Source organism: Cyanobium sp. NIVA-CYA 375 (genome assembly GCF_056108345.1).
The window spans coordinates 1-54,001 of record NZ_JBSYHW010000001.1 but is presented as its reverse complement, the minus strand read 5'-3'; the positions used below and the strand labels follow the sequence as shown (position 1 = coordinate 54,001).

63 protein-coding genes and 1 tRNA gene (1 of these 64 cut by a window edge) are annotated in these 54,001 nt (G+C 62.9%); 32 read left to right on the top strand and 32 right to left on the bottom strand.

Going from position 1 to position 54,001, the window contains the following annotated elements; translation table 11 throughout:
- The 4 genes from AC01FP_RS00320 to serA form a co-directional block, all read right to left on the bottom strand.
- Window positions 1-340, bottom strand: partial view of a hypothetical protein gene (locus AC01FP_RS00320; protein ID WP_474476904.1) — the 5' portion only. It extends 62 nt beyond the left edge of the window; 340 of the gene's 402 nt are visible here — the first part of the coding sequence; it begins with the start codon at window positions 338-340; the stop codon falls past the left edge of the window.
- Window positions 341-452: 112 nt separating this feature from the next.
- Window positions 453-752: a ferredoxin gene (locus AC01FP_RS00315; RefSeq protein WP_106502300.1), complete on the bottom strand. Its 300-nt coding sequence runs from the start codon at window positions 750-752 to the stop codon at window positions 453-455.
- Between the two features lie 141 nt (window positions 753-893).
- The gene (gene prmA / locus AC01FP_RS00310) at window positions 894-1,814 is read right to left on the bottom strand and encodes a 50S ribosomal protein L11 methyltransferase (protein WP_474476641.1); all 921 of its coding nucleotides are present in this window, start codon (window positions 1,812-1,814) and stop codon (window positions 894-896) included.
- A complete protein-coding gene (serA, locus tag AC01FP_RS00305) occupies window positions 1,814-3,400 on the bottom strand; it encodes a phosphoglycerate dehydrogenase (protein WP_474476638.1) in 1,587 nt (528 codons plus the stop codon). The genes prmA and serA overlap by 1 nt, the downstream gene beginning before the upstream one ends.
- Window positions 3,401-3,483: 83 nt before the next feature.
- On the opposite strand from serA, the gene AC01FP_RS00300 reads away from it, so the two are divergent.
- The 6 genes from AC01FP_RS00300 (at window position 3,484) to AC01FP_RS00275 (ending at window position 7,575) form a co-directional block, all read left to right on the top strand.
- Window positions 3,484-3,987, top strand: coding sequence for a hypothetical protein (locus tag AC01FP_RS00300; protein WP_106502303.1), 504 nt, complete (start codon window positions 3,484-3,486; stop codon window positions 3,985-3,987).
- Window positions 3,980-4,729, top strand: coding sequence for a photosystem II S4 domain protein (locus AC01FP_RS00295; protein WP_474476636.1), 750 nt, complete (start codon window positions 3,980-3,982; stop codon window positions 4,727-4,729). The genes AC01FP_RS00300 and AC01FP_RS00295 overlap by 8 nt, the downstream gene beginning before the upstream one ends.
- A 45-nt stretch (window positions 4,730-4,774) precedes the next feature.
- Window positions 4,775-4,846, top strand: a tRNA-Val gene (locus tag AC01FP_RS00290).
- Between the two features lie 50 nt (window positions 4,847-4,896).
- Window positions 4,897-6,297, top strand: coding sequence for a UDP-N-acetylmuramoyl-L-alanine--D-glutamate ligase (gene murD / locus AC01FP_RS00285; protein ID WP_474476633.1), 1,401 nt, complete (start codon window positions 4,897-4,899; stop codon window positions 6,295-6,297).
- A gap of 55 nt (window positions 6,298-6,352) precedes the next feature.
- Window positions 6,353-6,811 (top strand): EVE domain-containing protein, encoded by a 459-nt coding sequence (locus AC01FP_RS00280; protein WP_474476631.1) that lies wholly within the window; start codon window positions 6,353-6,355, stop codon window positions 6,809-6,811.
- Window positions 6,808-7,575 (top strand): hypothetical protein, encoded by a 768-nt coding sequence (locus AC01FP_RS00275; protein ID WP_474476628.1) that lies wholly within the window; start codon window positions 6,808-6,810, stop codon window positions 7,573-7,575. The genes AC01FP_RS00280 and AC01FP_RS00275 overlap by 4 nt, the downstream gene beginning before the upstream one ends.
- On the opposite strand, the gene AC01FP_RS00270 is transcribed toward AC01FP_RS00275, so the two are convergent.
- The 3 genes from AC01FP_RS00270 to AC01FP_RS00260 form a co-directional block, all read right to left on the bottom strand.
- The gene (locus AC01FP_RS00270) at window positions 7,562-7,822 is read right to left on the bottom strand and encodes a DUF2811 domain-containing protein (RefSeq protein WP_474476625.1); all 261 of its coding nucleotides are present in this window, start codon (window positions 7,820-7,822) and stop codon (window positions 7,562-7,564) included. The two genes, AC01FP_RS00275 and AC01FP_RS00270, sit on opposite strands and share 14 nt — an antisense overlap.
- Before the next feature lie 372 nt (window positions 7,823-8,194).
- The gene (locus AC01FP_RS00265) at window positions 8,195-8,566 is read right to left on the bottom strand and encodes a DUF1818 family protein (RefSeq protein ID WP_474476623.1); all 372 of its coding nucleotides are present in this window, start codon (window positions 8,564-8,566) and stop codon (window positions 8,195-8,197) included.
- Between the two features lie 8 nt (window positions 8,567-8,574).
- Window positions 8,575-8,805, bottom strand: a complete 231-nt coding sequence (locus tag AC01FP_RS00260; RefSeq protein WP_106502311.1) for a DNA-directed RNA polymerase subunit omega — start codon at window positions 8,803-8,805, stop codon at window positions 8,575-8,577.
- A gap of 63 nt (window positions 8,806-8,868) precedes the next feature.
- On the opposite strand from AC01FP_RS00260, the gene AC01FP_RS00255 reads away from it, so the two are divergent.
- The 3 genes from AC01FP_RS00255 (at window position 8,869) to AC01FP_RS00245 (ending at window position 11,637) form a co-directional block, all read left to right on the top strand.
- Complete coding sequence (locus tag AC01FP_RS00255; protein WP_474476620.1) at window positions 8,869-10,428, top strand: Hsp70 family protein; 1,560 nt, start codon at window positions 8,869-8,871, stop codon at window positions 10,426-10,428.
- Window positions 10,429-10,533: 105 nt separating this feature from the next.
- Window positions 10,534-11,376 (top strand): hypothetical protein, encoded by an 843-nt coding sequence (locus AC01FP_RS00250; protein WP_474476617.1) that lies wholly within the window; start codon window positions 10,534-10,536, stop codon window positions 11,374-11,376.
- A gap of 42 nt (window positions 11,377-11,418) precedes the next feature.
- Window positions 11,419-11,637 (top strand): ferredoxin-thioredoxin reductase variable chain, encoded by a 219-nt coding sequence (locus tag AC01FP_RS00245; RefSeq protein WP_474476614.1) that lies wholly within the window; start codon window positions 11,419-11,421, stop codon window positions 11,635-11,637.
- 18 nt (window positions 11,638-11,655) lie between these two features.
- Here the strand turns inward: AC01FP_RS00245 and pyrR are convergent, their stop codons facing one another.
- Window positions 11,656-12,192 carry a bifunctional pyr operon transcriptional regulator/uracil phosphoribosyltransferase PyrR gene (gene pyrR, locus AC01FP_RS00240; protein ID WP_474476611.1) on the bottom strand — a complete coding sequence of 179 codons (537 nt, stop codon included), beginning with the start codon at window positions 12,190-12,192 and terminating at the stop codon, window positions 11,656-11,658.
- A 172-nt stretch (window positions 12,193-12,364) separates the two neighbouring features.
- Between pyrR and gpmI the strand changes: the two genes are divergently transcribed.
- Genes gpmI through msrB form a run of 3 tightly spaced genes read left to right on the top strand, consistent with a single transcriptional unit; the run spans window position 12,365 to window position 14,762 of the window.
- Complete coding sequence (gpmI, locus tag AC01FP_RS00235) at window positions 12,365-13,990, top strand: 2,3-bisphosphoglycerate-independent phosphoglycerate mutase (RefSeq protein ID WP_474476609.1); 1,626 nt, start codon at window positions 12,365-12,367, stop codon at window positions 13,988-13,990.
- Window positions 13,991-14,029: 39 nt separating this feature from the next.
- On the top strand, window positions 14,030-14,260 hold the full coding sequence (gene secG, locus AC01FP_RS00230; RefSeq protein ID WP_106502316.1) for a preprotein translocase subunit SecG: 231 nt from the start codon (window positions 14,030-14,032) through the stop codon (window positions 14,258-14,260).
- Between the two features lie 13 nt (window positions 14,261-14,273).
- A complete protein-coding gene (gene msrB / locus AC01FP_RS00225; protein WP_474476606.1) occupies window positions 14,274-14,762 on the top strand; it encodes a peptide-methionine (R)-S-oxide reductase MsrB in 489 nt (162 codons plus the stop codon).
- A 119-nt stretch (window positions 14,763-14,881) separates the two neighbouring features.
- Here the strand turns inward: msrB and groL are convergent, their stop codons facing one another.
- Complete coding sequence (gene groL / locus AC01FP_RS00220) at window positions 14,882-16,516, bottom strand: chaperonin GroEL (protein WP_474476604.1); 1,635 nt, start codon at window positions 16,514-16,516, stop codon at window positions 14,882-14,884.
- Window positions 16,517-16,567: 51 nt separating this feature from the next.
- Complete coding sequence (gene groES, locus AC01FP_RS00215; protein WP_474476602.1) at window positions 16,568-16,879, bottom strand: co-chaperone GroES; 312 nt, start codon at window positions 16,877-16,879, stop codon at window positions 16,568-16,570.
- A 267-nt stretch (window positions 16,880-17,146) separates the two neighbouring features.
- Between groES and atpD the strand changes: the two genes are divergently transcribed.
- Complete coding sequence (atpD, locus tag AC01FP_RS00210) at window positions 17,147-18,607, top strand: F0F1 ATP synthase subunit beta (protein WP_474476600.1); 1,461 nt, start codon at window positions 17,147-17,149, stop codon at window positions 18,605-18,607.
- 30 nt (window positions 18,608-18,637) lie between these two features.
- Complete coding sequence (gene atpC, locus AC01FP_RS00205; protein ID WP_474476598.1) at window positions 18,638-19,045, top strand: ATP synthase F1 subunit epsilon; 408 nt, start codon at window positions 18,638-18,640, stop codon at window positions 19,043-19,045.
- Window positions 19,046-19,252: 207 nt separating this feature from the next.
- Here the strand turns inward: atpC and AC01FP_RS00200 are convergent, their stop codons facing one another.
- A complete protein-coding gene (locus tag AC01FP_RS00200) occupies window positions 19,253-19,687 on the bottom strand; it encodes a 30S ribosomal protein PSRP-3 (protein ID WP_474476902.1) in 435 nt (144 codons plus the stop codon).
- A 118-nt stretch (window positions 19,688-19,805) separates the two neighbouring features.
- Between AC01FP_RS00200 and AC01FP_RS00195 the strand changes: the two genes are divergently transcribed.
- The gene (locus AC01FP_RS00195; RefSeq protein WP_474476596.1) at window positions 19,806-20,465 is read left to right on the top strand and encodes a transaldolase family protein; all 660 of its coding nucleotides are present in this window, start codon (window positions 19,806-19,808) and stop codon (window positions 20,463-20,465) included.
- A gap of 12 nt (window positions 20,466-20,477) precedes the next feature.
- Entirely contained in the window at window positions 20,478-21,263 is a 786-nt protein-coding gene (locus tag AC01FP_RS00190; protein WP_474476593.1) for a TIGR01548 family HAD-type hydrolase, read from the top strand.
- 31 nt (window positions 21,264-21,294) lie between these two features.
- On the opposite strand, the gene AC01FP_RS00185 is transcribed toward AC01FP_RS00190, so the two are convergent.
- Complete coding sequence (locus tag AC01FP_RS00185; protein WP_474476590.1) at window positions 21,295-22,614, bottom strand: aminopeptidase P N-terminal domain-containing protein; 1,320 nt, start codon at window positions 22,612-22,614, stop codon at window positions 21,295-21,297.
- Between the two features lie 107 nt (window positions 22,615-22,721).
- Here AC01FP_RS00185 and AC01FP_RS00180 point away from each other — a divergent pair, with 107 nt between their 5' ends.
- The 5 genes from AC01FP_RS00180 (at window position 22,722) to ald (ending at window position 28,635) form a co-directional block, all read left to right on the top strand.
- Entirely contained in the window at window positions 22,722-23,738 is a 1,017-nt protein-coding gene (locus AC01FP_RS00180) for a CNNM domain-containing protein (RefSeq protein ID WP_474476587.1), read from the top strand.
- On the top strand, window positions 23,735-25,060 hold the full coding sequence (locus AC01FP_RS00175; protein WP_474476584.1) for a GTP-binding protein: 1,326 nt from the start codon (window positions 23,735-23,737) through the stop codon (window positions 25,058-25,060). Before AC01FP_RS00180 ends, AC01FP_RS00175 begins: the two co-directional genes overlap by 4 nt.
- Entirely contained in the window at window positions 25,057-25,704 is a 648-nt protein-coding gene (locus tag AC01FP_RS00170) for a nicotinate-nucleotide adenylyltransferase (RefSeq protein WP_474476582.1), read from the top strand. Before AC01FP_RS00175 ends, AC01FP_RS00170 begins: the two co-directional genes overlap by 4 nt.
- Window positions 25,704-27,407: an NAD+ synthase gene (locus tag AC01FP_RS00165; RefSeq protein WP_474476579.1), complete on the top strand. Its 1,704-nt coding sequence runs from the start codon at window positions 25,704-25,706 to the stop codon at window positions 27,405-27,407. The genes AC01FP_RS00170 and AC01FP_RS00165 overlap by 1 nt, the downstream gene beginning before the upstream one ends.
- A gap of 115 nt (window positions 27,408-27,522) precedes the next feature.
- Window positions 27,523-28,635, top strand: a complete 1,113-nt coding sequence (gene ald / locus AC01FP_RS00160) for an alanine dehydrogenase (RefSeq protein WP_474476899.1) — start codon at window positions 27,523-27,525, stop codon at window positions 28,633-28,635.
- 5 nt (window positions 28,636-28,640) lie between these two features.
- Here ald and AC01FP_RS00155 read toward each other — a convergent pair whose 3' ends face one another.
- The 13 genes from AC01FP_RS00155 to AC01FP_RS00095 all read right to left on the bottom strand — a co-directional run bounded on the left by AC01FP_RS00155 (window position 28,641) and on the right by AC01FP_RS00095 (window position 38,119).
- On the bottom strand, window positions 28,641-29,684 hold the full coding sequence (locus AC01FP_RS00155) for a DUF3326 domain-containing protein (RefSeq protein WP_474476577.1): 1,044 nt from the start codon (window positions 29,682-29,684) through the stop codon (window positions 28,641-28,643).
- On the bottom strand, window positions 29,681-29,899 hold the full coding sequence (locus AC01FP_RS00150; protein ID WP_474476574.1) for a hypothetical protein: 219 nt from the start codon (window positions 29,897-29,899) through the stop codon (window positions 29,681-29,683). The genes AC01FP_RS00155 and AC01FP_RS00150 overlap by 4 nt, the downstream gene beginning before the upstream one ends.
- Window positions 29,896-30,225 (bottom strand): 2Fe-2S iron-sulfur cluster-binding protein, encoded by a 330-nt coding sequence (locus AC01FP_RS00145; protein ID WP_474476572.1) that lies wholly within the window; start codon window positions 30,223-30,225, stop codon window positions 29,896-29,898. Before AC01FP_RS00145 ends, AC01FP_RS00150 begins: the two co-directional genes overlap by 4 nt.
- 63 nt (window positions 30,226-30,288) lie before the next feature.
- Window positions 30,289-30,981: a TIGR02466 family protein gene (locus AC01FP_RS00140; RefSeq protein ID WP_474476569.1), complete on the bottom strand. Its 693-nt coding sequence runs from the start codon at window positions 30,979-30,981 to the stop codon at window positions 30,289-30,291.
- 14 nt (window positions 30,982-30,995) lie between these two features.
- A complete protein-coding gene (locus AC01FP_RS00135) occupies window positions 30,996-31,949 on the bottom strand; it encodes a F0F1 ATP synthase subunit gamma (protein WP_474476567.1) in 954 nt (317 codons plus the stop codon).
- 15 nt (window positions 31,950-31,964) lie between these two features.
- Entirely contained in the window at window positions 31,965-33,482 is a 1,518-nt protein-coding gene (gene atpA, locus AC01FP_RS00130; protein ID WP_254937417.1) for a F0F1 ATP synthase subunit alpha, read from the bottom strand.
- A gap of 102 nt (window positions 33,483-33,584) precedes the next feature.
- Window positions 33,585-34,133, bottom strand: coding sequence for an ATP synthase F1 subunit delta (atpH, locus tag AC01FP_RS00125; protein WP_474476564.1), 549 nt, complete (start codon window positions 34,131-34,133; stop codon window positions 33,585-33,587).
- Window positions 34,133-34,657: a F0F1 ATP synthase subunit B gene (locus AC01FP_RS00120; protein WP_474476561.1), complete on the bottom strand. Its 525-nt coding sequence runs from the start codon at window positions 34,655-34,657 to the stop codon at window positions 34,133-34,135. The genes atpH and AC01FP_RS00120 overlap by 1 nt, the downstream gene beginning before the upstream one ends.
- The gene (locus tag AC01FP_RS00115; RefSeq protein ID WP_474476559.1) at window positions 34,654-35,124 is read right to left on the bottom strand and encodes a F0F1 ATP synthase subunit B'; all 471 of its coding nucleotides are present in this window, start codon (window positions 35,122-35,124) and stop codon (window positions 34,654-34,656) included. The genes AC01FP_RS00120 and AC01FP_RS00115 overlap by 4 nt, the downstream gene beginning before the upstream one ends.
- Window positions 35,125-35,222: 98 nt before the next feature.
- Window positions 35,223-35,471 carry an ATP synthase F0 subunit C gene (atpE, locus tag AC01FP_RS00110; RefSeq protein WP_106502337.1) on the bottom strand — a complete coding sequence of 83 codons (249 nt, stop codon included), beginning with the start codon at window positions 35,469-35,471 and terminating at the stop codon, window positions 35,223-35,225.
- A 159-nt stretch (window positions 35,472-35,630) separates the two neighbouring features.
- On the bottom strand, window positions 35,631-36,350 hold the full coding sequence (gene atpB / locus AC01FP_RS00105) for a F0F1 ATP synthase subunit A (protein WP_474476555.1): 720 nt from the start codon (window positions 36,348-36,350) through the stop codon (window positions 35,631-35,633).
- Between the two features lie 54 nt (window positions 36,351-36,404).
- A complete protein-coding gene (locus AC01FP_RS00100; protein WP_474476552.1) occupies window positions 36,405-36,887 on the bottom strand; it encodes an ATP synthase subunit I in 483 nt (160 codons plus the stop codon).
- Window positions 36,888-36,946: 59 nt separating this feature from the next.
- Window positions 36,947-38,119, bottom strand: a complete 1,173-nt coding sequence (locus AC01FP_RS00095) for a class I SAM-dependent methyltransferase (RefSeq protein WP_474476896.1) — start codon at window positions 38,117-38,119, stop codon at window positions 36,947-36,949.
- Window positions 38,120-38,317: 198 nt separating this feature from the next.
- Here AC01FP_RS00095 and AC01FP_RS00090 point away from each other — a divergent pair, with 198 nt between their 5' ends.
- Complete coding sequence (locus AC01FP_RS00090) at window positions 38,318-40,642, top strand: phycobilisome rod-core linker polypeptide (protein WP_474476893.1); 2,325 nt, start codon at window positions 38,318-38,320, stop codon at window positions 40,640-40,642.
- A gap of 21 nt (window positions 40,643-40,663) precedes the next feature.
- Here the strand turns inward: AC01FP_RS00090 and AC01FP_RS00085 are convergent, their stop codons facing one another.
- A complete protein-coding gene (locus AC01FP_RS00085; protein WP_474476549.1) occupies window positions 40,664-40,894 on the bottom strand; it encodes a hypothetical protein in 231 nt (76 codons plus the stop codon).
- A gap of 138 nt (window positions 40,895-41,032) precedes the next feature.
- On the opposite strand from AC01FP_RS00085, the gene AC01FP_RS00080 reads away from it, so the two are divergent.
- From AC01FP_RS00080 to AC01FP_RS00055, 6 genes are all read left to right on the top strand, one after another.
- Entirely contained in the window at window positions 41,033-41,518 is a 486-nt protein-coding gene (locus AC01FP_RS00080; protein ID WP_106502340.1) for a globin family protein, read from the top strand.
- A 42-nt stretch (window positions 41,519-41,560) separates the two neighbouring features.
- Window positions 41,561-42,049 carry an allophycocyanin subunit beta gene (gene apcB / locus AC01FP_RS00075; protein ID WP_255022911.1) on the top strand — a complete coding sequence of 163 codons (489 nt, stop codon included), beginning with the start codon at window positions 41,561-41,563 and terminating at the stop codon, window positions 42,047-42,049.
- Between the two features lie 33 nt (window positions 42,050-42,082).
- A complete protein-coding gene (locus AC01FP_RS00070; protein WP_474476546.1) occupies window positions 42,083-42,283 on the top strand; it encodes a phycobilisome linker polypeptide in 201 nt (66 codons plus the stop codon).
- A 218-nt stretch (window positions 42,284-42,501) separates the two neighbouring features.
- A complete protein-coding gene (locus AC01FP_RS00065; protein WP_474476891.1) occupies window positions 42,502-43,638 on the top strand; it encodes an FtsW/RodA/SpoVE family cell cycle protein in 1,137 nt (378 codons plus the stop codon).
- A gap of 9 nt (window positions 43,639-43,647) precedes the next feature.
- The gene (locus AC01FP_RS00060; protein ID WP_474476543.1) at window positions 43,648-44,385 is read left to right on the top strand and encodes a cytochrome c biogenesis CcdA family protein; all 738 of its coding nucleotides are present in this window, start codon (window positions 43,648-43,650) and stop codon (window positions 44,383-44,385) included.
- Window positions 44,382-45,680 carry a cytochrome c biogenesis ResB family protein gene (locus AC01FP_RS00055; protein WP_474476540.1) on the top strand — a complete coding sequence of 433 codons (1,299 nt, stop codon included), beginning with the start codon at window positions 44,382-44,384 and terminating at the stop codon, window positions 45,678-45,680. Before AC01FP_RS00060 ends, AC01FP_RS00055 begins: the two co-directional genes overlap by 4 nt.
- Here AC01FP_RS00055 and queF read toward each other — a convergent pair.
- On the bottom strand, window positions 45,677-46,102 hold the full coding sequence (gene queF / locus AC01FP_RS00050) for a preQ(1) synthase (protein WP_474476537.1): 426 nt from the start codon (window positions 46,100-46,102) through the stop codon (window positions 45,677-45,679). The two genes, AC01FP_RS00055 and queF, sit on opposite strands and share 4 nt — an antisense overlap.
- A 187-nt stretch (window positions 46,103-46,289) precedes the next feature.
- Here queF and AC01FP_RS00045 point away from each other — a divergent pair, with 187 nt between their 5' ends.
- A complete protein-coding gene (locus AC01FP_RS00045; RefSeq protein ID WP_094561365.1) occupies window positions 46,290-46,628 on the top strand; it encodes a P-II family nitrogen regulator in 339 nt (112 codons plus the stop codon).
- Between the two features lie 22 nt (window positions 46,629-46,650).
- Here the strand turns inward: AC01FP_RS00045 and AC01FP_RS00040 are convergent, their stop codons facing one another.
- Window positions 46,651-47,523 carry a TlyA family RNA methyltransferase gene (locus AC01FP_RS00040; RefSeq protein WP_474476534.1) on the bottom strand — a complete coding sequence of 291 codons (873 nt, stop codon included), beginning with the start codon at window positions 47,521-47,523 and terminating at the stop codon, window positions 46,651-46,653.
- 113 nt (window positions 47,524-47,636) lie between these two features.
- Here AC01FP_RS00040 and AC01FP_RS00035 point away from each other — a divergent pair, with 113 nt between their 5' ends.
- Both AC01FP_RS00035 and purB read left to right on the top strand, forming a co-directional pair.
- A complete protein-coding gene (locus tag AC01FP_RS00035; protein ID WP_474476531.1) occupies window positions 47,637-47,849 on the top strand; it encodes a hypothetical protein in 213 nt (70 codons plus the stop codon).
- Window positions 47,850-47,893: 44 nt separating this feature from the next.
- Complete coding sequence (gene purB, locus AC01FP_RS00030; RefSeq protein ID WP_474476528.1) at window positions 47,894-49,189, top strand: adenylosuccinate lyase; 1,296 nt, start codon at window positions 47,894-47,896, stop codon at window positions 49,187-49,189.
- 26 nt (window positions 49,190-49,215) lie between these two features.
- Here purB and AC01FP_RS00025 read toward each other — a convergent pair whose 3' ends face one another.
- The 4 genes from AC01FP_RS00025 to AC01FP_RS00010 all read right to left on the bottom strand — a co-directional run bounded on the left by AC01FP_RS00025 (window position 49,216) and on the right by AC01FP_RS00010 (window position 53,416).
- Window positions 49,216-49,542, bottom strand: coding sequence for an OsmC family protein (locus tag AC01FP_RS00025; protein WP_474476526.1), 327 nt, complete (start codon window positions 49,540-49,542; stop codon window positions 49,216-49,218).
- Window positions 49,543-49,566: 24 nt separating this feature from the next.
- Window positions 49,567-50,007, bottom strand: a complete 441-nt coding sequence (locus AC01FP_RS00020; RefSeq protein WP_474476888.1) for a 23S rRNA (pseudouridine(1915)-N(3))-methyltransferase RlmH — start codon at window positions 50,005-50,007, stop codon at window positions 49,567-49,569.
- Between the two features lie 22 nt (window positions 50,008-50,029).
- Window positions 50,030-52,771, bottom strand: coding sequence for a DEAD/DEAH box helicase (locus AC01FP_RS00015; protein ID WP_474476523.1), 2,742 nt, complete (start codon window positions 52,769-52,771; stop codon window positions 50,030-50,032).
- A gap of 120 nt (window positions 52,772-52,891) precedes the next feature.
- Window positions 52,892-53,416 (bottom strand): sulfotransferase domain-containing protein, encoded by a 525-nt coding sequence (locus AC01FP_RS00010; protein ID WP_474476885.1) that lies wholly within the window; start codon window positions 53,414-53,416, stop codon window positions 52,892-52,894.
- A 96-nt stretch (window positions 53,417-53,512) separates the two neighbouring features.
- On the opposite strand from AC01FP_RS00010, the gene AC01FP_RS00005 reads away from it, so the two are divergent.
- Window positions 53,513-54,001: transposase (locus AC01FP_RS00005; RefSeq protein WP_474476520.1), on the top strand; the 489-nt coding region annotated here is incomplete at its 3' end.

Here is a 54,001-nt window from a genome sequence, read left to right as displayed (position 1 = left end):
TGTACCACCACTCCTGCAACTGGGATCCAAGCCGCACCGGAAACAGGGTGATCACCGTGCGGGTGGGGCGGGCGCCTGGCTGCAGCAGCTCAACGGCATAGGACGGGCAGCGGCGGGAGGCCAGATCCGGCACAAAGCGCCGGCCGATTCGCCGCCAGCTTGGCTCCTTGCTACGCCAGGCCAACCGACAGCAGGGCCAGGGCAACTCCTCGCGATCAAACAGGCGGCAGCAGGGGCCCAGCACCCGATAGCTGTATTGGCCGCCGGGGCTGGTGTGCTCGCTCCCTGGCTCCAGCAGGGCTGCGACGTTGCCCTGGGAGGGGGGTGCCTGGGCTGACACAGAACTGCGGCTCGGGGATGACAGCAAAAAGCCACCCCTAAGGGTGGCAGAAAATTCAGATTGCTCAAGGGCAGGCCCGTGATTGCCGAACCTGCTCAGGCTGATCTGGAGCTCAATAGAGCTCTTCTTCGGCGTGGGTCTTGATGGTGCAGTCGCTGGTGGGGTAGGCCACGCAGGTGAGCACAAAACCAGCTTCGATCTGGTCGTCGTCGAGGAAGCTCTGGTCGCTTTGATCGACGGTGCCGGAGGTCAGTTTGCCTGCGCAGGTGGAGCAAGCACCGGCACGGCAGGAATAGGGCAGATCAACGCCCTGTTCTTCAGCGGCGTCGAGGATGTACTGGTCATCAGGAACCTCGATGGTCTTGTTGAGGCCTTCGCTCTCGCTGATGAGGGTGACCTTGTAGGAAGCCATGAAAAGGATTGGGGCTCACAGGCACCCGGAAGCCGGGCCTGTAGGACCCGCCCTTCCTACATCCGCCAGACGCCCTTGCTGTCGATTTGTCGGCCAGAACGCTGGAAGGCCAATCAAATTGAAGGCACAGATCAGCGTGCCTTATGCAACACGCCGGATCGTCATCAGGCCCCACTTACCTTGCTCGGCAGTGAGTTCGGCCTGCCAACCCTCGTGCCGCAGGGCCAGCTGCAACGCCGGAGCCTGGTCAACGAGCAAGCCGCTCAGCAGCCCCACGCCGCTGGCCGCCAACACGGTGTTGAAGGCAGGACAGAGGGCCTGAATCACCGGAGCAAGAATGTTGCAGAGCAGCAGATCGGCCGTCTGGCCCTCGAGCAGCTCAGCAAGAGCCTCAACTGAGCCCAGTTGCACCCGCACTTGGGGAGTGAGTCCATTGAGGCCGGCATTGTCAGCAGTAGCTCGCACTGCCAGGCCATCAGTGTCGACAGCCGCCACCGAGGCCGCACCCAGCCGCAGCGCAGCCAGGCCCAGCACACCACTGCCGCAGCCGAGGTCTGCCACCCGCAGGCCCGCCAGCCCCTCTGGCGTTATGGCGGCTAGCAACTCCAATGCCTCTAGGCACATCCTGGTGGTGGGATGGCTGCCAGTGCCGAAGGCGCTGCCCGGATCCATGACGATCAGCCGCCGCTCGGCATGTTCGGGCGGACAGGGCAACCAGGCAGGCAAGATTAAAAGTCTTTCGCCCACCGGATCAGCCTGCCAGTGCTGCTTCCAGCTGAGGCTCCAGTCTTCGTCGGCCTGCTGACTCCACTGCAGTGGGGGCAGCGCCAAGCCAAAGGGCACCGCCAGGGGCGCCAAGGCCAGCTCCAGTTGCTGGCGCTCCGGCTCCGGCCAGTCGATCGCCGGCAGCCAGGCGATCAGCTGACGCTGACTGGGCGTTTCAGGGCGGTGCTGAACTGCCACCCGGGGGATGCCCAGGTCAGTGAGCTTCCAGAGCAGGGATTCCTCCAGCTCCGGCAGGGCGGCCAGCTCCAATCGCCACCAGCCCAGGGCAGCAGCCATTAAAGAGTGACCGGGTGAGCTTCCTGAATGCCGTTAATAGCGTGCACCGAGGCCAGCAGGCTTGGGGGGATGGGGTCGTCGAGGCTGAGCACCATCACGGCATCACCACGCACGATGCGGCGGCCCACCTGCATCGAGGCGATGTTGACGTTGTGCTCACCAAGCAGGGAGCCCAGCTCGCCGATGATCCCGGGCATATCCCGGTGACGGGTGAACAGCATGTGGCGACTGGGGGCCACGTTCACCGGGAATTCATCGATGGTGGTGATGCGCAGCTCGCCTTCGGCGAACACCGCCCCGGTAACGCTGTGGCTGGCCTGGGAATTACGGCAGCTCAGCTGCAGCGAGCCTCCGGCGAAATCGCGGCTGGCGTCATCCTTGACTTCCAGCACATGAATGCCGCGCTCCTTGGCCTCCAGGCTGGCATTTACATAATTGATGCTGTCGCCGAGGGCGGTGGAAAGCAAACCCTTGAGAGCCGCCACCACCAGGGGCTGGGCCGGGTGGGAGGCAAAGTCGCCCTGGAGGCGCACCTCCAACTCACTGATCGGGCCACCAGCCAGCTGGCTCAACAGCTGACCCAAGGTTTCTGCTAGTTGCAGGTGGGGCTTGAGCTGCTCCATCACCTCTGCATTGAGGCCAGGAATATTCACAGCGCTGCGGGCAGGCAAGCCCAGCAGCACGTCGCGGATCTGCTCGGCCACATCGATCGCCACGTTTTCCTGGGCCTCTGCGGTGGAGGCACCCAGGTGGGGCGTGAGGATCAAACGTTCCTTCACCTGCCGCAGGGGCGAACCAGCCTCTAGAGGCTCTTTGGCGTAAACATCAAGGGCCGCACCGCCGATGGTGCCGTTCTCGACCGCCTCAGCTAAGGCCGCTTCGTCAATGATGCCGCCGCGGGCGCAGTTAACGATCCGCGCCGTCGATTTCATGGTCTTGAGCAGCTCCGCGTTCACCAGGTTCTCGGTGTCTGGGGTGCGGGGTAGGTGCAGGCTGACGAAGTCAGCTTCAGCAAACAGGGCAGGTAGGGGCAGCAGACGCACCTGCATCTGCTGGGCCCGCTCGGCGGAAACGTAGGGGTCGTAGGCCATCACGTCCATGCCCATCGCCTTGGCTACCCGGGCCACGTGGGAGCCGATCTTGCCCAGACCCACCACACCCAATTTTTTCTTGTACAGCTCATTGCCAACGTATTTCTTGCGATCCCAACCGCCGGCCATGGTGCTGGCATGGGCGTGGGGCACATGGCGCGACAGGGCCAACATCAGGGCCAAAGCCTGTTCAGCGGCAGCAATGGTGTTGCCCTCCGGCGAGTTCACCACCAGCACACCTCGCTTGGTGGCCGCAGGCACATCAACGTTGTCGACGCCGACGCCGGCTCGGCCAATGATCCGCAGCTTGTCGGCCGCTTCGATGATTTCGGCAGTCACCGTGGTGCCCGAGCGGATCATCAAGGCGTCGTAGTCGCCGATGATCGCCTTGAGCTCCTCGGGCGACAGACCAGTGCGTACATCAACCTGAGCCACCTGGGAAAGGATGTCGATCCCCGCCTGGTCGATGGGATCCGAAACGAGAACCTTTGTCATGCCCGGCGGTGCGATGCGGAGAGCCGGAGGTGCAGTGTAGTGAGCGGCGAGAATCGCCCCAACAACACTGAGCAGGTCGCAGCGTGGGCACAAGTGTGGTGGTGGTTCTGAACGACCGAAAACGGCTGCATCAGCTTCGGGACCGCCTGGCCGAGCTGCAGCCGCCGCTGCTGCAGTTGGAGGCCATCGGCGAGGGAGAGCAGGCCATGGCCGAGGTGGCCCGGCTCAACCCTGCGGTGGCAAGGCGGGCCCGCCAGCAGGGCATGGCGCGTTGGCTAATTCCCTTTGGCTTTTTGGCAGGCCTCACCTTCACCTACATCACCGATCTGGACACTTTCGCCTTTGCGGGCGCCTGGAGCCAGCACTTAATCGGCGCCCTGCTCGGCATGGGCTCGGGCTGGATGGGCAGTTTCGCGGCCGCCGCGAGTGTGCGCTCCGAAGAAGACGATCGCATCCGCAGCCTGCGCAACCGTGTCGAGGAGGGCAACTGGCTGCTGCTGGCCGAAACCGCCAACGGCGTCGATATGCCCTGGATCTCCCTGCAGCAGGCCAAACCCCTGGCGGTGGTGCGGCTGGGCGATGGCTAGAAAGCTGGAAGCTGTAATCGCTGCCGCCGAAAGGGTGCTGCGCACCTGGGAACCGGTGTGGACGCCATTTCTTGACGGGGCGTTGCTGGAGGAGGCCCTAGAGGAACTGGCGGGCTTGGCCGAGCTGGACCTGGCCAGTCGGGGGGGCTATCCGGGCGCCGAACGCCAGCGACTGCTGCTGCAGCGCCACGATGTCGCCATTAATGCCAATGAAGTTGCTGCCGGCCTGATGGGTCTGGAACTCGTTGGTAACTTTTTGTTTGACCCAGCTGAGCGGCAAGACTTCCGGGCGGGCCTGCTAGGCCTCGGCGCTGCGGAGGGGGAGCTCGGGGACCTGTGGCTGCGAGGTGACCGGGGGGCCCAGGTGATCCTGACAACTGCCCAAGCCGGTGCCCTTGATGGCCGCACCGCCATGGTTCGCACGGTGGAGGTGGCACTGGAAGCCCGCCCCCTCGATCAGCTGCAGCTTCCAGCACCGCGCCTGCCCCGCCGCTTTCACACCGTGGAAGCCTCCCTACGCCTCGATGCGGTGGCCTCGGCCGGTTTCGGGATATCACGCAGCCGCATGGCCGAACTGATCCGCCAGGGCCGCGTGCGGCTCAACTGGCTGCCAGCAGGCAGCCCCAGCCGCCAGCTGGCGGCGGGAGACCGGGTGCAGCTGGAGGGACGGGGCGAGCTGCAGCTTGAGGCAGTCGCTTCTACCAAGCGGGAGCGCTGGCGCATAGAGCTGGTGCGCTGCTGAAGAACCGCCCGAATCAGGCCTGCCTGTAACGTGGCAAAGCTTCTGGGGCGATTAGCTCAGAGGTAGAGCACTACCTTGACACGGTAGGAGTCACTGGTTCGAATCCAGTATCGCCCATTTACAACTGTCGAGTATTAGGCCAAGGCTCAGAGATGGCAGACGCATCAATGGATTTAACTGTTGTTGTAGGTCTTGCCCGCTCGGGAATTGGTGCAGCACGGTTGCTTAATCACCTCGGCCATTCAGTGCTGGTGATTGAGAGCCAAACCAGCCCTGCACTCGAAATCAAAGCAAGCGCATTGCGCCAGGCAGGCATTGCCGTTCAACTTGATGTGCAGCTCAACGCTGATACCTTCGCCGCTCTTGGCACTGCTCCGTCAGCCGTAGTGGTGAGCCCCGGCGTCCGCTGGGACCATCCCACCCTGGTGGAGCTGCGCAACCTGGGTATTGCCACAAAAGGGGAAATGGAGCTGGCCTTCCAGGCCAGTGGCGGCGTGCCCTGGATCGGCATCACAGGCACCAACGGCAAAACCACCGTCACCCATCTGGTGAGCCACCTTCTCCGGCACGGCGGGCTCGATGCTCCTATGGGCGGAAACGTGGGCTTCTCGGGGGCCGAGCTGGTGCTGGCGCAACTTGAGCGCGGCGATCGCCAACCCGACTGGCTGGTGATGGAGCTCAGCAGCTATCAGATCGAAGCAGCCCCCCAGGTGACACCTCGGGTTGGGATTTGGACCACCTTGACCCCCGATCATCTCGAGCGTCACGGCACAGTTGATTCCTATCGGGCCATCAAACGCAGCCTGCTGGATAGATCCACGGTGCGCATCCTCAACGCTGATGATGCCGATTTGCGCGCCCATGCCGCCAGCTGGCAACTAGCCACCTGGGTGACCGCTGGCATAAGGGAAAACCTCCCCCCCACTATCAAGCCCACACTCTGGATCGAGGCAGGCCAGGTGTGGCGCTCCACCCAGTCCGACAACCCCCGCACAGCTCAACCACTGATGGCCGCAGACTGCCTGGCCATGCCCGGTGCCCACAACCGCCAGAACATGCTGCTGGCCGCCGCGGCCGGACTGGAAGCTGGCCTGAGCGGTAGCCAAATGGAGCAGGCCTTCCGCTCCTTTGCCGGCGTACCCCATCGGCTCGAGCGCATCCGCGAGCAGCTAGGCATCACCTTTTATAACGACAGCAAGGCCACCAACTACGACGCTGCAGAAGTGGCGCTTCATGCCCTGGATGGTCCGCTGGTCGTGCTCGCCGGTGGTGAATCGAAGCAGGGCGATCCCAGTGGCTGGCTGGCAGCCCTGCAGCAAAAAGCAGCGGCGGTATTGCTCTACGGAGCAGCCCAAGCTGAGTTTCAACAACGACTAAGCCAGGCAAGCTTCAGCGGAGCTGTGCACTGCTGCGACAGCTTGACCGAAGCCGTGCCCATGGCCGTCCAATTAGCCCGCAGTAATCGCTGCCGAGCGGTGCTGCTCTCCCCGGCCTGCGCCAGCTTTGACCAATACAGCGATTTTGAAGCCCGTGGTGATCACTTCCGCCAGCTGGTTACCTCGCTGTAAGAGCGTTCCGAGTCCTGGCTCCTAACATCTGCGCAGGAGCTGACCGCCGCAGGCCATGGCCTATTGGTTGATGAAAAGCGAGCCCGATGTCTACGGGATCGACCATCTACAGAGGGAGGGCAGCACCCTATGGGATGGAATTCGCAACTACCAAGCTCGCAATTTTATGCGGAGCATGCAAATTGGTGACAGGGCTTTTTTCTACCACTCCAACACCAAACCACCTGGCATTGTTGGTCTAATGGAGGTGGTTGAAACTCACATAGTCGACCCCAGTCAGTTTGACCCCAGCTCCAAGTATTTTGATCCCTCCGCCAACCAGGAGCAGCCCCGCTGGGACTGCGTGCGCCTGCGCTATTTGCGCCACTTCCGACAGCTGCTCAGCCTGGATGCCCTGAGGGACAACTTCAGCCCCGAGCAGCTGGGGGTAGTCAAGCGAGGCAACCGCCTGTCGATCCTGCCGGTTGAGCCCAGCAGTGCCGAGCGACTACTGGGCCTGCTGGAGTCGCCATGAACCAGCAGGCCCCAATCAACCCCAACCCCCCCCTGGCCATCCGCAGCGCCGTCGAACACGGCTGGGCTGCCTTCAGCCACTGCCCCTGGGTGCTGATGGGATTCACCCTGATTAGTGGCGGCGCCAATTTGGTTACCCAGCTTTTCTATCGCTACGAGAGCGGCCAGGTGCTGTCACTGGTGGGCAAGCCCAACCCCATCGCTATCGCCCTGGCGGGGGGCGCCTGGACCCTCTACGCCCTGACCGGCCTATGGCTGGTAGTGGGGTTAATGCGAGGTGCACAACTTGCCCTAAATCAGGGCCAACCCAGGCTGGGAGAGCTGATCCGGGTTGACGGCAGAGCGATGCTGCGCTGCTTTGGCAGCCTGCTGCTGATCCTGGTGGTGCTGGCTCTGATCGTGCGCCTAGCCCAGGCAAGCTCCTGGTTGCTCACCCTGATCCAGCCCCTGTTGGCACCTCTACCGCTGGTGGCGGGTTTGGCAGCCATTGTGTACCTCAGCGCCGATCAGATCCTCTGCCTGCCGCTCGCCTTGATCGGGGGTCTGAACCCCCTGGCAGCATTTCGTAGCGGCCGAGCAGCCACCGATCCTCACTGGCTACAGGCTCTTGGTCTGACCCTGGTGCTGCTGGCAATAGTGCTCGCCGGTTTCTTGATGCTGTTGGTTGGCTTGGTGGTGGCGTTGCCGGTAGCAGCCTGCACACTGACGGCCGCCTACCAGCAGCTGTTCGGCAAAAATGACTTAGACCGGCTCACGGCTGCCTGAAGCTTGCTTGGGCGGGGAAGAGGTTGGCCAGATAGCAGCGAGTGACCTCACGGTCGCCAAGGCCGTTCTGCACCAAAAAGCCAGCAAGCGCCGCCTGAAACAACCGATATTGATCCCAGTTGGGATGCTGCTCGATAAAGCTGCGCATCGAGGCCAGCAGAGCCTCAGGCACCTCGGCGAGGAAGCTCACCATCAAGCCTTGCCCCTCCCCGAGGGTTTGATCTAAGGCGGGAGGCTGGATTTCCACAGAAGGCAGGGCCCGGCGTTGAGCCAGTTCTCCACATCCAGCCGGTCCCGTCAAATGGCCCGGCGCAGCTCTCCCGACCCGACTCCCAAGCTGAGAACTCAGCCCTGCCATGGCATCTGCCTTTAGTCCCTCGCCTTTGTGGCAGGCCGTGAGTCCAAAGCAGGTGCTGTCAAGGGGGGAGGGCCCGACGGCGAACTTTTCCCCAGGCTGCAGCGGGGAGGCCCCATCTGGACAGTTGACCCGGGGAAAAGCTGGGCAAAACCAAGACCCATCTGGGGGGTGCGCGGAGGAATACGGCAATGATCAGCAGTACTGATCATGTTCAACTGCCGCTGGGTCTCAGCTGCAACCGTGCTGGCTTGCCCACACGCGTTAGCTGCCAGCCCCCCCCAAATCCAGGGCCGCTATCAGGGCAGCGCTGGCCCCAGGCAACCAGCTGCCCTCAATAGCGCGGCAACCCGACTCAGGCGTAAGCACAAACCGCAGCGTCCAGGCTTTGCGATCACCTTCAAGGGCAATCCACACCGGGCCGCGCTCGAGCTCCAGGCAGATCGACTCATCCGGCAGCAACTGACTTGCCACAGCATGGTGCTCGTGCACTAACTGCACCAAGCCCTGACCTAGCCCCAGGGCTTCCTCCGCTGTGAGCTCGGAGGCCCAGCCCTGGCCACCTACCAATACTGAAAAGGGGTGGCGGGCCGGATCAACCAGCCACCTCCACCCCTCACCTTCTTGAACCTGCATCCGCCAAATCAGCCGGGCAGCAGGTCGGGTTGGTCCTGTTCGTCGCTCATTTCGATGATGGCCCGCTGCACGGGTTTGATCATCGAATCGTCGAGCAAGCCGTCAAAATCGTCGAAACGACGCTGCTTTGCCCGAAAAGCAATCTTCACCGTGGTGAGGTAGCGGTTGCTGGTGTGGCGGATCAGGCTCTCGGCCCGCTGGGCCAGTTCCTTGTGGTTGACGTCAATACCGCTCTGCATGGACAACCTTTCAATCTCATCAATCTAGGTCAGCAGCGGCAAGCCCCCGTTTAGAAGGGAGTTATGCGGGGCACGCTGGCTATTGATCTGGGCAGCACCACCACGGTGGTGGCCTACCAAGCGCCCGACTCCGCTGCGCAGCTGTTGGCCCTGCCGCCTTACAGCAACAGCGAACCGGTCGTGGTGCCAACCCTGCTGTGGCTCAGCGATCAGGGCATGACAAGGCCCCTGATCGGACGCCAGGTGCTGGAGGCTGGCCTGTCCCACAGCGATAGCCCCCAGCTGCACCGGGACTTCAAACGACAGATCGGCGCGCTCCCCTACCCGACGCAAGAACCAACGACAGCCCTGCCACTGCGGCCTGAACAGGCCGGGGCCTTGCTGCTGAGGCAGCTCTGGGCTGCCCTGCCGTCTGGGATTGAGCCCGAGCGGCTGGTGCTAACCGCTCCGATTGACAGCTACCCCAGATACCGCGAATGGCTGCAGGAGGTGTGCCGGGACCTGGCGGTGCCAGAGCTGGCCTTAGTGGACGAGCCCACCGCCGCAGCCATTGGTGCGGGATTACCCGCAGGCAGCACGGTGCTGGTGGTGGACCTGGGTGGAGGCACCATCGACCTTTCCCTGGTGGCCCTGGAGGGTGGCGAGGGTCGACCGGCGCCGATGGCCCAGCTGCTGCGCTTCGCCGGTCGGGATCTGGGTTCAAGTCGTCAAGCACTGCGCTGCGCCCGGGTGATCGGCAAGGCAGGAATTGCATTGGGGGGCAGGGATCTGGATCGCTGGATAGCCGCCCACCTCTGTCCTGGAGCAAGCCTCGATGGGGCTCTGCTGGAGGCAGCCGAATCGCTCAAATGCCAGCTCAGCAGCGTGGAGGAGGCCTTGGCGTTCTGGAGTCCAGCGGGCCTGCCGCCCCTACCCCTGCGATTGAGCCGCAGCCGCCTCAACGCCCTGCTGGTGGAGCGGGGCTTGCTGGCCCAACTCGATGACCTAATGGAGATCGTGCTGGCGGGGGCCCGCCGTGATGGCCTGGCCCTAAACCAAATCACTGCCCTGCTGCCGGTTGGGGGCAGCAGCCGCATGCCCCTGATCCGCCAATGGCTGCAGGAGCGCTGCGGCGGCATTCCCCTGCTGGAAAGCCGGCCGGTGGAGGCGGTGGCACTGGGAGCCCTAGCCCTCACACCGGGGGTGCGGGTGCGCGATGTGCTGAGCTTTGGAATTTGCCTGCGCTGCTGGGATCAGCGCTCCAGCCGCCACCACTGGCAACCGCTGTTTGTGGCGGGGCAGACCTGGCCAAGTGAGCGCCCCCTGGAAATCGTGCTGGCCTGCAGCAGCGCCAACCAGCGAAGCTTGGAGCTGCTGCTTGGGGAACCAGACAACGAGCGGCGCAGCGAGGTGGTGTTTGAGGCCGGACTACCGGTGCTGCGGCCGCGACCGGCTGGGGAGGCCCGCGTGGTGCCCTGGAGCCAGCAGCCCCCGGATCTGGCTTTGGACACACCAGGGCAGCCGGGGGAAGACTGTCTGCGGTTGTCCTTTGCCGTCAATGGGCAGGGCCAGCTGATGCTGGAGGTCACGGATCTACGCAGCGGTCGCCGCAGAGCCGCCCAGCTGCTGGGCCCAGTGCGCTGAGAATCGCCGGCGCAAATTCAAGTGGACGCCGCAAGCGCTGCCCTCAGCTAGCTGCATCTGGACCGCAACGTCCATAAAAATAAGACTCATATTTCTGTATTTGCCTTGGCCCTGCGCCGCCACAGGCTGCCCCGTTTCTGGCTTGGTCTCACCCTGGGTCTTGTGGCCTGTGGCATTGGGGCTACCTACTGGTGGGAGCAGCAGTTGCCGCAAAAGTTGGAGCAGGCGGCCAAGAGCGGCGATCTGGAAGCATGCCTGCGCTACAGCGAGCAGCTCGAAGCCCTGCGCTGGCTGGGGGGACAGGCCCCGACAGAACAGGGCAGCTGCCGGCGCCGTAAAGCGGCCCAGCTCTGGCAGCAAGAACGCTGGGGCGATGCCCTGCAGCTGCAATTGCAACTGGTGAACTCCTTGGCCGGAAGCGAGGCCGACCGCAAACGACTGCTGGTCTGGCAGCAAAACCTGCAGCAGCGCGCCCTAGCACGCTTCCAGGAGGGCGACCTGCCTGCAGCCCTAAAGATCCTGGCTGTGATGGGTGATGACCAACGGGCTGACGGCGACAGCCTGGGCGACAAGCTCAGCGAAAACTGGACTCGCAACCGTCTGCAGTGGGAGCGAGCAAAGGGTCTCACCGATCAAAAGCGCTGGTGGGAAGCCCTCGAGGCCCTCACCCGCATCGACCATCCCTGGTGGAAAACCCAGAGCCGCGGCCTACAAGCCAAGGTTCAGAAGGGAATCGAAGGATTGGCGCCCCAGGAGCGGGAACACGACGCCCACGGCCAGCTACCCCACACCGTGCCCTCCGCCCAACTCGATGCCCAGGTGCGCCAGCGAATTGCCCAGGGTATGGACGAGTGGGCCGCATTCCAGGAGGCCTGTCGGTCCTTGGGCGGCCAGATAGTGGAAGCCGGTCCGGAGACGGCCTGCCAGCGCCGTTCTACCCGGCGGTGATTGGCGCGTGACAAGATTGGCCGCGCGATGAAGCATGGAGCCATGCAGCCAGGTGATCAGGTTCAGGTCTCCCAGAGCGTGGTTGTCTACCACCACCCCCAACACCGCGGAGTCGCCTTCGACCTGAAGGGTCAGCAAGGCGAGGTAGTCACCGTGCTCAACGAGTGGAAAGGCCGGGTGATCAGCCCAACCCTGCCGGTGATAGTGGCCTTCGGAAAATTTCGGGCCCATTTCCGCTCCGATGAGCTGACTCTTGTCTGATCCCTTACCTGGCTATTGCTAGGGCTCTGGCCGCTGCAAAAAAACTCCCTCCTCGCCATCGATAGCCTGCAGACAAAGCTGGATTGATTCTTGGCGACTGGTTGGCACCACACGACCACAGAAATCAGGCTGGATCGGCAACTCCCGGTGACCGCGATCCACCATGGCCAGCAAGCTGACTCGCTTCGGCCTTCCCCAAGCCTGCAGGGCTTCTAGGGCCGCCCGCACGGTTCGTCCCGTAAAAATCACGTCATCCACCAACACCACTTGACGCCCATCCAGCGCCACAGGCAACTCGGTCGGCTGGCCAAGCCGGGTGCCAACACGCTCAAGGTCATCTCGATGAAAAGTGGGATCGACACTGCCCTGGTCGATCGGATGGCCGGCCAATACGGCCAGCCGTGAGGCCAGAACCTCTGCCAACGCCACCCCACGGGTGGGTATGCCTAGTAGCACTAGGGAGCGGCTGTCTGTGACTCCTTCCAGTACCTGGGAAGCGAGCCGGTCAAGCGTGCGGCCCAAATCCAGGGCCGAGAGCAGTTCGAGCCGATGCATCAGGAAATCAAGCGAGTCGGCCGGGGCTAATTGGCTGTGTGCCCAAAGGCTGACCCCGTAGAGATCGCGGGGATCGCAGCACAATTGCACTGTAAGTTAGGTACGGAAGTCGATGGTTCAACGCCGCTAGGTGAGTCGGGTGACAGCTATTCCCTCCCAGCAGCAATCCACATTGGCTCCGGGCCCAGGATCGGCCTTCCGGCCTTCAGCTTGCGTAGCCCCGGTTGTACTCGCCATTCTTGATGGTTGGGGCTATTGCCAAAATTCTGAACGCAACGCCATTCGTGCTGCCAGCACACCGGTGATGGATGCCCTCTGGCACGCCTATCCCCACACATTGATAGAAGCGAGCGGCGCCGCAGTTGGCCTGCCAGACGACCAAATGGGCAACTCCGAGGTGGGGCATCTCACCATCGGCTCCGGTCGGATCATTCGGCAGGAGCTGGTGCGGATCAGCCAGGCAGTCAAGGACGGCAGCTTGGCCGCCAACCCCGTGCTCAATGCCTTGGCTGATGGCCTGCTTCTTAGGGGCGGCACTATGCACCTGATCGGCCTTTGCTCAGATGGTGGTGTTCATAGTCACATCACCCACCTAGGTGGTTTGTTGCACTGGGCTGCTAGCCGAGGTCTCAAGGATGTCTGCATCCACGTGATCACGGATGGCCGAGACACGGACCCGAGCAGCGCCCCCCGCTTTGTCACCCAGGTTCAAGAGCAGATCAGCCGCGCCGGTGTGGGCCGTATCGCCACCCTCTGCGGCCGATACTGGGCAATGGATCGCGACAACCGCTGGGACCGCACCGAAAAGGCCTATCGGCTTTACACCGAACCGAGCGAGATCTCCGAGCTCAGCCCGGTCAATGCCATCCACGCCTCCTACGCCCAAGAAATCGGCGATGAGTTCCTCGAACCCTTGCGGTTGTCTGAAGGGCTGATCAATGCAGGCGACGGCTTGGTGTGTTTCAACTTCCGGCCCGATCGGGTGCGCCAGTTGATCCGCTCCCTGGTCTTGCCCGACTTTGACGACTTTGTCAGGGAGCGTCCAGCTCCCCTCGATGTGGTGACCTTCACCCAGTACGAAAAAGGGCTGCCTGTTGCTGTTGCCTTCCCTCCCGAATCCCTCGACGGACTGCTTGGGCAGGTTGTTTCCGGTGCGGGTCTGCGCCAGTTCCGCACCGCTGAAACGGAAAAATATCCCCATGTCACCTACTTCATGAATGGGGGAATTGAGCAGGCATTCCCCGGCGAAGATCGCCACCTAGTGCCCTCACCGCGGGTAGCGACCTACGACCTATCGCCAGAAATGTCTGCCGGCCAGCTGACCGAAAGTTGTATTGCGGCCATACAGAAGGGCATTTATGCGTTGGTGGTGATCAACTACGCCAACCCAGACATGGTGGGGCACACCGGCAAAATGAAAGCCACAATTGACGCCATAAGCACTGTGGATTCCTGCGTAGGGCGGCTGATGGAGGCAACTAACCGCATGGGAGGCACGCTGCTGATCACCGCAGACCACGGCAATGCCGAGGTAATGGAGGGTCCGGATGGTCGGCCTTGGACCGCCCACACCACAAACCCAGTTCCGGTGATTCTTGTGGAGGGAGAGAAACGCAAGCTGCCCGGCCATGGCACCAACGTGTTGCTGCGTGACCATGGCGGCCTAGCCGACATCGCCCCGACCCTGCTGGAGATCTTGCACCTGCCCAAGCCGCCAAACATGAGCGGTGAATCCCTAGTTCTGCCAGCTGGCGCCAGCTCCGAGCCCAGCCCCATCCCCCAGGCCCTGGGCGTCTAGCCTGCGCTGGTCCTAGCCTGCAGGAAGACTGGAGCGCGCATGGTCACATCGGTGTTGTCCTGGGTTTGGATCGGCAGCGGCGTGCTGCTGATCATCAGCGTGCTGCTTCATAGCCCCAAGGGCGATGGCATGGGCGGGCTGGCCGCTAGCGGCGGGTCCATGTTCACCAGTGCCCGTAGCGCCGAAGCCACCCTCAACCGCATCAGCTGGACATTGCTGGCAATTTTTCTTGGCCTGGCTGTTGTGCTCAGCGCCGGCTGGCTCGGATAGGTCTTTGATGCCAATGCCGCGACGCAATCTGCTGGTAGCCCTGGGATCAAGCCTGGGCGCCTTATTCACTGGCGTCTCCCGCGCCGAAGCAGCTTCCAAGGCCCAAGATCCCGCCTGGCAACTCAGCGAAGCCAGCTGGAAACAACGGCTGAGCCCGGCCGCCTACAACGTGCTGCGCCAGGAGGGCACCGAACGGCCCTTCTCCAGCCCCTTGAACAGCGAAAAACGCCCAGGCACTTTCGTTTGTGCTGGCTGCGCCCTGCCCCTATTTAGCTCCAAGGCCAAATACGAGAGTGGCACCGGCTGGCCCAGCTTCTGGCAACCGCTGCCCAACGGGATCGCCACCAAGGTGGACTTCAAGTTGATCGTGCCTCGCACCGAATATCACTGCAAGCGCTGCGGCGGCCATCAGGGCCACGTGTTTGACGACGGTCCTAAGCCCACTGGCAAGCGCTACTGCAACAACGGCGCAGCCCTCAACTTTAAGCCGGCTAAAGCCTGAATACGCTAAACGGCTAGCCAATCAGGCCTGCCTATTTAGAGCACAAAAAAGGAGGGCCGAAGCCCTCCCGATTGATCAGATTTGAGGTTGGAAAATTCGGCTCGAATCCCCGAAGGGGATCAATAGTCGAAGTCGCCGCCGCCCATGCCGCCACCGGCGGGAGCAGCATCTTTCTTGTCTGGCATGTCAGCCACGATGCACTCGGTGGTAAGCACCATGCCGGCGATAGAGGCGGCATTTTGCAGACCGGAGCGGGTCACCTTGGCGGGGTCGACGATACCGGCAGCCAGCATGTCTACGTACTCGCCGGTGGCGGCGTTGTAGCCCTCGTTGAAGGGCTTGTTGCGCACGTTCTCAGCCACGACAGCGCCATTAACGCCGGCGTTTTGGGCGATGCGCATCAGCGGAGCGGTGAGGGCGGAGGCCACGATGTGGGCGCCGATCAGCTCTTCGCCGGAAAGGTTGGCCGCAGCCCACTCCTCAAGGGCGGGAGCCAGGTGGGCCAAGGTGGTGCCACCACCAGGAACGATGCCTTCTTCAACGGCCGCCTTAGTGGCGTTGATGGCGTCTTCCAGGCGCAGCTTCTTGTCCTTCATCTCAGTCTCGGTGGCGGCACCCACCTTGACCACGGCCACACCACCGCTCAGCTTGGCGAGACGCTCCTGCAGCTTCTCCTTGTCGTAGGAGGAGTCGGTTTCGTCCATCTGCTTGCGAATTTGCTCGCAGCGGGCCTTGACAGCCGCCTCATTGCCTTCGGCCACGATGGTGGTGGTGTCCTTGTTGATGGTGATGCGGCGGGCGGTGCCCAGCATCTCCAATTTGGCGTTCTCCAGCTTGAGACCAGCGTCCTCGGTGATCAGCTGACCGTTGGTGAGAACGGCGATGTCCTCGAGCATGGCCTTGCGGCGATCGCCGAAGCCAGGAGCCTTGACGGCGGCAACGTTGAGCACGCCGCGCAGGCGGTTGACCACGAGGGTGGCGAGGGCTTCCTTCTCGATGTCCTCGGCGATGATCAGCAGGGGCTTGCCAGTACGGGCGATCTGCTCAAGCACGGGCACCAGATCCTGCACCAAACCGATCTTCTTATCGGTGAGCAGGATGTAGGGCTCTTCGAGCACCGCTTCCATGCGCTCGGTGTCGGTGGCGAAGTAGGGCGAGATGTAGCCCTTATCGAAGCGCATGCCTTCGGTGACCTCGAGCTCGGTAACCATTGATTTCCCTTCTTCCAGGGAAATCACGCCTTCCTTGCCGACCTTGTCCATGGCATCGGCGATCATGCGCCCAACCTCTTCGTCGTTGCCGGCGGAGATCGTGCCCACCTGGGCAATGGCGCTGGAGTCGGAGATCGGCTTAGCGTGCTCTTTGATCTTGCCCACGAGGAAGTCGGAAGCTTTATCGATGCCCTTTTTGAGGGTGATGGCGTTTGCGCCCGCAGCCACGTTGCGCAGGCCAGCCTTGACCATGGCGTGGGCCAGCACCGTGGCGGTGGTGGTGCCGTCACCGGCGGCATCGTTGGTCTTGGAGGCCGCCTGACGGATCAGGGCAACACCAGTGTTCTCGATGTGGTCTTCGAGTTCAATCTCTTTGGCGATGGTGACGCCGTCGTTGATGATCTGGGGAGCACCAAACTTTTTCTCGAGCACCACGTTGCGGCCCTTGGGGCCAAGGGTGACAGCAACGGCCTCAGCCAGAATGTCGATGCCTTTTTCGAGGGCCCTGCGGGCGTTCTCGTTATAAATAATGCGCTTAGCCATGGAAGGCGATGTCGTTATGAGGTTAGGTCGAAATCAATGAGCAACCAGTCGTCAGTTGACGATGGCGAGAATGTCCTTTTCGGAAAGCAGCACAAACTCGTCGCTGCCGAGCTTGATGTCGGTGCCGGCGTACTTGCTGTAAAGCACCTTGTCGCCAATGCTGACCTCAGGAGCCTGACGGCTGCCATCGTCGTTGCGCTTGCCGGGGCCGATTTGCACCACCTCACCCACCTGGGGCTTTTCTTTAGCGGTGTCGGGCAGAAGGATGCCGCCGGCGGTTTTCTCCTCCGATTCGGACACCTTGATAAAAATGCGATCTCCGAGGGGCTTAACCGTGGAGACGCTGAGAGAAACAGCAGCCATGGATGAATTGCGACAGCAATGACATGGCGTCAAAGACGCCACAGAACAGTGAACAAGAGTGGGCCGAAACGGCGATTTAGCACTCGAGCTCAACGAGTGCCAACTTATGCCGCCCGTCCCATTCCTGCCCAGCCCCTGGCTGTGCGGGTGACCGAACCGGCCCATGCGTACAGGCGTGGGGCAACCAGGAGCGCCTAACGCGGTGGTAAGGTTGCGCCGCTTCAGGCGGGCTGATTCCCCCTGCGCTTCCCTGAGATTTCCCTACCTATGGCAGCTGCTACCGCCACCGGCACCAAAGGCACCGTCCGGCAGGTGATTGGCCCGGTTTTAGACGTTGAATTCCCTGCCGGCAAGCTGCCCAAGATTTACAACGCACTTCGAATCGAAGCCACCAATTCCGCCGGCCAATTGGTCGCCCTAACGGCTGAGGTTCAGCAGTTACTGGGTGACCACCGGGTGCGCGCTGTGGCAATGAGCACCACCGATGGCTTGGTGCGCGGCATGGAAGCACTCGATACCGGCGCCCCAATCTGCGTACCCGTAGGTGAAGCCACCCTCGGCCGCATCTTCAACGTGCTCGGGGAGCCTGTAGACGAGCAGGGTCCTGTCACTACCAATGAGACCGCCTCTATTCACCGCGCCGCCCCCAGCCTCACCGAGCTGGAAACAAAGCCAAAGGTGTTTGAAACCGGCATCAAAGTGATTGACCTGCTGGCCCCATACCGCCAAGGCGGCAAGGTTGGCCTGTTCGGCGGTGCTGGGGTAGGCAAGACAGTGTTGATCCAGGAGCTGATCAACAACATCGCCAAGGAGCACGGCGGAGTTTCCGTGTTCGCCGGCGTTGGCGAGCGCACCCGCGAAGGCAACGACCTTTACGAGGAATTCAAGGAGTCGGGTGTGATCAACTCCGAAGACCTTTCCAAGTCGAAGGTGGCCCTTTGCTACGGCCAGATGAACGAGCCACCAGGAGCCCGCATGCGCGTGGGCCTATCGGCTCTCACCATGGCTGAGCACTTCCGCGACACCAACAAGCAAGACGTATTGCTTTTCGTCGACAACATCTTCCGCTTCGTGCAAGCCGGCTCTGAGGTGTCAGCCCTCTTGGGCCGGATGCCGTCTGCTGTGGGCTACCAGCCCACCCTCGGCACTGACGTTGGCATGCTGCAGGAGCGCATCACCTCCACCCTAGAAGGCTCGATCACTTCGATCCAGGCCGTCTACGTGCCCGCAGACGACCTCACTGACCCGGCACCTGCCACCACTTTTGCCCACCTGGATGCCACCACCGTGCTCAGCCGTGGTCTGGCCTCCAAGGGCATCTACCCTGCCGTAGACCCCTTGGATTCCACCAGCACCATGCTGCAGCCAGCGGTGGTGGGTGATGAGCACTACCGCACTGCCCGCTCTGTGCAGAGCACCCTGCAGCGCTACAAAGAGCTCCAAGACATCATTGCGATTCTTGGTCTCGACGAACTCTCCGAGGACGACCGCCGCACGGTGGATCGGGCTCGCAAGATCGAGAAGTTTCTCTCCCAGCCCTTCTTCGTAGCCGAGATCTTCACTGGTCAAAAGGGTGAGTACGTCAAGCTGGACGACACCATCAAGGGCTTCAACATGATTCTGGCCGGTGAACTAGACGACCTACCGGAAGCTGCTTTCTACTTGGTGGGCAATATCGATCAGGTAAAGGCCAAGGCCGCCAAGATCCTTGCCGAAGCTAAGGGTTGATCCCCTCCCCCATTCTGAGGAACCTCAACCATGAGTCTCACCCTGCGCGTTCTGGCACCCGATCAGAGCGTTTTTGATGGAACCGCCGAAGAGGTGATCCTGCCCAGCACTACTGGTCAGGTGGGCATCCTGCCTGGTCACGTCACGATGTTGGCTGCCTTAGATACGGGAGTTATGCGGCTGCGATCAGGCGGCGCTTGGTCCTCGATCGCCTTGATGGGCGGATTCGCGGAAGTGGAGGCCGACGAGGTCACCGTTTTAGTGAACGCCGCTGAGCTGGGCAGCTCAATAAACGCAACTACCGCCGAAGCTGCCTTTGAGGTAGCCCAATCGGCTGTAGCCGCTTTTGATGGCAAGGCAGCCAGTCCCGATAAGTTCAAGGCACAGCAGGCCCTAGCTATGGCTCGCGCCCGCTTCCAAGCCAGCAAGGTTAACTGAAAATTCAGTTAAAACCAAGATAGGCCACACTCACCAACCTTTCTTGCCTGCAATTTACGCAGCTGCTCTCCGGAAGTTCGCCACTATGGTTGACTTCCGGATTTTTTGGTTTCACCCATAAATTAGTTAAAACAATGCATAAAAAACGCCCCGCTAGGGGCGCTCATTGAGTGAACTTATTGTGCCAATGGTAGGCACAATAAAGACTCAGGCGGTACCGCAGAAGGTGACATCGGGGAATTTGAGCTTGGCGTCATCGAGGCTCTTGCCCTTGCCTTCTTCTTGCCAATAGTTGATCACCTCTGTGGCCTTATTGAGCACTTCAACGCGCTCGTTGTCGGTGATCCAGCTCTTGGCTTCAAGCTCAGATTTAAGAGTTTCCCAGGCATCTTCCCGAGGCCAGAAGAAGTAGGAAGTAAGGGGGCTTGGGCCACCACCAACAATCTGATCTACCGCCAGGGCGACGTTGTCAGGCAGCCACAGGATCTTGAGCAGGAAACGACCTTCGTCAGCCTTGGGGGTATAGCCAGAGGGCACACCATCTTCATCGATGGTGGCGGTGGCCAGAGCCGCACTACCGCCACGCATCACCGGGCGCCCCTGGGTGGTGGTGTCTTCGGCAGCCACAGCCACTTCGGCCATATCGGTTACTGCTGCGTCAGGGGCGCTCTCGATGGCTGTCATGGGGTCAGTGCTCAAGGCAACAGAGCAAAGAACTAACCTACCAGCCGCCTGGCCGCTCTCGGCCCTGTCTGCGGCTATGGCCCTGCGCCTGTTCCTCGATTCAGCCGATCCCAAAGCCTGGCAGCAGTGGCTGCCCAGCGGCCTATTTCACGGAGTAACCACCAACCCCACCCTGCTGCGCCGGGCCGCCCAGCCCTGCAGCCTCGAGGGCCTGGCAGAGCTCAGCCGCACGGCTCTGGCCCATGGCATCGCCGAACTCCAGCTGCAGGCATGGGGCGCCACCGAGGCAGAGATGCTGCGCTGCGGCCAGGCACTGGCGGCCCTGGCCCCCGGCCGCATCGCCGTCAAGCTGCCGGTGACCCAGCAAGGAGCAGCAGTTGCCAGAGAGCTGGTTGGCGCTGGCGTTGCAGTCACCTTCACCGCCTGCTACGAGCCCCACCAGGTGCTGATCGGCGCGGCCCTGGGAGTCGCATACATCGCCCCCTATCTGGGCCGCATCCAGGATCAGGGGCGTGATGGGGTAGACGAAGTGGTCACCATGCAGCGCTGCCTTGCGGGGCTCGGCTCCAGCGTGCGGCTGCTGGTGGCCAGCTTGCGCCAGCCCAGCGAACTCAGCCGCCTGGCCGCTGAAGGGCTGAACACCTTCACGATCAGCCCGGCACTGGCAGCTGAACTGTTCGGCAGTGAGGCCACCGCTGCAGCCAGCGTCCAGTTTGAAAACGATGCCCGTTCCTGAAAGCCAATTTTGATGCCCCTGTCTGCCTCCTTGCCCCGGGCCATAGTTCTGTTCGACATCGACGGCGTAATCCGCGATGTGAGCGCCAGCTACCGCCGGGCAATCATCGAAACGGTGCACCACTTCCATGGCCAGCGTCCCGAGCTCGCCGCCATCGACGCCCTCAAGAGCGAAGGAAGCTGGAACAACGACTGGCAGGCCTCGATGGAGCTGTTGCGCCGCACCGGCCATACCCCACTGCCGGCGCTTGAGGAGCTGGTGGCGGTGTTCGAAGGCTTCTATTTCGGCGGCGATCCCGCCGGCGATCCCGGCCAGTGGCGGGGCTTCATCGGCGACGAGCCCCTACTGGTGCAGCAAGCCTTTTTTGCCGCTCTGGAGGCTGCAGGTCTGGCCTACGGCTTCGTGAGTGGCGCTGAGCCCCCCTCCTGCCGTTACGTGCTGGAAACCCGCCTGGGGCTCGCCAATCCGCCCCTGATCGCCATGGGAGATGCACCCGACAAGCCCAATCCCACCGGCTTGCTGCAGCTAGCCAGCCGCTTGGCCGGCGAGAGCCTGGGGGCCACCGCAGCGCCAGTGGCCTACCTAGGCGACACGGTGGCTGATGTGCTGACAGTGCGGCGGGCCCGCGAGCAACACCCCGGGCAACGCTTCTTGAGCTTGGCGGTAGCGCCACCCCATCTGCACGGGCAGCCTGAGCCACGGGCTGCCTACGAAGCCAAGCTGCTGCAGGCCGGCGCCGATGCGGTGATTCCAAGCACGGCCAACCTGCTGGATCTGCTGCTGCCGCTGCTGGACTGATGCTCTGCCCTGCCCTGCCCAGCCCTAAGCCTCAGCGCTCCAGCGCCGCCGGCGACTTCAGGGCAGCGGCAGTGAGATTTTCATGGCCGTGGCTGGTCACGGCCACATCGTCTTCGATGCGAATGCCGATACCCTTCCAGCGCGCCTCGATCTCCGGCTGGCCCTCTGGCACCGGCAGCCGATCGCTCACGTAGAGGCCCGGCTCCACGGTGAGCACCATGCCCGGCTCCAGCTCCACGTGGTGCTCACCGAGGCGATAGGCCCCCACATCGTGAACATCAAGACCCAGCCAGTGGCCGGTGCGATGCATGTAGAGGTGGCGGTAGGCCCCCTGCTCGATCACCCCATCGAGGGATCCCGCCAGCAGCCCTAGGTCCAGCAGGCCCGCCACCAGCACCCGCAGGGCGGTCTCATGCACCCCTTCAGCGCTGAAGCCCGGGGCCACCGAGGCCACCGCCGCCTCCTGTGCCGCAAGCACCAGCTCGTAGAGGGCGCGCTGCTCAGCACTGAAGCGACCGTTGATCGGGAAGCTGCGGGTGATGTCGCCGTTGTAGTAATCGGCTAAGGAGCAACCGGCATCGATCAACAACAGATCGCCGTCATTCAGCGGGGCGTTGTTGGCGATGTAGTGCAAGACGCAGGCGTTATCGCCGCCGGCAACGATCGTGCCGTAGGCCGGGCCACGGGCACCCTGCTCTAGGAAGTGCTGCTCAATCACGGCCTGCACCTGCCGCTCATTGAGGCCAGGCCGCACCACCTGGCGGGCCAGCTCGTGGGCCTCGGCGGAGATTCGCGCCGCCTCGCGCATGCGCTCCAGCTCCTCGGGGCCCTTGCGCAGCCGCAACTCGTGCAGCAGCGGACAGGGGGCCACCAGGCCCAGGGCGGCCCGGCCGCTGCGGGGGGCTCGGTCGAGCTGAGCGGCCCAAGCCGCCAGCACCAGCGGCTCCACCTTCGGGTGCTTGCCAACGCGAAAGGCGATGCCCTCAGCGCCCCTGAGGTAGTCGGGCAGGCGCTGCTCTAGCTCGCTGCGCGGGTGGGCTAGGTCGGCGCCAAACTCGGCCACCGCGCCTTCCGTACCCCAACGGAAACCATTCCAAACCTCTGCGCTGGGCTCGCGGGGCTGCACAAACAGCACGTAGCGCTCACCCTCGGGCCGGTGGGGCAAAAACAGGGCCACCGCCTCGGGTTCATCAAAACCAGTCAGATACCAAAAGTCGCTGTTTTGGCGGAAGGGCCACTCGCAGTCGGCGTGATGGGTCACCAGCGCAGCAGCCGGAATCACGGCAGCAGCTTCCCCGAGCTGGGCGAAGAAGCGTTGACGCCGCTGGGCGAAGGTCGACTGATCGAACATAAAAAAGCGGCCGGCGGGCCCTGCATAAGCCCAGTTTGGAGCAGGCAGCGGGACAGACGCTGGCGAAGCCGATTTAATAGGTAGATGGCGAGCGGCGAAATGGCGGAATGAACGACCTGCTCACCCTGGCGCTGCTGGTGGTGCTGGTGATCGCCGGTTCGGCCCTGTGCTCAGGGGTTGAGGCAGCCTTACTCACCGTGAACCCGGTGCGGGTGCATGAACTTGCCGCCCGTAGCAAGCCCGTGCGCGGCGCACGGCGCCTGGAGCAGCTGCGCCAGCGGCTGGGCCGCACCCTGTCGGTGCTGGTGATCGCCAACAACGGCTTCAACATTTTCGGCAGCCTGATGCTGGGCGGCTACGCCGCCATCGTTTTCAAGCGGCAGGGCATCGATGGAATCGCCCTGCCCCTGTTTTCCGTTGGCCTCACCGTGCTGGTGATCCTGCTTGGGGAAATCCTGCCAAAGGCCCTTGGTAGCCGCCTAGCCCTACCTGTGTCCCTGGCCAGCGCCCCGGCCTTGGCGATCTTGACCAGCCTGATGCTGCCCCTAGTGCTGCTACTAGAGCGGCTGCTGCCGGCCATCACAGCCGAAAACGAGATCAGCACCGACGAAGAAGAGATTCGCCTCCTGGCCCGGCTGGGCTCCCAGAAGGGCCAAATCGAGGCCGATGAAGCAGCCATGATCGCCAAGGTGTTCCAGCTAAACGACCTCACCGCCCGCGATCTGATGACACCACGGGTGGCGGCTCCCACCCTCGATGGGGCGACCAGCCTGGAGCAGTTGCGTGAAGACCTGCTGGCCAACAACGCCGAGTGGTGGGTAGTACTGGGTGAAGAGGTGGATGAGGTGCTGGGCGTGGCCGGCCGGGAGCGGCTCCTGACAGCCCTGCTTCAGGGTGAGGGCAATCGCACTGCCGCTTCCCTAAGCGAGCCGGTCGATTACGTGCCGGAAATGATCCGGGCCGACCGGTTGCTCACGGGCTTCCGGCGCAACAGCAGCGGCGTTCGCGTCGTGGTGGATGAATTCGGCGGCTTCGTGGGCGTGATTGGCGCTGAGGCGGTGCTGGCGGTGCTGGCGGGCTGGTGGCGCCGTCCCCAACCGGCGGGCGAAGGGATGCGGCCATGAGGCCCGAACCGTGCGCCCAGCAGGCGCCCGCCATCCCGGAGCGCTGCCAATCCCTGCTGGACCAGTGGCGCCGCCAGCTCAAGCTCAGCGGCCGCGAGCAAAGCCAGCTGGCCGGCCAGCTGCTGGCCCTGGATCGCCAGCTAGGGCGCCTGCAGCAGCGCAGTCTGCGGGTGGCCGTGTTCGGCCGTGTGGGGGTGGGCAAGTCGAGCCTGCTCAACGCCTTGCTGGGGGAGGCGGCTTTCGCCACCGACGTGGCCCACGGCTGCACGCGCCACCAGCAGGCCCAGGCCTGGGCGCAACCCATGGCGGGGCTAAGCCGGGTGGAGCTGGTGGACACCCCTGGCATCGATGAGATCGCCGCGGCCGCCAGGGCCCGACTGGCGGCCCGAGTAGCCCTCGGCTCAGATCTGGTGCTGCTGGTGCTAGACGGCGACCTCACCAGCGTCGAGCACGACGCCCTGGCGCCCCTGCTAGCCAGCGGCAAGCCGGTACTGCTGGTGCTCAACCGCTGCGACTGCTGGAGCGAGGCCGAGCAGGCCGAGCTGATCGCCAGCATCAAGCGGCGGCTGCCGGCAGCTGCCCGGCAGCTGGAGTTGATCCCGGTGGCCGCCGCGCCCCGCCAACCCCAGCTGCTGGCCGATGGCCGGGTGCGCAGCGTTGTTCAAGCTCCGCAGGTGGAGCCGCTGCGGCAGTCGCTGCAGCTGTTGCTGGAGCAACACGGCTGCCTGTTGCTCGCCCTCAATGCCCTGGGCAGCGCGGAGCGCTTTCACCAGTCCCTGCAACGCTGGCGCCTGGGGACCAGCCGCCAGGCCGCCCAAAGCCTGATCGGCCGCTTTGCCGCCCTCAAGGCCACCGGCGTAGCAGCCAACCCCCTGGTGCTGCTGGATCTGGCCGGCGGCCTGGCCTGCGACACCGCCCTGGTGCTGCAGCTCTGCCAGCTCTATGGCCTGCCGATGCATGGCGCCGGCGCCCGCCAGCTGCTGCGGCGGCTCTCCGGCCACAACGCCCTGCTGGGAGGAGCCCAGATCGGTATCCAGCTGGCCCTTGGGGCGCTGCGCCAGCTGCTGTTATTGGCGGCGCCGCTCACCGGCGGGCTCAGCCTCGCTCCTGCCGCGCCGGTAGCCCTGGCCCAGGCGGCCCTAGCCGTGCACACCACCCGGCTCACCGGCCGGCTCGCCGCCGCCGAACTGCTGCGGAGCGCCCAGAGAGGCGGCCGACCAGGAGCCCTGCTGCGGCGCCTGGCCCTCACCGATCCCCAAGTGCGCCTGTGGCTGGGCGAGCGAAGTGAGCCCCCAGCCAACCTGCAGGCCCTGCTGCCATGAGCAACGGGGTCGTCAAGGCCAAAGAAGGGCCGGTCGCCCTGTTTGGCACCAGCGCCGATCCGCCCACCCGGGGCCACCAGGCCCTGCTGGAGGGACTGGTGCAGCTCTATCCCCAGGTTGCCACCTGGGCCAGCGACAACCCGCAAAAACACCACGGCGCCTCCCTGGAGCAACGGGCCACCCTGCTGGGCCAGCTGGTGGCAGCCATCGGCAACCCTAGGCTCAGCCACCGGCAGGAGCTCAGCAGCCCCTGGGCGATCAACACCCTGGAGCGGGCAGCGGCCCAGTGGCCTGGCCGCGAACTGGTGTTTGTGGTGGGCAGTGATTTGGCTGTCCAGATCCCAAGCTGGAAACAGGCCGAAGCCGTGCTGAAGGCCTGCGTGCTGGCGATCGCCCCCCGGGCGGGCTGGCCCCTGCAGCCCAAACAACTGGAGCGACTCGCGGAGCTGGGGAGCCGATTAGTAATTCTGCCCCTGCAGGTTCCCGCCAGCGCCAGCTCGGCGGTGCGCCAAACCCCCGACCCCGCCCAACTGCCAGCGTCCTTGCTGCCCCTACTAATGGAGCACAATCTCTACGGCCTGGGCGATCCGAGCCTCAGCCACCCACTCAAAAGACGCCTCAAAAGCCACCTTAAAAGCCCCTGATGCGCCTCGCCCTGGCCCAACTCAATCCGCTGGTGGGTGATCTGGCAGGCAACGGCGAGCTGATTCTGGCGGCCAGCCGTCAGGCCGCCGCCCAGGGGGCCGATCTGGTGCTCACCCCCGAACTCTCCCTCTGGGGCTACCCCCCGCGCGACCTGCTGCTACGCCCCAGCCTGATCGCTAAGCAGGGCGCCGTGCTCAACCAGCTGGCCGCCTGCCTGGCCCGGGAGCTGCCCCAGCTGGCCGTGCTGGTGGGCATGGCCGAGCCCTCCGGCGCGGCGACGTTACCCAACCTGTTCAACGCGGTGGCCCTGTTAGAAGCCGGCAGCTGGCGCGTAGTGGCCCGCAAAAGGCTGCTACCCACCTACGACGTCTTTGACGAGCAGCGCTACTTCTGCGCCGCCACGGGACCCAGCGTGCTGGAGCTTGAGCGGGGCGGCCGGAGCTGGCGTTTGGGGCTAACGATCTGCGAAGACCTCTGGGTTGAAGAGGAGCTGCAGGGCCACCGCCTGGCTGGTGCCGATCCCGTCGCCGAACTGCTCTCAAACCGCATCGACCTGCTGCTCAACCTCTCGGCATCACCATTTGGCCAGGCCAAAGTGGCCCTGCGTCAGAGCCTGGCCCGCCGCGCCGCCTGCCGGCTCGCTTGCCCGGTGGTCTACGTCAATCAGGTGGGCGGCAACGACGAGCTGGTCTTCGACGGCGCCAGCTTCGTGGTGGATGCCAGCAGCGCAGTAGTGAGTCAGCTGGCCAGTTGCAAGGAGCAGGTGAGCTGCTGGGAAGTCAACAGCAAAGCACCAGTGGCATCTTTGCCAGTGGCGCCTTTGCCCACTGAAAACGAGCAATTGTTTCGGGCCCTGGTGCTGGGCGTGGCCGACTACGCCCGCAAATGCGGCTTCAGCAGTGCCCTGCTCGGCCTGAGCGGCGGCATCGATTCGGCCCTGGTGGCCGTGATTGCCGCCGCTGCCCTCGGAGGTGAGCGGGTGCAGGCACTGATGATGCCCTCCCCCTGGAGCTCGGCAGGCTCCCTAAATGATGCCCAGGCCCTGGCTGGGCGCCTGGGCCTGGGCAGCCACACCGCTGAGATCGCAGCGCTGATGGCCAGCTTCGACACCGCCCTAACACCAGTGCTGGCGGGCCCGCCCAGCGGCCTGAGCGCCGAAAACCTGCAGTCGCGCATCCGCGGCACCCTGCTGATGGCTGTGGCCAACCAGCAGGGCCAGCTGCTGCTCTCCACCGGCAACAAAAGCGAGCTGGCCGTGGGTTACTGCACCCTCTACGGCGACATGAACGGCGGCCTGGCCGTGATCGGCGACCTCTACAAAACCAGCGTGTTCGAGCTCTGCGCCTGGCTCGATTCGGCCGCCGCCGGCCCCTGCCGGCGTGAGCTGGGGCTGCCAGGCGACGGCGAGCTGGTGGGGCGGGCGATCCGCGATAAACCCCCCAGCGCCGAGCTGCGCCCCGACCAGCTCGATAGCGATTCTCTGCCCGACTACGCCGAGCTCGACCCGATTCTGAAGGCCTACATCGAAGAGTTGGCCAGTCCGGAGCAGCTGATCGCCAGCGGCACCCCCTCGGAGCTAGCCGAACGGGTGATGCAGCTATTGCGCCGGGCCGAGTTCAAGCGGCGCCAGGCACCCCCCCTGCTCAAGATCGGCGGCCGGGCTTTCGGCAGCGGCTGGCGCATGCCGATCGCCGCCCGCTAAACCATCCGCATAACCGTGCATGGCGCCAATCGCCATCCGCAGCCAACCTGGAACCACAAACAGCAGCACGACCATGGCACCCCCCAGCTCCAGCGGCGCCTGCCTAACGGCCCCGATGGCAAGCATCGGCGTGCCCAAGGAGATCAAACGCGATGAGCAGCGCGTGGCCCTCACCCCAGACGGGGTGGCCGATTTAGTGAGTCAGGGCATGGAGGTGCGCATCCAGGCGGGAGCAGGTTTAGGGGCCGGTTTCAGCGATGCCGCCTTCACCGCTGCCGGGGCCAGGCTGGTGGGCGCCGAGGAGGCCTGGGGTGCCCACCTGGTGGTGAAGGTCAAGGAGCCCCAACCCGAGGAATTCGGCTTCCTGCGCTCCGATCTGGTGCTGTTCACCTACCTGCACCTGGCCGCCTACCCGGAGGTGGGCCGGGCCCTACTGGAGGCCGGCACCACTGCCGTGGCCTACGAAACCGTGCAGCTCGAAGACGGCAGCCTGCCCCTGCTGGCGCCGATGAGCGAAATCGCCGGTCGGCTGGCAGCCCAGGTGGGGGCCCATCTGCTGGAGCGCCCCCACGGCGGTCGCGGCATCCTGATCGGCGGCTGCACCGGGGTGCAGCCGGCTCGGGTGGTGGTGCTGGGGGCAGGCAGTGTGGGCTGGAATGCGGCCCGGATCGCCGCCGCCATGGACGCTGAGGTGTGCCTGCTGGATCGCTCGCCCGAGCGGCTGCGCAGCCTCGAGCCCCACCGCCGCGGCCGGCTGGTGAGCCTGGTGAGCAACAAAAGCCTGATCGAGCGCCTGGTGCCGAGTGCCGATCTCCTGATCGGCGCCGTACTCACCGCCGGCGGCAGGGCTCCCACCCTGGTGAGCGAAGCGCTGGTGGCCCAGATGAAACCTGGCTCCGTGGTGGTGGATGTGGCGATCGACCAGGGGGGCTGCATTGCCACCAGCCGCGAAACCAGCCACACCGATCCGGTGCACACGCTCCACGGCGTGCTGCACTACGCCGTCGGCAACATGCCCGGGGCCGTGCCCTTCACCTCCACCGAGGCCTTGGTGAGCGTCACCCTGCCCTACATCCTGGTGATGGCGGGGCGGGGCCTGGTAGAAGCCGTCACCGATCGGCCCGAACTGCTATCGGGACTCAACACGGTCAATGGGGCGGTCTGTCATCCCGGCGTCGCCCGGGCTCTGGGCGTCTCTCCCCGCCACCCCATGGCCTGCCTGCAGTAGGGCGCTCAAACCACTAGCCGAGGCAATGGCCTTCTCAAGGCAGCAGGGCTGATACCCTCCCGCAGGGCCAGCAGCAGACCGGCAGCTTCGGCGTAGCTGGCTGCGGCCCACACCTCTAGCCCCAAGTCCGCAGCATTCACCTGCAATACACAGGGGTTTTGTACGGCAATCACAGGTATGCCGCGCTCGGCGCAGGCCAGCACAGCGGCCCCACCCAGGGCTCCAGCGGGGGCCACCAGGGCCCCCACCTGCTCAATCCGCAGCAGATCGGCTGCAGCAGCCGGCAACAACACCAGATCTGGGGCCCGACTCAACCCCACCAGCACACAAGCCAGGAAGGTGTAGCCCAGCTCCTCCCCGGCCGCCCTGGGATCAAGGCCCCTATCCAGGGGCAAGGGGCTGAGGGCTGGGGCATGGGCGCAGGGCAAGCCAAGCTCGCGACTCAGCAGGTGGCTGATCACCGCCTCAGCACCAGCCAGGGCGTCCACCCCTGATCCCTGGCGGTAGGCGCTCAGCGCCTCACTGCCAAGATCATCAGGGAAACGGGCCACTACGGCGATAGCCGTCGCGCCGGCCTCCTTCAGCCGCTTCCCGGCTCGCAGCAATGCCTCAGGGCGGCCCAGCTGACCCCAGCTGGCCCCGCTTGCTCCCTGGCTCAGCGTCACCTGCAGGGGTTCGTCACTAACTGCCACCGGGCCGATATCCAGGCCGAGGCTGGCCCGGCAGCCCTCCGCCACCTGCAGATGACGCCAGCGCAGTTCCTCCTCGATCCCCGCATCGAGCAGCAGTCCCAGCCGCTGCTGACGCACCGGCTTGAGGGCGATCAAGCCAGCAGCAAAACGATCCATGGCCGAACCCTCTACGTAATGGAGGCGGGGATCGCTCCAATAGAGCGCCGCGCCGTTCATGACGTTGGGGTGGGTGATCAAGCAACCACTCGCAGCCGCAAGCAACCGGGCGGCGGGCAAAGCATCGCCGGCATAGCCGCCCAGCTCGCAGCCGATACCGGTGGGAATCACCAGCAGGGTAGGTAGGGCGCTGGCTATCACACCAGCATTACCGCTTCCAGGGTCAGCAGGGAATCCAGCACTCCTGCCGAATCGAGATCAGAGGCCTCCACCGCGGTGATGGCCCAGCGCAATGGTTCACCATGGATTCGCAGAGCAGCCTCGATCTGAGCCAGCAGCGGCCCCGGATGCCGGCGAAGCTGAAGAGTAAGTGGCTGCAGGGTGAACTGCTGCAGTGCCAGTGCCGCTGGCCTCATTTCTGGTATTTACCGAACTGGGCTTCGTAGAGGGCATCCTCCATGCCCGCCTGGAGCCGCAAATCTGAGCGGGGGAATGAAACGCAAAGCAGTGCATAGCCCTTTAGCTGCAGGTCTGCCTTGACTCCCATGGCATCGGGCTGGTGAACGCTGCCCTCACGGATCAGGGCTGCACAGGTGGTGCAGACCCCTGAACAGCAGGAACAGGGCAAGGGCACCTCGGCTACCTCGGCAGCAGAAAGCACGGTTTGGTCGCTGCGGCAGGGGAAGGTGTGCTCGGCGCCTTCAAACTCGGCAGTGATCGTGAAGGTCTGGGTTTCGGTCACGGGGGGGTGCCGGAGTGGGCAGTTAAGCCCATTCTTCCAGCCCAACCGCACGAACCGCGGCCATCAAAGCGCCTGCCACTGGCTGGGGTGAGGAGCCAGATATTCTGGCAGTGAGTGCCCTTCTGCCGCCAAAGGGGCTGTCAGGGCGAAATCAATACTGAGTGAGCAGCGCCAGTCGTCCGGGTCATCGTTGGAAAGCACGGCGTGATCCAGGCAGCTGGGGAACAGCAGCAGCAAGCCAGCCCGGGGAGCCACATCCACCCAGGGCACACTCCAAGCCGAAGCCGCCAACGGGCCAGCATGGCCAACAGCCATACCCGGCACAAGTTCATTGACCTGTCGATGCGGCCACAGCCGTAAACAACCGCTGCGGCCACTGCCATCACCATTGAAGTAATAAATGGCGCTGAGGTGAGCGTTGGGATGGTGGTGACGGCCTACCACCTGACCTTGCTCACTGAGCACGGGCCAGCAGCGTTGCAAGTGCAGGGCGACGCGGCTGAGATCGAAACCCAATTGCTGCAGAAAAGCTTCTGCATGGCCTGTCAAGACAGCAATCAGGGGTGCGAACGCCGGTTGCCGCTGCAACTGCCAAACACCATTGAGGTCCCCAGTCCAAGCACAGCCTGGATCGGGATTGGAACTGGCTTGGCCCCGCAGAGAGTGCAGGGCCTGAAGATGCACCGCCGTATCAAGAGGATCGGGCGCGAGCTGCACCCTGCCAAGAGCCACCGGAAACAGAGGCTCGATCACCAAACCAGTCCCCGGGCTCAGGACATACCAGCCGAGCCACCCACCACTTCCAAGATCTCCTGGGTGATAGCAGCCTGGCGGGCCTTGTTGTAGTCGAGGGTGAGGCTCTTAGCGAGAGCCTTGGCGTTATCGCTGGCATTGTTCATCGCCGTCATCCGGCTGGCCAACTCCGAAGCTGCGGCCTCCTGCAGAGAACGCAGAAGCTGGTTTTCCAGATAAAGGGGCAGCAGGGCATTAAGCAGCTGATCAGGGCTCTGATCAAAAACGATGTCGGAGGGCAGCTTGGGCTGCAAGTTGGTAGCCGTACCCACTTCAACTCCAAGCCGACCATCCCGGGTGGTAAGACGGAAGATCTCATCTTCAGGGATGGCAATGCCCTGGGGATCCAAGGGCAACAGGGTCTGGATAACTGGCTTGGAGCTCACCAGGTTGATAAATTTGGTGAAGATGATCTCGACACGATCAGTGCTGCCAGAGAGGAACTCCGAAAGTACTTCGTTAGCAATACCCATCGCCTCGCTAGCCTTGGGCACTTGCTCAAGGCCGGTAAAAGTGGCACGAATCGTGTACTGATTAGCGCGGTTCTGGAAATAGGTGATCGCCTTACGACCGATCAATACCAGATCCACCTTGTAGCCCTGGCCAACCAATTCAGCGGTGCGCAGTTCCGTGCGCTTGATGATGTTGGCGTTGTAACCACCGCACAAGCCCCGATCACCGGTAACGACAAGCAGGGTGATGGTGCCAACCTCGCGCTGCTCGAGCAGGGGAGCGTCGGCATCTTCAAAGCGCATGCGTGACTGAAGATTTTCCAGCACTCGGGCGAGCCGGTCAGCAAAAGGACGGCTGCGCAGCACCTGCTCCTGGGCGCGGCGCACCTTGGCGGCTGCCACCAGGCGCATGGCCTCAGTGATCTTGCGAGTGTTCTTGACCGAACCAATCCGGTCGCGGATATCTTTGAGGTTTGCCATTAGTTATGCCCCTCCTCAAACGGAGGCGAGCATGGTCGACTTCACCTCGTTGATGGCATCCTTAAGCATGGCTTCAGCTTCGTCGCTGAGCTGCTTCTCGGTCTGCACCTTGGAGATGAACTCGGCCTTGTTGCTCTTGAGGTATTCGCGCAGCTCGCGGCAGAACTGCACCACAGACTCCACGGGAACTTCGTCGATCAGGCCCTTGACGCCGGCATAAACCACAGCCACCTGCTCCGCCAGGATTAGGGGGCTGAACTGGGGCTGCTTGAGAATCTCGCGCAGGCGCTTACCCCTGCCGAGCTGCTGCTGAGTTGCGGCATCAAGGTCGGAGGCGAACTGGGAGAAGGCAGCCAGTTCATCGAACTGGGCCAGCTCGAGCTTCAAGGTACCGGCAATCTTCTTGATCGCCTTGGTCTGGGCAGCACCGCCCACCCGACTAACGGAAATACCAACGTTGATGGCGGGGCGTAGACCGGAGTTGAACAGGTCGGAACTCAGGAACACCTGGCCATCGGTGATCGAGATCACGTTGGTGGGGATGTAGGCAGATACGTCACCGGCCTGGGTTTCGATGATCGGCAGTGCGGTCATCGAGCCTTTGCCCATGGCATCGCTGAGCTTGGCGGCACGCTCAAGCAAACGGCTGTGGCAGTAGAAGACGTCGCCTGGGTAGGCCTCACGACCAGGGGGGCGACGCAGCAGCAGGGACATCTGGCGATAGGCCTGGGCCTGCTTGGTGAGATCGTCGTAAATCACCAAGGTGGCCTTGCCCTTGTACATGAACGATTCGGCCAGCGCCGCACCGGTGTAGGGAGCCAGGTATTGAAGGGCTGCAGCCTCGGAGGCACTAGCAGCTACCACGATTGTGTAATCGAGGGCTCCCTTCTCCCGCAGCACTTCGACCACGTTGGCTACGGATGCGGCCTTCTGACCAATGGCCACATAAACGCAGACGACATCTTCGCCCTTCTGGTTAATGATCGTGTCGATGGCGATAGCGGTTTTGCCCGTCTGACGGTCGCCAATAATCAGCTCGCGCTGGCCCCGGCCAATCGGAATCATGGCGTCGATGGCGGTGATACCCGTTTGCATGGGCTCGTGCACCGACTTGCGCTGGATGATGCCAGGCGCCATTGATTCGATCAGGCGAGTTTCGGTGGTGGCGATGTCCCCCTTGCCGTCGATGGGCTGGCCCAGCGAATTCACAACCCGGCCAAGCATGGCGTCGCCAACGGGCACGGCGGCGATCTTGCCGGTTGCCTTGACGGTGCTGCCCTCCTGGATGCCGCGACCTTCGCCCATCAGCACCACGCCGACGTTGTCGTCTTCGAGGTTGAGGGCGATGCCTTCAGTGCCGTCCTCGAACTGAACCAGTTCGCCGGCCATCACCTGCTGTAGGCCATAAACGCGGGCGATGCCATCGCCGATCTGCAGCACGGTACCGACGTTGCTGACCGAAACCGACTTGTCGTAGTCCTCAATCTGCTGCTTGAGGATGGCGCTGATCTCGTCGGGGCGGATGGAAACCATGGGAGGAAGTCCCCACAGGGGGGGTGGTGGAAGGGAAGTCTTTGAGGCGGGGAGGGAGCTACCGGAGGAAGGCCCATCCGGAAGATTGGGCGGGCAGAGGAGCTAGCTCACCTGGGCCAGCGCCAGTCCGAGGCGGCGCACCTGACCAGAAAGGCTGGCGTCAATGACTTGGGAGCCCATGCTGACGATGAAGCCACCGATCAGACTCGGATCGACAACAAGGTCGAACTCCACAGACTTCGAGCCAGCGATAGCTTGTACTTTGCGGTTTAACTCAGCCTGCTGCTCCTCGCTGAGAGAAGAAGCAGAGGTCACCTTGGCCAAGGTGATATTGCGCAGCTCCCGATAAAGCTCAAGAAAACGCATCAGCACAGCCTCCATCATGGGCAATCGCTGGCGGTCGGCCAGGAGCTTGAGAAGGTTTTGCACCGATGGGGTGACCTGATCGTTGAACAACTTTGCCAAAGCGGCCTTCTTGGCCTCAGGCTCAAGCACGGGTGATGCCAGAGCAGCTTTTAGCTCAGGGCTGGATCTGAGCACTGTCAGCAGGGTTTTCGCCTGCTCAGCGACAGTGTCAGTCTCTTCGCGAGATTCCGCCACTTGCAGCAACGCTTCGGCGTAGGGAGTGGCAATCGAGTTGAGGAGTGGCATCAGGCTTTACCCAGGGTTGAAATGGACTGATCGATCAGTCGGGCCTGGGCATCTGCATTGAGCTTGCCGGGAAGGGTGGCAAGTGCTTGGGCAATAGCCCGATTGGCGGCTTCGCGGCGCAACTGGTCGGTGACGCGGGCTGCTTCGGCATTCAAGTCGGCCATGGCTCCCTGCTTGAGACGGGCCATTTCATCAATCGTGCGCGTCTCGCTTTCCAGGCGCAGGGCTTGGGCGCGGGCTAACCCATCAGCGCGAATCTGCTCAGCTTTTTGCTGGGCTGCGGCCAGATCTTGCTGGGCCTGGGACAGCGAAGCAGTGGCCGTAACCAAACGCTGCTCAGCATCCTCGAGATCGTTGAGGATGGCTGCTCGGCGGCGCTCAAGGATGCTGCCGAGAAAACCTGGTAAAAACTTCCAAAGGCAGGCGATCACAATCGCCAAGTTGATGATGTTGGTCTCAAACGGATTGAGATTGAAACCAAATCCGCCGTGACTAGCTAGCAGTGAGGGGAGCAAAAAAGTCATGAGGCGGCCAGCAAGCGGGACACGATCAGGTCACCGAGCTTGTCGGCATCCTTATTGAGCTGAGCCATCGCCTGATCGCGCTGGGCATCTATCTCGCGGCGCGCATGCTCACGAGAAGCATTGGCATCTGCAGTAGCTGCGGCGAGAGCGTCGCGATAAAGCCGATCCATCTCCTGCTCGGCCTCGAGAATCAGCTTTTGGGACTGCTGACGAGCATCCTTTAGCTGTTCCTTAAGGTCCGCTTCCAGTCGTTCGGCTTGGGCCAGCTTCTGCTTGGCTTCGGCACGGCTGGTGGAGATGAAGCTCTCACGCTCTTCCACGGCCCGTCCAACGGGTCGGAAGAACAGCGAATTCAGAATGAAGGTAAGGAGAACCACTTGGACCGCCATCAGCGGCAGGGTGGCATCGAGGTCAAAAAGACCTCCCTCCGGGACACCTGCTTCGGCGAGCAGAAGCCAGCTGGTCATTGGGGCGAGGGCGCTGGAACGATCGGACGAGATTGAAGTTAATGAGGCTGGGGAGTTAGGCGCAAGCAGCCCCTAACTCCCTTCCACTCACGCGACGTTCAACCGGCGAAGGGGTTGGCGAATAGCAGCACCAGGGCGACCACTAGGCCGTAGATGGTGAGCGCTTCCATAAAGGCCAGGGACAGCAGCAGGGTGCCGCGAATCTTGCCTTCGGCTTCAGGCTGACGTGCAATGCCTTCGACGGCGCCGCCAGCTGCGGTGCCCTGACCGATGCCGGGGCCGATGGCTCCGAGGCCTACAGCCAGGCCAGCGGCCAGAACAGACGCAGCGGAGGTGATGGAATCCATGGTGGAGTGGGGGATGGGGGTCGCGGTTGTGGCGCGTTATGGACCGGGATTAAAACCCTGCGCTGAGGACACCCTTTAAAGGATGGGCCCGGAATGCCTCCGGACCTGCGCGAGGAAGATTTAGCAGACCGCCTGAGCGGTGCCGCTGTCGAGGAGCTACTAATGGTGCTCTTCGTGCACTGCCTCACCGATGTAGTAGGCAGCGAGGGTGGCAAAAATCAGAGCCTGAATAGCACTGGTGAAAAGACCCAGGAACATTGCAGGCAGGGGCACAATCAAGGGCACTAAAAATGCCAAAACTGCAACCACAAGTTCGTCCGCCAAGATGTTGCCAAAAAGACGGAAGGAAAGGGAAAGAGGTTTGGTGAAATCCTCAACAATCTTGAACGGAAGCATGATCGGCGTCGGCTCAACGTAGTACTCGAAGTACCTCAGGCCCTTACGGCTCAAGCCGGCATAGAAATACGCCAATGACACCAACAACGCGAGAGCAATTGTGGTATTAATATCGGCTGTGGGAGCTCCGAGCTCGCCATTGGGCAGATCAATCAGTTTCCAGGGCACTAGGGCCCCACCCCAGTTACTGACAAAAATGAACAGGAAAAGAGTGCCGATGAAGGGCATCCAATCCCGGTAGGCCTTCTCGCCAATCTGTTCACGGGAAAGATCGCGGATGTAATCCCAAACGAATTCCAGCAGGTTCTGGGTACCTCGGGGATCACGCTCCAGTTTGCGAGTGCCCACAACCACCAGGGCAAGCAAGGCACCGATAACAACCCAGGAGCTTATGAAGACCTGGCCGTGAATCTTGAGGTTGCCAAGTTGCCAGTAGAGGTGTTGACCAACCTCCAGTTCAGCAAAGGGGAGAAGGAGAGGCATCGGAGCCAGCGAAGGGGAGTTCGGGGTCGCCAGGGCGACGGAACGGTAAAGGGATCAGGTGTCGAAGACAGCCTGGAGAATCAGCGCAGGCTTGTAGAGCAGGAAGCCCAACAAGGCCGGCAGGATCGAAAGTTGGGGGACCCTGGATGCGAACAACACCAGGACAATTGGCACCAACAACTGGATCTTGCTAACCCGCCGGGAGTTTTCTCCCAGCTTGGTGACACTACGGCTCAGTAGCCACAGATAGAGAAGACCAGCCAGAGAACCCACCATCAGGCTGAAAGCCGTGGAGATGGAGAACAAAAAGGCTGTTGCTGCCACCGCCACTGCCGAAAGCAGCAAGGTTGCTAGCAAAAGCCGGCGTTGGAGCCGGAAATAACCATCCATGCCATTGCTGACATCGGCGGCTAGCGCTGGCAGGGTTGAGATGCCGGTGGCATCATCCGACTGCTTGTCCACTCCACCATCTTGAACTGCCGTTGAAACGGTGGGTTCAGGGTCGGGAAGTAGGGGGCAGGGGAGAGATACCGACAAGCGCGCTCAAATCCCTGAAAAGGCGCGCGGAATCTATCACGCTGCCGATCGCTGCATCTTCAAAGCACGGGCAGCAGAACCTTTTGCTCCACCAGTTGGCGCGCTACGGCAATCCGCTGCGCCGCCGGCCAATCCAAAGGCAGTTGGCCGATCGCCATGCCCGGCAAACTCTCCAGAGCAGCCATCAGGGCAAGCCCGTCCTCGCTGACGTCAAGGGGCAGTAAATCAGGCCCCATCAAGCGGGTGGCTGGCCAGCCCCAAAGGCAACGGTTGGTTTCACCCCGCGCTGCCAGCAGAACTTCGTCGTTACTCCAGTCCGGTGCGCTCACCGCACCATGGCTGAGAAAAAATTCGAAATGGCTGATATCTGGATCAAGCTCCTCCACCAGGCTCCACTGCTCAAGCTGACTGAGGCCCTGGGCCCGCTCCAGCAGCTCACCACTAAGCAAGCGCGCCGGCGACCACACCTCCGGATTGGAAAACCCGGCAAACTCCAAACCGGCTGAGGCCACAAAAGCCAGCAGACGCTCGAGGTTGTAGCTGGTCTCTTGGGGGTGCAGATACATATCCGCAAAATTGGCATCGGCTGCCGTGTCGACGATCCAACGCCGCTCGTGATGCTGGCGCAGCCGGTTTCCCTCAGGCAATTTGGCTAGCAACTGGCGACCCAGCCGTAGCCCCTCCTCGCCCGAACCGACGGCCAGCCTTGTCAAGGCCCGCTGGGTGCGGTGAATTTCCCAGCGGCCGCCGTCGGCATACAGGAAAAGATGCAATAGGCCGCCCGGCCGCAGCAACCCCGCCAATGCCTGCAAGCCAGCCTCTGGCTCACGCAGATGGTGCAGCACCCCAACCGAGTTGATGTAGTCGAAAGGCCCCTCGCCAGCCAGATCGAGCAGGCTGCGCTGTTCGATACGCAACTCCCGCACCGCTTTTGCCGCACCTGAACGACGGATGCGCTCCCGTGCCACCTCCAGCGCCCCGGCGCTGATATCCACTGCCATCACCGCAGCACCTGGATTGAGGTGGCAGAGGTAATCGGTGCTGACGCCGGTGCCGCAGCCAGCGTCGAGAATCCGCCAAGGCCGTTCACCTTGGTCGGGGCGCGGCGGCAGGGCACCAGTAGCAGCAGCCCAGGCGCTGTCGACGCACCAGCGCCAGTTGTATCCAGGGGGCGGGCCGTCCTGGAGGGGGTCTCCCGGGTAGGGGAAACGGTCGTAAAAGGCGCTCACCATCGGCGTGGCGGCATCACTGGCGGGCAAGGACGGATCAACGGCAACAGGCTGAGCTTTTCACGCCCAGCGGCCAATGGAACGGGTCAAATCCAGTCAATTGGCAATAGCAAGCCAGCGAAGCTGCAAACATTTGTTCATGGCTAGGCAAAGGGCCCGAGGGCCAGACGTAACGTGACCCAGCCCGGTTCGCTCTCGTCAATGACCGTGACCGCCAGCAGCGGTAGCACCAGGGTTTCACCCCAGCGCTACGACACCCTGCCGCTCTCCAGCGTCCGTCAGGCGGAGCAACAGGATCGCTTCCCCGACGGCGGCGAGCTTGAAACCCTGGTGGCGTTTTTCCAGAGTGGCCAGCAGCGCTTAGAAGCAGCGCGCCGCATCTCAGAAAACGCTGATTTCATCGTGGCCAAGGCGGCCAACCGGATCTTCACCGGCGGCACGCCCCTCTCCTATTTGGATGCCCCCCTGAGCATTGTCAGCGGTGCTGCCAGCGACGCCACCCCCCTAGCCGCTGACCAAGCCGCCTTCCAGCGCTCAGTGAGGACCTTCGCCCAAGGCACCGCCGACACCGGCGGCAACCTGATCACCCGCTTGCTTGAGGGCGCCGGTGGCGACGCAGACGTGCGGGTAGTTCTCCCCACCGGCTTCAGCCCGATCGCAGTGGGCCGCTACGGCACCGATCGGATGCGCAAGTCGCTGCGCGACATGGCCTGGTTCCTTCGCTACGTGGGCTATGCCCTGGTGGCGGGAGACCCCAGCATCCTGGCCGTAAACACCCGTGGCCTTCGGGATGTACTCGAGAAGGCCTGCTCCTTGGCAGCCACCAACGTGGCCCTGCAGGAAATGCGCTCCGCAGCCGCCGGCCTCTGCAAAGACAATCCCCAGGCTCGCCAGCTGGTGATCCAGTACTTCAACGTGCTGCTCGCCGAACTGCAGGTGGCCACACCCAGCACCCGCCAGCGCCTCGGCAGCCCAGAAAACCAGGGCCTACAGCTCCCTGCCACCTATGCCCTAGCCGCAGATGGCAAGCAGCGCTTCGTCATGCGGCCGCGCCTAAGTGGCTCCCAAAAGGCCGAAGTGATTCGCGCCGCCTACCGCCAGGTTTTCGAACGGGACATCGCCAAGGCCTACAGCCAAACACCCTGCCCGGTTGAAGCCACCCAGGTGCGCCAGGGCCAGTTGTCGATGCGGGAATTCATTCGCTCCCTCGGCCACAGCAAGGAATATCGCCAACAGTTTTTCGGCCGCTTCTCCAACAGCCGGGCGGTTGAGCTGGCTTTCCGCCACTTCCTAGGTCGCGGCATCAGCTCCCGTGAGGAATTCACCCGCTACTTCGATATCGTCAGCGTCCAAGGCCTGAATGGCCTAGTGGATTCCCTAATCAACACCCTGGAATACGCGCGGGTGTTCGGCGAAGAAACCGTGCCCTACCTGCGGGATCTCGGTGAAGAGGCCCAAGAGAGCGCCGGCTGGGGATCAAATCGCAAGCTATTCCGCTTCAGCGCTCCCTTTGAAGGCGCACCCCAATACGTAACCCTCTACGCCTCCTATCGCCAACCCTTCGCCGATCAGCACGTCTACGGCGGCGGCAACGACCCCCTGGCCCTCAACTATGGCGCGATTTTTCCCTCCGGCACCGCCTCAGTGGCAACCCGGCCAGCGCCCTACGGCTACGACAGCCGCCGCATCCTGATCGGCAATGGCCTGGCCCAGCCTGGCCAGATGGACAGCGTCCAGTTCCGCAAGGCCACTCCCCGCCGAGTGGGCCCCAAGGTCGTACGCCTCCAGCAGATTGCTACCGGCGGCAGCTCCGTGCCCCGCCGTGGCGGCCAACCCAGCATCCGTGGCACTGAAGCCAGCACCCAGGCAGTTATTAATGCGGTGTATGTGCAAGTTTTAGGCACTGCTGGCTATGCCGGAGAGCGCAATAAGGTTGAGGAAATCAAGCTCGAAAACGGAGACATCAGCCTGCGGGAGTTCATCCGCCAAGTCGCCCGTTCCAAGGCCTTCCGCCGCCGTTATTGGAGCGGCCTTTACATCACCAAGGCCATCGAAGTGATCCATCGCCGGCTGCTAGGTCGTCCAACCTTCGGGCGATGGGAAATTGACGCCTACTTCGATACCGCTGCCCGCGCCGGCTTCTATGGGGTAGTCGACGGGATTCTCAACAGCAGCGAATACAACGAAACCTATGGCGAAGACACAGTCCCATACGAGCGTTTTGTCACTGCTAATGATCGAAATGCGCGTAAGGTGCCCGGCCTCAACCGCCCCTTTGATGCATCTGCCTATGCCAATCAATTTGCCCAGGAGAAACGTCCAAACGTGTCCGTTGATCAGACCATACGCACTACCGGGGATATAACCAATCGAAATCTGTCGGCGCGTCGGCAGATGGTCGTGGGGAGCTGGACAGCCCAGACCGTAGGGGGCGAAACCATGAAGCCATCTCAGCCCCAAGACAACTTCATTGCGGGGCCGGGCAGCATCCGCCAAGCACCTGCACCGACTCGCCGCTGGAGGTAGCCCCCTACGTCCAGCAACGCCTCAGCCCCATGGCACCCCTGCGCGCTGCTTCAGCGACTTCAAGCCTCCCGGAGACACTTCGGGGGGTTTTTTATGATCAAGATAATAATTGTCGCAAAAGTTGAGCCGCAAGCCGAAACAAGTGGAGCGATTAGCTAAGCAAAATGATGAATAATTGCTGCGCCAAGCCGCTAGTAACAACATCGCCCAAAGCCATTGCGCCGCAACAGGTTTTCCGAACACAAACGCCATGAAGAACTGTTACCACCACGGGAGCAGTGAGGGGCTTTGCCGCAGAATGATTTGGCGATCGGCGCAAGTCGATCCGTTCCCTTACCCACCGGATATCGGTCTCCGTCAAGGCGGCCGCTTGTTTCGAGGCAGAACTGCATGAGCATCGTCTCCAACTCGATCATCAACGCGGACGCGGAAGCCCGCTATCTCAGCCCTGGCGAACTCGACCAGATCAAGTCCTTCGTGGGCGCTGGTCAACGTCGTATTCGCGTCGCCCAGGTTCTCGGAGAAAGCCGCGAGCGCATCGTCAAGACCGCTGGTGGCGCCCTGTTCCAGCGGCGTCCCGACGTGATTTCCCCCGGCGGCAACGCCTACGGCGAAGAGATGACCGCTTCGTGTCTCCGCGACATGGATTACTACCTGCGCTTGGTGACCTACGGGATCATCGCCGGCGATGTGACCCCCATCGAAGAGGTTGGCATCATCGGAGCCAAGGAGATGTATCGCTCCCTCGGCACTCCCCTCGATGCCATGGCTGAGTCCGTGCGGGAAATGAAGAACGCCGCCATGGGCCTACTCACCGGCTCTGACGCTGAAGAAGCCGGTTTCTACTTCGACTACGTCATTGGCGCCCTCTCCTGAGGAAGCGTTCTTTTACTACTCCCCGCCACCACAGCTGGATTCATGCAAGACGCGATCACAAACGTCATTAATCAGGCCGACGTTCAGGGCCTGTACCTAGACGACTCCGCCATGGGCCGCCTGGAGCAGTATTTCACCAGTGGTGAACTGCGCGTCCGCGCCGCTGCCACCATCAGCGCCAATGGTTCGGCCATCATCAGAGAGGCCGTAGCTAAGTCGCTGCTGTATTCGGATATCACCCGTCCGGGCGGCAACATGTACACCACCCGTCGCTATGCGGCCTGCATCCGCGACCTGGATTACTACCTGCGCTACGCCACCTACGCCATGCTGGCTGGCGACACCTCCATCCTCGATGAGCGGGTACTGAATGGTCTCAAGGAGACCTACAACTCCCTTGGCGTGCCCATTGGTGCCACCGTCCAATCAATCCAGGCCATGAAGGAAACCACCGCTGCACTGGTGGGTCCCGATGCCGGTCGCGAAATGGCCGTCTATTTCGACTACATCTGCTCCGGCCTGGGCAACTGATCCCTGCCAGCGGCACACCCGAGGATCATCTCCATGCGTCTGTTCAAGATCACGGCCTGCATCCCCAGCCCGGAAAAGAGCCGCACCCAGCGTGAGCTTCAAAACACCTATTTCACCAAATGGGTGCCCTACGACAGCTGGTTCGCTGAGCAGCAGCGGATCATGAAGCAGGGTGGCAAAATCCTCAAAGTGGAACTAGCCGCCGGACGTCGCCAACAAAACGTTGGCAACTGAGATTCAGTAGTTTTTGTTTCTCCCCAAGCTCGGCACTGGCCGGGCTTTTTTATTGTTTGACTCTGGCTGCCAGGGGTCGACAACACCCCCCCGGGCACGGCTCAATGGGTTGAAGATGGCCCTAGCTCTGCCATTCCCCAATTCCAGCTTTGGCTCGCACCGCAACCCATCAATCACACAACGACCCAGACGACGGCTCTCCGAAGGCTGGGGGGCTACTGCCGTTGCCTTGGCCCCAGTGGCCAGCAGAGGCCAGATTGCTTCTGGGCATGGTGGCGCTCTGGAGCTTGATCGGGCTGCTGGTGCTCACCTCCGCCAGTTGGTGGGTCGCTGAACGGGAAATGGGTGACGGCGCCTTTTATCTCAAGCGCCAGCTGATCTGGATGGCTGCCAGCTGGGGGCTGCTCTGGCTCGGCTTGCGCACCAGCCTGCGGCGCTGGTTGCATCTGGCTCCGCTGGGGTTGTGGGTTGGCATCGTTCTGGTCGCAGCCACCCTGGTTGTAGGCAGCACTGTCAATGGCGCCAGTCGCTGGCTGGTGCTTGGACCGGTACAGCTGCAGCCATCGGAATTGGTCAAGCCTTTTGTGGTGTTGCAGGGAGCTGCCCTTTTCGCCCACTGGAAGCGCATCGGCAACGACCAAAAACTGCTCTGGCTCGGGGCCTTTGGGGCCCTGATCCTGCTGATCCTCAAGCAACCAAACCTCAGCACCGCCGCCCTATCCGGGCTGCTGCTTTGGCTGATGGCCCTGGCAGGGGGCCTGCCCCTAACCAAGCTGCTAGGGGCCGCCGGAGCAGGAGGGCTGTTAGGCAGCGCCAGCATCATGCTCAACGAATACCAGCGTTTGCGGGTGGTGTCGTTTTTAGATCCCTGGCGGGATGCCCAGGGGGACGGCTACCAACTGGTACAGAGCCTGATGGCGATCGGCTCAGGTGGCTTTCTAGGCGAGGGCTTTGGCCTTTCCACCCAGAAACTGCAGTACCTGCCGATCCAGAGCACCGACTTTATTTTTGCAGTATTTGCTGAGGAATTCGGCTACGTGGGCTCGGTGGTGCTGCTGCTGTTTTTGCTCCTGTTTGGCTTCGTGGGCCTGAGGGTCGCTCTTAGCTGCCGCAGCAACCAGCAGCGCCTTGTCGCCATCGGCTGCACCACCTTGCTAGTGGGCCAATCCATTCTCAACATCGCCGTAGCCAGCGGTGCCATGCCCACCACCGGCCTGCCACTGCCACTGATCAGCTATGGCGGCAACTCTTTGATGGCCAGCCTGCTTGTTTGTGGTCTATTGATCCGCTGCTCGCTGGAGGCCGGCGGTCTTGCCCCTACCCCCCGGCACCGGCGCACCGCAGCTGCCCGATAGGCTGATTAGATGATTAATTTTGGGCCCCAACTGGCCGATTGGGCCCGTAGCAGCGAATCGCTGCTGCAGCACTCCCTGGCCAGCCCCACCGCCACCACCTTTGGTGTCGTGTTTGCCGGTGGGCTGCTCACGAGTCTGGGCCCCTGCTCCCTTTCGCTTTTGCCAGTCACCCTTGCCTACCTAGCTGGTTTTGGCGGCACCCCCGGGGTTAAACCCAGCCAGGCACCCTGGCAGCGCAGCCTCAGCTTTGCGGCCGGCATTGTGGCTTCCTTAGTGCTGCTGGGCCTGGTTAGCGGCCTACTGGGCCGGATCTACGGTCAGATCCCGGGGCTGATTCCCACGGTGGTGGCTGTGCTTGCCCTGCTGATGGGCCTAAATCTGCTGGGCCTGCTGAAGCTGCCCCTGCCCGCCGGACCCGATCCTGAAATCTGGCGTCGCCGGGTGCCGGCCCCCCTGGCTCCCATAGCCGCAGGCCTAGCTTTTGGTCTGGCCGCAACCCCCTGCACCACCCCTGTACTTGCGGTGCTGCTGGCCTGGATGGCCCAGAACGGCAAACCACTTGTGGGCATGTTGCTGCTCACTAGCTTCGGAGCCGGTCAAGTGGTGCCGCTGCTGCTGGCCGGCACCGCAGCCGCCAGCCTGCCGAGCTTGCTGAGCCTGAGGCGGCTGGGCCAATGGGTTCCCCCGATCAGCGGCGTGGTGCTGGTGACCACCGGCGCCCTCACCCTGGTGGCCAACTGGCGATGAAAGCCTTGCTGCGGCTTGTGGGCTGGATCTCTGATCTGCGGGTGGCGATCGTGCTGCTGCTGGTGATTGCCAGCACCAGTGGCGTCGGCACGGCAATCCCCCAGCGGGAACCAGCCGAGCTCTACCACCGGCTCTACGACCCCCAACCCTGGCTGGGTCTGCTGAACGGCGATGGGGTGCTGGCCCTGCAGCTCGACCATGTGTATTCCAGCGGCTGGTTCCTGGGGCTGCTGGCCTGGCTGGCCCTAGCCCTGCTGCTCTGCAGCTGGCGCCGCCAGTGGCCCGCCCTGCAGGCCGCCCTGCGTTGGGTCGACTACCGCACCCCCCGCCAGCTCAGCAAGCTCAGCGTGGCCGAAACCCTCAGCACAGACACCCCCAAGGCGAGCCTCGATCAGCTGGCCGGACTGCTGCAGCGCCAAGGCTGGCAAATTCAGCGCCACGACGACCGCCTTGCCGCCCGCAAGGGTCTGCTGGGCCGGGTTGGGCCCTTGCTGGTGCACGCAGGGATGGTGGTGCTGATGCTCGGGGCCGCCTGGGGGGCCCTGGGGGGACAACGGGCTGAGCAATATCTGGCCCCCGGCCGCAGCCTGGAGCTAATGGACAGTCGAGGCAGCAGCAAGCTCACCCTTGCTCTCGACGGCTTTTCCATCCAGCGCGATCCCGCTGGGCGACCTGAGCAATTCACTTCCAAGCTGCGCATCCTGGAGGGCGATGGCAGCGAGGGCAGCCTGCTGAAGCAAGCCGAGATCAGCGTTAATCATCCGCTGCGCTTTCAAGGGGTCACCCTTTATCAAGCCGACTGGGCCCTGGCCACCATCAGCCTGCAACTCGGCAAAAGCCCCCTGCTAGAGCTGCCGCTGCAGAGCTTTCCACAGCTAGGCGAACAGGTTTGGGGAATCGTGCTGCCTACCCGCCCAGATGGCAGCGAGCCGGTGCTGCTCAGCCTGGGAAGTGAACAAGGGCCTGTGGAGATCTACGGCGCCGACGGAATCTCAATAGCTCGCCTGTCCCCAGGCGGCGCAGCTGTGGAAGTGAAGGGGCTGCCGATACGGGTTGAAAGCGTGCTGCCCGCCAGTGGCATCCTGCTGAAGCGGGATCCGGGCGTGCCTTTGGTCTACGCAGGATTTGCGATTGCCCTGGCCGGTGGCGGGCTCAGCTTGCTAGCCACGCGTCAGCTGTGGGCAATTGCCGAGGGGCCGGCCGGGCAAGCGGGTCAGCTGCACGTGGCCGGACTCTGCAACCGCAATCTCACGGGCTTCGCTGCCGAGCTGCCCCAGATGCTCGCCCAGCTCTAACAAGCAAGCCGAGTGCCGTGGCTGACGCGCACCACGGTGTGAACGTTGCCGCGGGGGTGAAAATCGGCCTCCAGCTGCATCCACTGGGGGTCGGTGGCGGCAACCAGATCATCCAGGATGCGGTTGGTCACCTCTTCATGGGAGATGGAGCGGTCGCGATAGCTGTTTACGTAGAGCTTGATCGCCTTGAGCTCCACCACCCGAGGGCCAGGCTGGTAGATCAGGCGCAGGACAGCAAAGTCGGGGTAGCCGGAAAACGGGCACTTGCAGGTAAATTCCGGCAGCTCGATCGACACCTCGTAGGGACGGCCGGGCCTGGGATTGTCGAAACAGATCAGCTCGGCTTCAGCGATGGCCCGCTCGCCGTACGAAGGCGTCTGGGTGAGGCAGGACGCATTGGCAGAAGCAGGGCTAGAAGACATTGGAGCAAGGAAGGGGAAAGGGCCAGTGCTAGATAGGGATTCTAGGAAAAGCGGCCGTAGCCAACAGCCGGCCTAGCTGGTAACAACCGCTACGACGACCCCCACAAAGCTCGGGCCTAATGGGCCTAGTCCCTTCCATAGGCAGGGATTTCCTGAGAGACTTCCAATTCAGCCCCCTGCTGTTCCCATGAAAAAAGTTGAGGCCATCATTCGTCCCTTCAAGCTCGAGGACGTCAAGATCGCCCTAGTCAATGCGGGAATCGTGGGCATGACCGTGAGCGAGGTGCGAGGTTTTGGCCGTCAGAAGGGCCAAGTGGAGCGCTACCGCGGCTCTGAATTCACCGTCGAGTTCCTGCAAAAGCTCAAACTTGAGATCGTTGTCGACGACGACAAGGTGGACACGGTGGTGAGCGCCGTTCAAGATGCAGCCCGCACCGGCGAAATCGGTGACGGCAAGATCTTCGTGAGCACCATCGATTCGGTGATTCGGATCCGCACCGGTGATCGGGACAGCGGCGCCATCTGAGCGCCAGCAACCCTCTCGATTTTTATGCCCTGGGAGTCAGCGTGCTGGCTACCAGGGTCTTTATTTGTTCTGGTTCAACAAGCTGTTCAACAGACTCAAAAAGATCCCCTGCAACATCAGCCATTCCTACCTGCCCATCGCGATCGGGGCGCCGCAGCCAGAGCAGGTATTCGTGGTTGCCTGCAGGCCCGGTAATTGGTGAGGCCACCAGGCCGCACGCAGCCAGGCCCAGGCCAGAGGCCGCGTTGATCACCCCTGCGATGGCATCGCAATGGGCAGCCGGATCACGCACCACGCCGCCCTTGCCGACCCGGCCCTTGCCGACCTCAAATTGGGGTTTAACCAGCAACAGCAGATCCAGGGGGGCCTGGGGTTGCAACAGCCCCAGCAGGGCGGGCAAGACCAGCCCTAGGGAAATGAACGACACATCGGCCACCGCCAGATCGGGCCAGGGATCCTCGGGCCCGTAAAGGCCATCAGGGGTGAGGTGACGCAGGTTGGTGCGCTCCTTGAGTACTACGCGAGGATCACTGCGCAGACTCCAGGCGGTCTGGCCGTAGCCCACATCGATTCCGTAAATGCGGCAGGCCCCGTGCTGGAGCAGGCAGTCGCTGAAGCCGCCAGTGGAGATGCCGCCATCAAGACAAACGCGCCCCTGCACTGCGATTGGGAAGGCCTCAAGGGCCCGCACTAGCTTTTCGCCGCCCCTTGAGACGTAGCGGGGGGGCTGCTGCACCAGCAGCTCCGCCTCCGGCAGCACTTCGGTGCCCGGTTTATCGAGCACACGGTCGCCCTGGCGCACCCGCCCGGCCCTAATCAACTGCTGGGCCTGCTGACGGCTTGCCGCCAGGCCACGGGCCACCAGCTCCAGATCCAGTCGTTGCTTGCGGGCCATGGCGCTCCACGTTTTGTGATCAAACCACAACGCAACCGGAACAGATTCCAAGCATCCCTGCCTCCGCACCAAAACCCAGCAGAAGATATCCCTCTGAAGTTGATCCGGCACCAATGGCCACCCAAATCCGGACCGCGACTGCTGCAGCCAATGTGCTGGAACTGTTCTATCCCGGCAGCTTCGTCAAACTGCGCAATCAACCTGCCGACCTACCCCCCTTCCAGCTGATCCAGTGCCGCGGCGGCCGCTGCTGGGTGCGCCAGCAGGCCTGGGGCCAGCAGGTGCACTGGGAAGTGGAGCACCGGCGCCTAATTACCGCTGCCTAAGGGGCGCACCCATACATTGGTCTGGACGTGAGCCAGACGCGGCCTTGATCGAGCGTTACACCTTGCCCGAAATGGGCAACCTCTGGAGTGAAGAGGCCAAATTCCAGAGCTGGCTGGATGTGGAGATCGCCGCCACCGAGGCCAACTGTGAGTTGGGGCGAGTGCCGGCCGAGGCGGTGGCCGCGATCAAGGCGAAGGCCCGTTTCAGCGTCGCGCGAATTCTCGATATCGAAGCCGAGGTGCGCCACGACGTGATCGCCTTCCTCACCAACGTCAATGAGCACGTAGGCGACGCCGGCCGCTACATCCACGTGGGCATGACCAGCTCCGACGTGCTCGACACCGGCCTGGCCCTGCAGATGAAGGCCTCGGTGGCCCTGCTGCGCATCGAGCTCGACCTGCTGGCCGATGCACTTAGGGCGCTAGCCCGCGAGCACAAGGGCACGGTGATGATCGGCCGCAGCCATGCCATCCACGGCGAGCCGATCAGCTTCGGCTTCAAGCTGGCCGGCTGGCTGGCCGAGGTAGAGCGCAACCGCGAGCGACTCGAGCGCTTGGAGCGGGTGGTGAGCGTGGGCCAGATCTCCGGCGCCATGGGCACCTACGCCAACACCGACCCCCAGGTGGAGGCGATCGCCTGCGCCAAGCTCGGCCTGGTGCCCGACACCGCCAGCACCCAGGTGATCTCCCGCGATCGCCACGCCGAATACGTGCAGACCCTGGCCCTGGTGGGCGCGGCCCTGGAGCGCTTCTCCACCGAGATCCGCAACCTGCAGCGCACCGACGTGCTCGAGGTGGAAGAGAACTTCGCCAAGGGGCAAAAAGGCAGCTCGGCCATGCCGCACAAGCGCAACCCGATCCGCAGCGAGCGCATCAGTGGCCTGGCGAGGGTGCTGCGCAGCTATGTGGTGGCGGCCCTGGAAAACTGCGCCCTCTGGCACGAGCGCGACATCAGTCACAGCTCGGTGGAGCGCATGATGCTGCCCGACTGCTCGGTGACCCTGCACTTCATGCTGCGGGAGATGACCGAGGTGGTGAAGGGCCTAGGGGTGTACCCCGAGAACATGGCCCGCAACATGAACGTTTACGGCGGTGTGGTGTTTAGCCAGCGGGTGCTGCTGGCCCTGTTGGAAGCCGGCATCAACCGCGAAGACGCCTACAGGATCGTGCAGCGCCATGCCCACAGCGCCTGGAACACAGACGGTGGCAACTTCCGCGCCAACCTCGAAGCCGATGGCGAGGTAACGGACAAGCTCAGCGCTGAGCAGCTGGCGGATTGTTTCAGCACCGATCTGCACCAGGCCAACCTGGGCGTGATCTGGCAGCGACTGGGGATTTGAGCTAGAGATTTGAGCTGGCAGACAGTTCAGGACCAGTGCAGCCGAATCGGCACCGCCCCATCCAGGCTCAGCTTTACCGGACAGCTTTCCCCGGCCCGCTGCAGCACCGCCCGCTGCTGCTCGCTGAGGCCCACCGGCAGGCTGATCCACACCTCCAGCAGGGCGATCCGCCGTGGCGCCTCGGCGCCCATGGTCTTCTGCACCAGGGCCGTGGCCACCAGGTCGGTGGGCGAGAACCGCTCCCCCTTGCCCTGGTTGTCGGTGGGGGCATCGGTTTCGAGCACAGAGCCCGAAGGGCCGTGGCTGGAGTGGCAGCGAAGGCCCCCCTCGTAGCGGCTGTCGATCGTGGTCATCGCGAGGCATAAGCGCCACCCCACTCAAGCGCCTGGACGGTGATAAGGCCCTCCCTGCTGGATCGTGCTGGCCCGATAGAGCTGCTCCAGCAGCAGCAGCCGCGCCAACTCATGGGGGAAGGTCAGCGGCGAGAGGCTGAGGCGCCAGTGGGCCCGCCCCTTGAGCGCCGGGTCGAGGCCAGCGGCCCCACCGATCACAAACGCCAGCCGCCCAGAGCCAGAGCCTTCAAGCGCCTTGGCGAAGGCCAACGAGTCGTAGCTCTGGCCCTCCTCGCACAGGGCCACCAACTGCTCGCCGCCGCGCAGCTCAGCGGAGATGGACTCCGCCTCGCGGGCCATGCCACCATCCCGCAGCTCCACGATCTCCAGGCCCGGGAGCCGCTTGCGGTAAAGCTCTACCCCTTCGCTCACCCAGCCCTTGCGCACCTTGCCCACCGCCAGGATGCGAATGCGAGCGGGATTGATCACGGGTTACTGCCCTCCAACCTCAAGACTGGGGGCGCTCGATCGCCGGATCCAACTGACCCTTGCCACTAGTAAACAAATCCTCGATCTCGCAAACCGGGAAGCGATTGATCGATTTGAGGGCAGCGCGGGCCTTGTTGCGCAGCTGCTGGCTGATCGCTTCGCAGTAGGGCACCTGGGCCAGCAAATCGACGGTGCGGCGCAGGATCCGCACCACATCGCCCTCATCAATTGAGGTGTTGGCGATTATGTCGCTCCAGCTGGCGCCTTTGGCCCAGGCGTGCACTAAGCCCATCAGCTCGGGCTCCCACCAAAGCGGGAAGTTGACCTTGGCATGCTCCTGCTGACGCTCCAGCTCGCGGCGCAGGCCGCGCAGATCATGCAGGGCCTCCTCGGCGGCAGGCGGTGGCGGGTAGCCGCACCACAGATCGGGGCGGTTGACTTCGGTGGAGATGGCTTCAAACACCGCCGCCAGCTGGGGCGGATCGAGCTCGTCGAGGTGGCCGCTCATCAGCGACAGTCCGAGCCACAGCTCATTGTCGCCGCGCAGGGCGGCCACGGTGCGGCCCACCTCGGTGGGCTCCAGGCCATCAGCCCCCGCCAGAGCACCGAAAAAGCGCAACACCTCAATCAAAGCCAGGAACGTATCCCAGTGGCGATTAGAGCGGAAGTGCAGCAGCTGCTGGCGCTCCTCGATCTCCAGCTGCAACTCCGACCTGCGGCGGCGGTGCTTTTTGAGCTGGCGGCGGTCGCCCCAGCGGTGGGCCGGATGCAGCTCCAGGCCTTCCTCCAGCTGCTGCACCTGAAGGACTTGGTCCTGAACCTCACCGGCCAGGTCGTACTGGGGGGTGGCCATGTCGTGGCGACTGGCCATGTGGGCAACGGCAAGGGCCAAGCCGCCACTGGCCTGATCGCCGTGGCGCAACTCACCAAGTTGGCGCAACTCGGGGGGATCCACCTGGCTCACCTGCAGGCAACTGAGCTCGGCATGCAAGCTCACCACCCCGTGGCAGGGCAGCAACAGCCAAAGGTTCTCGTCGGTGAGGCACTTGAGCAGGGGGAATTGCCCCGGCCCCTTCACCTTCTCGACAATCACCGCCGGCGTCACCCGGCCGCGCAGCTGAGGTGCCTTGAGGCTCACCAAAGTGCCCTCGCTGGCGAATTGCAGCGCCAAGGTGAGCTCATGGGCGACTGTTTCCTCAGCCTGCTGCTGCAAGATCCGCAAAATGCGCCTTTCTTCGCGCAGGTGAGCTCGCTGCTTTTCGTAGTCCTCGAAGTCGTCCCAGGGCACTTCACCAGAGCCATCTTCCAGGCCTTCGAGCTGCTGCATCAACTGGGCGATGCGGGCTTCGTCCTCCACCAAATCGAGGGTGGCCAGGTAGCGGCCGAAACTGCGCTCAACCAGCTCCTTGGCCTTGGCTAGGTCGTGGCGCTGCAACAGGTTGAGCACCATGCCGTAGCTGGGCATGAACTGGCTGACCAGCGGATCGGCTGGCGCAGTAGCTAGCTGGCCCGCTTCACGCACCCCCTCAAAGCGGCTCTGCACGGTCACCACGTAGCCCTGGATATCGAGGCCGCGCCGGCCGGCCCGGCCCGCCATCTGCAAAAACTCACTGCCCATCAAAGGACGATGGCCTCGCTCGGTGCGCTTGCTCAGCGCCGAAATCACCGTGGTGCGAGCCGGCATATTGATGCCGGCGGCCAGGGTTTCGGTGGCAAACACCACCTTGATCAGCCCCTGCTGGAACAGCTCCTCGATCAGCTCCTTCCAAGCCGGCAGCACGCCGGCATGGTGGGAGGCAATGCCCCGCAGCAGGGCCTCGGCGTGGCCGCCTTCCCGCACCGCCTCGGGGGTCGTTGCCACAAATAGATCCAGGCGGGCCTTGATGCGCGCCTGTTCAGCAGGGGTTACCAGGGCGGCCTTGCCCAGCTCCTTGACGCCCTTATCGCAACCGCGGCGACTGAAAATGAAGTAAATGGCCGGCAGCATGTCGCGCTCCGCCATCTGGGCCACCACAAAACCCAGGGGCGGAGCCTCGGGCTGGGGTGGTTTCGGTGTTTTCGGGCCCTTGCGCTGGCTGCCCTTGGGGGCGCGCCACACTTTGCAGTTGGGATGGAGACCCGTGCCCTCGTCGTTGAGCAGGGGGTGCAACCCCTTGGCACTGCAAAAGCTGAAGGCCAGCGGCACCGGCCGGTGGTCACTGAGCACCAGCTGGGTGGGCCCATGCACTTTCTCGATCCAGTCGGTGAGCTGGCCGGCATTGGCCACCGTGGCCGAAAGCGCCACCAACTGAATCGGCGGCGGGCAGTGAATGATCGACTCCTCCCAGACGGTGCCCCGCTGGGAATCGTTCATGTAATGGCACTCATCGAGCACTACCGCCTCCACGCCCTCGAGCGGGTCATCTCCCGCATCGGCTGCCGCGTAGAGCATGTTGCGGAAGATCTCGGTGGTCATCACCACCACCTGGGCCTCCCGGTTGAGGCTCATATCACCGGTGAGCAGCCCCACCTTGTCGGCACCAAACTGCTCACGGAAATCGCGCAGTTTCTGGTTAGAGAGCGCCTTGAGCGGCGTGGTGTAAAAAACTTTCTGACCATGGGCCAGAGCGCGGTAGATGGCGTATTCGCCCACCAAGGTCTTGCCAGAGCCCGTGGGGGCGCTCACCACTACCGAGTGGCCCTGGTTGAGCGCGTCGATCGCCTCGAGCTGGAAGTCGTCGAGAGGAAAAGGGAAAATATTGGCAGATTCTGATAAATACATTACAAGAATTATCGCCCCAAAATCATAGAGAAGCTAAAGCCAAAGCCTAGGCAATGGGGCAAGCGCTGATGAGCGATAGAAATATAGACATAATATGAAACGAATCATAGCATAAACATTTCAAGAACCAACCCCACTCCAAGGACGCCGCCAGGGCGAGAGATCCCAGCCGAGCAGATTTTCCAACTGATCGATATCACTTCTTAACTGTTCATAAACGTATGACCACTCAAAGAGCGAGGGGCCCTCTCTGTAATTTCCCATTCGCATATGAATGACTGGAGAATCCACAAAGGCATCGACGCCCAGAAAATCTGTTACTTTTTGCAGACTACTCCATCGGTCAAAGAAAAAGTCTTCTGAAGAAAGAAAGAGCATTTGATCAAGCTCAAAGAACTCAAGAAGTCTCTGAATCTGTTCAAAGTATCTACCTCTATCAACGTAAGAAAAGATGCGATGCTGCATCTGTCCAGCAGCGTGAATTCGCAACCGTTCCTCGTGAATACATGAGAAAAAGCTTAGGCTTTCATCCCCCCTAATCGCCTGCATAGACCAATGAGAATAGGCCCTAGCCATGGGGTTGCGCAGGAGAAAAATTAACTTAATTCCAGGATTATAGCGATAGATTCTCCTGGCGCACTCCATCCAGTACATATAGATTGGAGTCACCTCACCCCCCCCAGTTTCAGGAAAGTTGTCACCCCTCTGATCAGTACATCCGGGGGCTTGAGGACATGACTAATGCGTCGATACAGCGAGGCCGTCAAGGCTGATGTGAGGAGGCGGATGAGCCCGCCGCACAGGCAGAGCGTGGCCTGGATTTCAGAAGAGCTGGGCATTCACCTCGCCACCCTCTACAACTGGAGAAAGGCCTGGCGGTTGCAGGGAGAGGTGGTGCCGTCATCCGAGAAGGAACCAGAGGGCTGGAGCGCTGCCGACAAGTTCACGGTGGTGCTGGAGAGCGCCGGGCTCAACTCCACCGAGCTCAGCGCCTACTGCCGCGAGCGGGGCCTGTTCCCGGAGCAGGTGAGCCGTTGGCGGCAGGCGGCCCAGGATGCCAACGCCAAGCCTGTGCTGACGATGGCCGAACAGAAGGAGCTTGAGAAGCTCCGCGCCCAGGACCAGCGGGAGATCAAAGCCCTCAGAAAGGAGTTGCAGCGCAAGGAGAAGGCCATGGCGGAAATGGCGGCTTTGCTGGTGCTGCAAAAAAAGTGGGATGCCTTCTGTTCG

Coding starts and splice junctions, on each gene's coding strand:
- AC01FP_RS00315 (WP_106502300.1), bottom strand. CDS start 752: ATGGCTTCCTACAAGGTCACCCTCATCAGCGAGAGCGAAGGCCTCAAC.
- prmA (WP_474476641.1), bottom strand. CDS start 1,814: ATGGCTGCTGCCCTGGGCTGGTGGCGATTGGAGCTGGCCGCCCTGCCG.
- serA (WP_474476638.1), bottom strand. CDS start 3,400: ATGACAAAGGTTCTCGTTTCGGATCCCATCGACCAGGCGGGGATCGAC.
- AC01FP_RS00295 (WP_474476636.1), top strand. CDS start 3,980: ATGGCTAGAAAGCTGGAAGCTGTAATCGCTGCCGCCGAAAGGGTGCTG.
- murD (WP_474476633.1), top strand. CDS start 4,897: ATGGATTTAACTGTTGTTGTAGGTCTTGCCCGCTCGGGAATTGGTGCA.
- AC01FP_RS00280 (WP_474476631.1), top strand. CDS start 6,353: ATGGCCTATTGGTTGATGAAAAGCGAGCCCGATGTCTACGGGATCGAC.
- AC01FP_RS00275 (WP_474476628.1), top strand. CDS start 6,808: ATGAACCAGCAGGCCCCAATCAACCCCAACCCCCCCCTGGCCATCCGC.
- AC01FP_RS00265 (WP_474476623.1), bottom strand. CDS start 8,566: ATGCAGGTTCAAGAAGGTGAGGGGTGGAGGTGGCTGGTTGATCCGGCC.
- AC01FP_RS00260 (WP_106502311.1), bottom strand. CDS start 8,805: ATGCAGAGCGGTATTGACGTCAACCACAAGGAACTGGCCCAGCGGGCC.
- AC01FP_RS00255 (WP_474476620.1), top strand. CDS start 8,869: ATGCGGGGCACGCTGGCTATTGATCTGGGCAGCACCACCACGGTGGTG.
- AC01FP_RS00245 (WP_474476614.1), top strand. CDS start 11,419: ATGCAGCCAGGTGATCAGGTTCAGGTCTCCCAGAGCGTGGTTGTCTAC.
- pyrR (WP_474476611.1), bottom strand. CDS start 12,192: ATGCATCGGCTCGAACTGCTCTCGGCCCTGGATTTGGGCCGCACGCTT.
- secG (WP_106502316.1), top strand. CDS start 14,030: ATGGTCACATCGGTGTTGTCCTGGGTTTGGATCGGCAGCGGCGTGCTG.
- msrB (WP_474476606.1), top strand. CDS start 14,274: ATGCCGCGACGCAATCTGCTGGTAGCCCTGGGATCAAGCCTGGGCGCC.
- groL (WP_474476604.1), bottom strand. CDS start 16,516: ATGGCTAAGCGCATTATTTATAACGAGAACGCCCGCAGGGCCCTCGAA.
- groES (WP_474476602.1), bottom strand. CDS start 16,879: ATGGCTGCTGTTTCTCTCAGCGTCTCCACGGTTAAGCCCCTCGGAGAT.
- atpD (WP_474476600.1), top strand. CDS start 17,147: ATGGCAGCTGCTACCGCCACCGGCACCAAAGGCACCGTCCGGCAGGTG.
- atpC (WP_474476598.1), top strand. CDS start 18,638: ATGAGTCTCACCCTGCGCGTTCTGGCACCCGATCAGAGCGTTTTTGAT.
- AC01FP_RS00200 (WP_474476902.1), bottom strand. CDS start 19,687: ATGGCCGAAGTGGCTGTGGCTGCCGAAGACACCACCACCCAGGGGCGC.
- AC01FP_RS00195 (WP_474476596.1), top strand. CDS start 19,806: ATGGCCCTGCGCCTGTTCCTCGATTCAGCCGATCCCAAAGCCTGGCAG.
- AC01FP_RS00190 (WP_474476593.1), top strand. CDS start 20,478: ATGCCCCTGTCTGCCTCCTTGCCCCGGGCCATAGTTCTGTTCGACATC.
- AC01FP_RS00185 (WP_474476590.1), bottom strand. CDS start 22,614: ATGTTCGATCAGTCGACCTTCGCCCAGCGGCGTCAACGCTTCTTCGCC.
- AC01FP_RS00180 (WP_474476587.1), top strand. CDS start 22,722: ATGAACGACCTGCTCACCCTGGCGCTGCTGGTGGTGCTGGTGATCGCC.
- AC01FP_RS00175 (WP_474476584.1), top strand. CDS start 23,735: ATGAGGCCCGAACCGTGCGCCCAGCAGGCGCCCGCCATCCCGGAGCGC.
- AC01FP_RS00170 (WP_474476582.1), top strand. CDS start 25,057: ATGAGCAACGGGGTCGTCAAGGCCAAAGAAGGGCCGGTCGCCCTGTTT.
- AC01FP_RS00165 (WP_474476579.1), top strand. CDS start 25,704: ATGCGCCTCGCCCTGGCCCAACTCAATCCGCTGGTGGGTGATCTGGCA.
- ald (WP_474476899.1), top strand. CDS start 27,523: ATGGCAAGCATCGGCGTGCCCAAGGAGATCAAACGCGATGAGCAGCGC.
- AC01FP_RS00150 (WP_474476574.1), bottom strand. CDS start 29,899: ATGAGGCCAGCGGCACTGGCACTGCAGCAGTTCACCCTGCAGCCACTT.
- AC01FP_RS00135 (WP_474476567.1), bottom strand. CDS start 31,949: ATGGCAAACCTCAAAGATATCCGCGACCGGATTGGTTCGGTCAAGAAC.
- atpA (WP_254937417.1), bottom strand. CDS start 33,482: ATGGTTTCCATCCGCCCCGACGAGATCAGCGCCATCCTCAAGCAGCAG.
- atpH (WP_474476564.1), bottom strand. CDS start 34,133: ATGCCACTCCTCAACTCGATTGCCACTCCCTACGCCGAAGCGTTGCTG.
- AC01FP_RS00120 (WP_474476561.1), bottom strand. CDS start 34,657: ATGACTTTTTTGCTCCCCTCACTGCTAGCTAGTCACGGCGGATTTGGT.
- AC01FP_RS00115 (WP_474476559.1), bottom strand. CDS start 35,124: ATGACCAGCTGGCTTCTGCTCGCCGAAGCAGGTGTCCCGGAGGGAGGT.
- atpE (WP_106502337.1), bottom strand. CDS start 35,471: ATGGATTCCATCACCTCCGCTGCGTCTGTTCTGGCCGCTGGCCTGGCT.
- atpB (WP_474476555.1), bottom strand. CDS start 36,350: ATGCCTCTCCTTCTCCCCTTTGCTGAACTGGAGGTTGGTCAACACCTC.
- AC01FP_RS00095 (WP_474476896.1), bottom strand. CDS start 38,119: ATGGTGAGCGCCTTTTACGACCGTTTCCCCTACCCGGGAGACCCCCTC.
- AC01FP_RS00090 (WP_474476893.1), top strand. CDS start 38,318: ATGACCGTGACCGCCAGCAGCGGTAGCACCAGGGTTTCACCCCAGCGC.
- AC01FP_RS00085 (WP_474476549.1), bottom strand. CDS start 40,894: ATGGCGTTTGTGTTCGGAAAACCTGTTGCGGCGCAATGGCTTTGGGCG.
- AC01FP_RS00080 (WP_106502340.1), top strand. CDS start 41,033: ATGAGCATCGTCTCCAACTCGATCATCAACGCGGACGCGGAAGCCCGC.
- apcB (WP_255022911.1), top strand. CDS start 41,561: ATGCAAGACGCGATCACAAACGTCATTAATCAGGCCGACGTTCAGGGC.
- AC01FP_RS00070 (WP_474476546.1), top strand. CDS start 42,083: ATGCGTCTGTTCAAGATCACGGCCTGCATCCCCAGCCCGGAAAAGAGC.
- AC01FP_RS00060 (WP_474476543.1), top strand. CDS start 43,648: ATGATTAATTTTGGGCCCCAACTGGCCGATTGGGCCCGTAGCAGCGAA.
- AC01FP_RS00055 (WP_474476540.1), top strand. CDS start 44,382: ATGAAAGCCTTGCTGCGGCTTGTGGGCTGGATCTCTGATCTGCGGGTG.
- queF (WP_474476537.1), bottom strand. CDS start 46,102: ATGTCTTCTAGCCCTGCTTCTGCCAATGCGTCCTGCCTCACCCAGACG.
- AC01FP_RS00045 (WP_094561365.1), top strand. CDS start 46,290: ATGAAAAAAGTTGAGGCCATCATTCGTCCCTTCAAGCTCGAGGACGTC.
- AC01FP_RS00040 (WP_474476534.1), bottom strand. CDS start 47,523: ATGGCCCGCAAGCAACGACTGGATCTGGAGCTGGTGGCCCGTGGCCTG.
- AC01FP_RS00035 (WP_474476531.1), top strand. CDS start 47,637: ATGGCCACCCAAATCCGGACCGCGACTGCTGCAGCCAATGTGCTGGAA.
- AC01FP_RS00025 (WP_474476526.1), bottom strand. CDS start 49,542: ATGACCACGATCGACAGCCGCTACGAGGGGGGCCTTCGCTGCCACTCC.
- AC01FP_RS00015 (WP_474476523.1), bottom strand. CDS start 52,771: ATGTATTTATCAGAATCTGCCAATATTTTCCCTTTTCCTCTCGACGAC.
- AC01FP_RS00010 (WP_474476885.1), bottom strand. CDS start 53,416: ATGGAGTGCGCCAGGAGAATCTATCGCTATAATCCTGGAATTAAGTTA.